The organism is Paenarthrobacter sp. 10L412, assembly GCF_056395565.1.
Window position 1 is genome coordinate 171,939 of record NZ_JBFTJT010000008.1, and the last position, 56,121, is coordinate 228,059.

Genomic DNA, 56,121 nt, shown 5'->3' on the forward strand with positions numbered 1-56,121 from the left:
GCCGAGCGATTGATCGCAGCCTCTGGCTAGTCGTCACCCAGGCGGCGCTGGACGTCGAGGAGGAACTTGATACCGGCGTCGGACAATTCATGCTCATGAGCGCCCCACTTCTTAGAGCCCCATAGCCTGAGGCAGAGGAATGCGCGGTAGACGTCCCGCTCCAATTCGCGAGCCACCTCGATGGGAATCTCGGCGCCATTCATCAACTGAAGACCGCGCTCGTTGAGCGCCAGCTGGATTACTTGGGCACTCAGGCTCCATGGTGGGCGACTACCAGAGAGTTCCCAGTGCAGTTTAAGCCGGGTAACGACATCCAGTCCTGCATTCTGGGGTACTGCCAGACGGTCAGCAATGTAATGCCACAGCATTGCGGGCTTGTTCACGAGTTTTCTGCCCGCTGGGGTCAAAACCAGCCTGTCCTTGTTCTTGCGCAGGAGTTTCCACTCTTGCAAGTGTTCGCGGACGATGCGCACTGGGGCAACGTGGTTCTCCGTGGAGCTATTTCCGTGCCAAGTCTCGTGCCATTCCAATTCACTCATTGCCCGCTTAACGATTATCGGCTTAAGGTACCCAGCCGATGTCAGTGGCAGCCCATCGGGGTGCGCCTCCTCCAAGAACCACAGAGCTGGGGCCAGGACAAATTCCATCTCGTCAGCGGTTACTTCACCTGGCCAGAGCCGCTGCGCCAAACGATTCAGCTGCTGGTTAACCGCACCTAGGTCAAAGGAATGGGCGTCGAACATTGACGCCTTCTCCTGCGTTACGAGCTCAAGCCACTCAACAGCGTCCCTATGCTCTGGATGACTTGGGTCTCCGACAACTCGCACAACATTGGCGTATCCATACACTCCCCCGGAGTCCTCGACTGGGCCACGCATCGCGCCGCCTGTGCACGTGATAGTCGATTCCGGAACCACAGCGGGCCCCACGACTGCGATTTCGTGAGTCCAGTTGTCACCAAAGTCGTAGTCGTATTCAAGGGACGACCTTCCGGGCTGGCTCGAGTCGAACAACTCGCGCAGTTCAACGCCAGCGGCCTCCTCCGCGCCTACAGGTGGGTCATCATCTTCGGCGACCCTGGTGATGATCCTTTTCTTGCCGGCCTGGTCATGGCCGGCTAGGGCGTAAAGATGCGCGTTCTTCCAACCAAAAGCGCATTGAATCGCACTGTGCAGCTCGGCAACCGTAGCGCTTTCCGGGAGAACGAGCTGCCGCCAAATCAGCGGGTCCGTTTCACTGATGGAAATGCGCAGCTCGACGGCGGGGACTTGGGTGGGTGACTCCATACGCCAATCCTGCCAGTGCTGTTTGAACAGGGCGTAATCGCGTCACACCACCTAGTCCCTCCCGGCGAACACTCATTTTTGGATTGATGCACCATCGAAACCCCGAATTTGCTCATGAACCAGCACCTAGAGCGAACGAACGAGCACCTAGTCCACCATTCCCGGCCATAGTCTCCTCTTGTGCCTTCGGGACGGGAAACCCGGTGTCCGGCGGGTACCCCACTCGTCCCAGGCGAAGAAGGCACAACGGCACGGCTCCACCTAATAACCCCCAGGTGGAGTCGTGCCCAGCCGGCTTCTGGATTAGGGCCTATCGAAGGCCGGACGGACTGCGGCGCAAACGGATCACGCGGAACACGATGCCCACCACGAACATCAGCGTGCCCAGCCCGACAGACAGTGGCGGCAGCGTAGCAACCAACGCGACGCAGGCAACGGCTCCAGCCACTTGCAGGGCCTTCGGGTACCGGCGGTCCTCGGCCGGCTGAGTGAAGGCCGCGATATTTGCGACCAAGTAGTAAAGCAGCACACCGAACGACGAGAATCCGATGGCGCCCCTGAGGTCAGCCACGGCAATGATCAGGCAAATCACCACGGCTAGCGTTGTTTCTGCCCGGTGGGGAACCTTGTACCGCGGATGGACGGCCGCGAGCCAGTGCGGGAGGTCGTGCTCGCGGGCCATCGCCAGGCTTGTCCGGCCCAGCCCTGCGATCAGCGCCAGGAGAGCACCCAAAGAGGCAACTGCGGCTCCGATCCGAACAATCGGAGCAGCCCACGACATCGCACCAGCAGTGACGGCGTCCGCCAGAGGTGTCGGCGTCCCGGAAACACCGTCCGGCCCCAGGGCCGCCAACAGCGTGACCGCTATCAGGGCATAGATGACGATTGTGATTCCCAGGGCGATGCTGATGGCGCGAGGAATGGTGCGGCGAGGGTCCCGAACCTCCTCCCCCATCGTGGCAATCCTCGCGTAGCCAGCGAAGGCAAAGAACAACAGCCCGGCCGACTGCAATATGCCGTACCAGCCGTGCGCCAGCAGCCCCTCCCCTAAAAAGTTGCTGAAGTCAGGTCCGGAACCACCCCAAACGGCCGCCACGGCTATCGCCAGAGCGGTCAGGACGGCGATCACCAAAATTCGGGTAAGCCCCGCTGTGCGAGTCACTCCGTGATAGTTCACGGTAGTCAAAATTACGACGGCGGCAATCGCCACCGGGCGCTCCCAACCTGCCGGTGCTGCGTAGGCTGCGAAGGTCATAGCCATGGCTGCGGCGCTGGCCGTCTTGCCGATCACGAATCCCCACCCAGCCAGGAACCCTGACCATGGCCCAAGCCGCTCACGTCCGTAGACGTATGTTCCGCCGGAGGTGGGGTATCTGGCAGCGAGCTGCGCGGAGGACGTCGCATTGCAGAATGCCACGAACGCCGCGACAACCAGACCTATAAGTAGCCCGGATCCTGCAGCTGCTGCGGCTGGTGTGAAGGCCGCGAAGACCCCGGCGCCGATCATGGAGCCTAAGCCAATGAGGGACGCATCGAAGGTGCCGAGGCGGCGGGCCAAGGCCGGGGAATTGCTCACAAGAACCCTTCACGCATCAAGGTCTGAGCTCTACCGGTGTCACCGGAGACTCGTACTGGAAGATACGTTCAGCCTAACGTGAGTCAGCGTGCGGCCATTGAATTCCCGACGAGGATGAACAGGCCGTTACGCGAGGTTGCGCCGGTTTTTCGCAGGGCGTTGGAGATGTGGTTTTCCACTGTTCTCGCACTGATTCCCAGATGTTCAGCAATCTCAACGTTGGAGCGATGTCCTGCCAACGCGGCTACCTCAATTTCGCGTTCGGTCAGGGGCGTAGTCCTGAAAGTGTTGAAGGAGAGTTGCTCGTTGGTTGACGGAAACCTTGCTGAGAACATCGAGGATGCTTCGGCCATGGCCTCCGCCGCGGCTGTGTTTCCTTCCAGAACGTGACGTTTGAGAGCACCTCGAAGGAGCATGCCGATCTGATAGTTGTCGGCGTCCAATTCGTAGTGTTTCAGGAGCAGACCAAGCAGCTTGTGATCGCCTTCCACAACGGCGGTGGCAACGGCCATCATTTGGTCGTGAGCCGTCACTCCGCTGTCGCGCAGGATCTTGCGAAGGAGATCCAGAACCGGCGCGCCGGGACATAGGCATGCGCAGAGCAGCGCCGTCATTGTTGCTTCCAGAATGTAGCCGCTCTTCATCTGGCGTTTGATGAGCTTCACGGCCCGCCGATCAAAAACCGACGGCTGGGTAGTCTCCGCGGCTACGAGCTCATGTACACCCTTGCCGATACCTGGCAATGGACCCACGTCGGGCACCTCACTCCGTGCCTGCGAGGCGATGGACAACGCCGGTGAGATGGCCGTCGTCGCATGCCGTAGGCCAGCGAGCCGCAGCATGGCGTCATAAAGGACGTCGACGACGAAGCCGGGACGGCCCATGGCAAACACACTGCTCATGAGGTACTCGGCTTCTTCGAAGTAGCCTCGGTACAGCAGACCGAGCGCTGCCACGTAACTGCTGGCAACGACGCCGAATTGATCGAGGTTTCGGCGGGCCTCGGCACGCCAATCCAGTGCGAAGACCAGGGAGTCCTCGATCCTGCCTGCTGCAAAGAGCGCCAAGCCGTGAACGAACGGACGTAGATGCGGGAAGGTGTCGTCGTCCTCAGCCTTCTCTGTCAGGCTGAGGACCGCGCCCGGCCGAAACCGATACAGCTCGAGCAAGCTTTGGACGAGTCCTTCCAACCCCAGCGAGGCAGGCTGCGGGGCGTCTGCAGAAAGCTCGGGCATGGGTGCGACCCGACCATGGGAGGCGTTGATGAAGAGGATTGCGGCCTCGGCAGTAGAGGCCTGTTCCGGGTTTTGCTCGGCGAATCCTTTCAGGATGTCCACTGCCGTACTCACGCCTTGCCCTGAGTAGATTGCAAGGAAAGCCTTGGTGATCGCGAGAAAAAGAATGTCATTGGGGTCGCCGTTGAGCGTGGACGTCTCCTGGCAGACGCGGGTTGCCCGCATAACGTTCACCGGCGCTCCCCAGTAAACCCTGAGCAGAGCGGCAGCATTGGTCGCGGACTTGTTCGCTTGCCATCGTTCATAGCGCGTACGTTCGCGGGCTGCACTGTGATCGTGAAAATGCCGGGCGGTCACGGCGTCATCGTTTCCCTTCTCGAGCCGCAAGGACCCCAGCACCCGGGATAGGCAGTCGGCAGTGGTTGAATTGCCCTGCGCAGTTTGAGGCACGCCCTCAAGTGCACCAGCAATCTTGTTCCGCAAGAGGTGCCGGTCCCTGAGCGTCTTTTGGCCCCGGAAGTAGTCTGCGATGACAGGCGGGCTTATGGCTGCGATCGGTCCGTTGTGGTGATCGTCCATGACTGACAGGAATCCGCGCCGTTCAAGGCCTTCCAACACGTCGGGTTGCACCACCTTTTGCAGAACGTCCACACGGGCGGTGCCAAGGATTGCCATGGTGTGCAGGGCAGTGACTTCTTCCGGATCCAGGTCCGCCAGCAGCTCTTCGAGAGTTCCTCTCAGATGCTCGTTCCAGAGGCTGTCACCTGTCATCTGCCACTGCCGGCCACGCATAACCAGCAGCTCGCTTAAGGCCGCGGTCTCCGTAATGCGGACGATGAGCCGAGGGTTGCCGCCGGACTTGGTCAGGATTCTGGCTGTTGTGTCGGCATCTGCAGCAGCCCCCAGCACCTGCGTTACCAAAGTGTGTACTTGCTCAAAATGGAGTGGGTTCAGTTGCAGCAAAGCTTCGCGGCCACTGTTCATGACGGCCATTTGACCTCTTGAGATCGAGCCGCTGTCCGGAGCCGTGACGATCAGCGGACAATCGGACCTACGCCGAACGGATTCCAGGACCGCCAACGATTCGATGTCCAGCAGATGGATGTCATCCACTATCAGGACGTGCTTTCCAGGCTTGGATAACTGGCTTGAGAGCGCATCTGCCATATCCACAACTCCGCTGCGGCCGGGCCGAAGCTCTAAACCCAGGCTCTTGATGGCTGAGTACGGAATCGAGCGATGTGTTCGGAGGCCGCTGATGACGTGGATGGCGATGCCGGTTTTTTCCAGGTTGGCCACTACGTTTTGCAACACCGTGGTCCTGCCGCTTCCGGGGGCCCCAATAATCCGCACGCTTATGCCGCGGCCGACGAAATCGAGGATGCGCTGAACCTCAGAATCGAACACTCGATCCAACCTTCTGTTTCTGTGGATGACCGACATGCGGCTCACTTCGCAGGTTAGATCTCGGAAACGGGACTAGGTGGCAAAACAGCCTTGCACAGGCCGCTCAACGCCCGTCTAGGTGGCGATTCTGGCAAAAATGAGTGCTCGCGCGACTCGACTAGGTGCTGAGCCTGCTTCAGATGAGCTGGCGGGAAGGAGTCGTTTGCAGTCTGTTCGTCCATGGAAGGCCCTCGGTTTCGTAGTTGATACCAACCACGCTACGGACGTTCGAAGGTGAGTTACAGGGGTGTAATTCGCTATGTGGATATATGTTCTAGTCAGTTTTAAGCAACTCGTATACATATTCGATTGCAAGGACAAGAAAAAACAGGGCCGGTCAATGACCGGCCCTGCCTTTTAGTTATCCGAAGACTAGATAGCCTGGATGTTTACTGCCTGGGGACCCTTGGGGCCCTGCTCGACGTCGAAGGAAACCTTCTGGTTCTCTTCGAGGGAGCGGTAGCCCGAGGAGTTGATCGCAGAGTAGTGAGCGAAAACGTCCTGGCTGCCATCTTCAGGAGAGATGAAGCCGAAGCCCTTTTCGGAGTTGAACCATTTCACGGTACCTGTAGCCATTTTTTCAGTCCTTACTGAAGGTGGAGATTCTCCCGACTTTCGGGTCTCCGGTGTGGGGTGTTCTCCACCGTTACTTCAGAAGGTCGCGATCCAGATGGATCACGGGGACTGCCTGAACTACCAAATGCCAAACACAACAACACCGTCAAGTTTACATAGATCTGAGCAGATAGCTAGTGCGACGTCAGATTAATCAATCCGATGGCCGGATTACCCCTGTGAAGAGGGCCGTCGGAGGTCATGGCGAGGCTGAAGCTCCCGGTTTCCATGGCGTGTCCGCGTGCGCGAGCCAAACCATTGCAGGATTCAGAGAGCGAATGAGCTGCTGACCCTCGGTACGCGGGTTATCAAGCTCATCGAAAAAAACCGCTGTGTCACCCGCGATGATGGTCGGCGGTCCGTCTCCGTCAATGACGACAACCTGTGAGCCGCGAGTATGACCTGGTGTCCGAAGGAGCCGAATCCCGGGAAGAAGTTCGAGTTCGCTGTCGACGGTGACGTACTGCATCCCTGGTGGGTCTACCCATTCCGGGATGGTGTAGTCGTCCTGGTTGCGGGCATCGTCAAGCTCCTGACGCTGAACGTAGATGGGCTTGCCCGCGAAGAGGTGGTTACCTCCGCAATGGTCAAAATGCAGGTGGGTGTTGACGACTATATCGACGCTGCTGATGTCGAAGTCCTGCTCGTTCAGTGGATAAATGCGTGGCTCCATGTCAGCCACCGCCGGATGAAGCTGAGTCATGCCGGTATCCACCAGCACGCGCCCCTCGGGGTGGTCAATAACATGCACATACACCGGCATTGCCTCGCCTTCGGCAAGCAGCTCGGCGACACGAATGGCAGTAACACGGATTGCAGCGGGAGAATTCAATTCTTCACCTCAGTCCCACATCAAGGCCGTGATGTGTCCCGGAAGCAACAGACCCTTCAGCCAGCGCGCGCTGAGATCTGTGGCCATGATCCAGACTCCCATCGGTCGGCGCGTCCGTCGAGGAGGCAGGCCCCCTTGCTGGTTTCCGGACTGCTTGTCATGCTCTGCGTACAGGTGCCATGGCGGTACAACCTAGGAGGACAAGCAAATGCAGATGCCCAAGCCCTCGGACGCCGATAAGGAACGCTTCCGTTCTGTGCTGCCCGATCATCCCGATGTCGTCGTCAAGCCGATGTTCGGCAATCTTGGCGCTTTCGTGAATGGCAACATGTTTGCTGGTTTGTTCGGCCCGACCATTGGCGTCCGTCTTTCGGAGGCTGATACGGCCCAGCTCGAGGCTGATCATGAAACTCAACCCTTCGGCCCTGAAGAACGTCCCATGGGCGGATACACCGGTCTTCCGGAAGCTTGGAACGATGACGCCGAGAAGGCGGAGCCATGGGTGGCCAAAGCATTCGATTACGTGGCCGGGCTCCCTCCCAAGAAACCCAAAGCACGGCCTTCCAAGAACTAGGCACCCACCCTCGCCAAACCAGCCGTTTCGTGCTGAGATCAAGCCATGCCCTCGATGAATGGACGGACAGCGCTGGTAACCGGCGCTACGGGTGGTCTTGCTAAGGCCATCGCCACTGCACTGGCCCGCGAAGGTGCCACCGTCGTCGTGGTTGGGCGGACAGAAGCGCGGGCAGAGGAGGCTATGCGCGGCATCCGCGCCGCAGTCCCGGGCGCGATCGTGGAGCCTCTTGCCTGCGATCTCTCAAACCAAGCGTCAATTCGCTCGGCCGCTGAGGAGTTCCTTTCCCGCCACGACGAGCTTCACGTGCTCGTCAACGCGGCCGGCGTTTTCCGCAAGGAACGCCACGTGACCGCAGATGGCCTCGAGGTCACGTTCGCTACCAACGTGATGGGCTACTTCCTTCTCACGAATCTGCTCCTGGATGCACTCAAGCGCGGCGCGACCAGGGTTGAGGGTCAGCCATCGCGGGTCGTAAACATCGCTTCCAAGTATTCGGGCGGCCCCTCGGTCACCAAGATCGATTTCGACGACCTTCAAACCGCGAAAGGCACCTACAGCTACCTGCGCTCAACCCCGCCAACCATGCTCGGCCGGGTTCTGTTGACACAACAGTTCGCGGAGCGCCTCCGCGGATCAAACGTGGTGGTGAACGCAGTGCATCCGGGCCTCGTTAAGCACACCGGTCTTCTGCAGGATGTTGGCGGCCCGTTCCGCTGGATGACAAACACCTTCGGCAAGCCCGCAGAGAAGGCAGCCGATACTGCCGTGTGGCTGGCCACCTCACCGGAGGCCGCGGCGGTCTCCGGCAAGCTTTGGGCGAAACGCAAGGAACTGCCGACGCCGGGCATGGGCTCTGATCCCGACGCCCGGAAGCGGCTGTGGGAAGAGTGCCAGCGACTGTCCAAAATCCTGTGATCTGACGGCCGAAACCCCACGCCAGCTGGCCTCCCGCACTCGCATCTCCAAGCGTAAGATCCACCCCATGGGACGCACCCCAGAAACGGTCATCATCGGCGCAGGCCAAGCAGGACTCGCGACGAGCTACTGGCTGACCCGGGCCGGCGTCGAGCATCAAATCCTGGAGCGGCGAGACTCGCTGGGAGGTGCGTTCCAGGACCGGTGGGACGGGTTCTACATGAACACGCCGAACCTCGCGCTGAGCCTGCCGGGGATGCCGTATTCCGGTGAGGAACCGGACGCGTTCATACCGCGGATCGCTGCGGTGAATCTCTTCAGAAAGTACGCGGAAATGATTGATGCTCCGGTTCGCACCGGCGTCGAGGTTACGCGGCTGGCGGCTGCCGCGGATGGGTTCACCATCGAGACGTCGCTCGGGCACATGCAGGCACGCAACGTCGTCCTGGCCACCGGCGCGTATCAGGTACCCAAGCTTCCCGCCGTTGCGGGCAACCTCCCGCAGAACGTCTTCCAGCTCCACACGCACGAGTACCGCAACCCCCAGCAGCTGCCCGATGGCGCTGTGCTGATTGTCGGGACCGGGCAGTCGGGTGGGCAGATCGCCGAGGAGCTGCACGCGGCCAGTCGCGAAGTCCACCTGGCCGTCTCCACGTGTCCTGAAGCGCCGCGCCGTTACCGCGGCCACGACCTCATCTACTGGCTGCTGGAAGTCGGCAAACACGGGCCGGACTACGGCATCAACGCCCTCACCCGCGAGGGACTCCCCTCTCCCGCGGCCCGTTTCGCATGCAACCCGCTGCTCTCGGGTACGGACGGCGGCCACAACATCCATCTCCGCGAGCTCGGCCGCCGCGGCATGCACCTGCACGGCCATCTGGAAAACATCGACGACGGCGTCATCGCCTTCACCGACGACCTCCCCGAACGCCTCGCAACAGTCGAGTCAACCTTCGCCCAGCGCTCTGGACGCGCGATCGAGGCGTACATCGTGGCCGCAGGCATCGAAGCACCAGAGCAGCCACCGCAGCCCGAGGACGACTGGCTGCCCGCAGAACCAGCCAAGCTGAATCTTGCCGAAGCGAACATCACATCCATCCTGTGGGCGACCGGCTACAAGCTCGATCTGAGCTTCATCGACATGCCCGTGCTGGATGAATGGGGCTACCCGCGGCATTCGCGCGGTGTCATGGAACTCCCTGGCCTGTACACGGTGGGCCTGCCCTGGCTCACGCGGCACTACTCGTCGATCGTCGGCGGGGTGGGCCTGGACGCGGAATACGTGGTTGGCAGGATCGCTGGGGCCTGAGCACAGAGTTGATTCTGCAGCAGTTTCCCCTATTGGCAGGCAACTCCACCCACCCAGCATGGTCTCGGACTGGCTTGCCGCGGTATGGATCAACAGCCTCGTGCAGCACTAACCCGGGCCGGTCTTCTAAGGTGTTCAGATGGCATACGTGTTCAAAGGCGGCCTGACAAGACCCTGCGTGATGACTAGAATCCTTGGGCCTTGGGTTGTTCTTACTCTGGACACGTCACATCTCGAATTTAGGATGAGATTCCGCTGGCTGGCGCGCCTCTTCGGCCCTTGGCGGCTGGAGCGTTCCGCAATTCGCGAGGTCTACGTAGACCGCCCGCACGCCCTGGACCGTTGGGTACACGTCAATTTCCTTGGCGAGGAGAATATGCCCTGGTCATTTCTGGCTCAATGGCCAGAAGATGTCATGGAAGCCGCGGAAAAGCTTGGCTACCCCGTCCGATATCAGAAGTAGTGCCCGCCGCGTGCGTCCGGCGGGGCATCAGAATATCCGAGCCCTGAAGGGTGGCTTTGTAGCCTTTCCAGGTCCGGCTTTTGCAGTGATTCGACCTGGCCGGCGTCAGCCAGCGGGATCCCCACGACGGACCGGCCTCTCCCCCTCACCCCTCCCCAAGCGTATGGTTCACCCATGGGAGCAATCCGCGCGTTCTTCCTTCCAGGCAGCGTCCTTCCTGCTGCGCCGGCGTACACCGACCTCATAAAAGCGCTGGGCCCTGGCGTGGACGCCTTTGCGAAGGACCTGGACCTCTACGAGGCCGACGAGCCGCCACCCGGCTGGTCCCTTGACACCGAGGTCGATGGAAGCAGACGCCAAACAATGGGACACGTTCCACCTGGTCGGCTACTCCGGCGGTGGGGCTGCAGCCCTCGCCTTCGCCGCCAAGTGCCCCGAGCGTCTGCTGAGCCTGACCCTCTTGGAACCTGCCTGGGCGGGAGACTGGGATTGGAGCAAGCCACACTCCCGATTCTGGAAGCGGATTGAAGAGCTCGAATCGCTGCCGCCAAAGCAGTTCATGGAGGCCTTCACGAGGCTGGCGGTAAGGCCCGACGTCGTCCTTCCGCCTCCGCCGGCGGGCGACCCGCCGCCGTGGATGGCCAAGCGACCTGCGGGAATTCGAGCATTCCTGCATGATTTCGAGAAGTATCACCTGGACCGCGAGCAACTCAGCGCGTTCGCAAAACCAGTCCTGTTCGTGCTCGGAGGGCTAAGCAACCCGGACCAGTACGGGGACATCGCAGACCGACTGTCCACGGTATTCAGGGATTATCGAGTGGAGGTGTTTGAGGAGCGCCATCACTTCGATCCCTCGCATCGGATTGAACCCGGGCGCCTCGCGGGCATGTTGCGCGAGCATTGGCAACGAGCCGAGGGCAGCAACGATGCCGATTGAACCAGTGAACACGGTCATCATCGGCGCAGGCCAAGCGGGACTCGCGACGAGCTACTGGCTCACCCAAGCCGGCGTCGAGCACCGGATATTGGAGCGTCGGGGTTGAACTCTACATGCGGTTTTAGGGTTGGCGACGGGCTTCATTGTAGAAGTCGACGTGCTGGTTGATGCATTGCGCAGCGGCGTCTCTGTCTCCTGCCCGCAGGGCTTCCACCAACTTTCGGTGGTTCTGTTGGGCCTTGCGCGCTAGTGTTTCCCAGTTGTTCCCTTCGATGTGTGCCTTCACGAGGTTTTCCGTGACGGCGTCTCGCATGGATCCCATAAGGTGCGCCAGCAGAGGATTGCTGCTGGCCAGTGCAACGGCTACGTGGAATTTTCCGTCGAGCGCTAGATACCGCTCACGGTCCTCCATTAGGTCGTCCATCCCGGCCAGCAGCTTATCCATCCCGGCAAGTTGTTCATCTGTGCGTTTTGTCGCGGCCTCCCGGGCTGCTTCTTCCTCCAGCAGCCGACGGGTTTCCAAAACATTGTCTAAGTCAAAGTGTCCCAGGGCCATGTAAAGGCGCATCAGCCTTGAGATCATGGGGCCGAGCTTGTCGCTAATTTTCGTACCCCCGGAGGACCCCACACCAGTTTTGACGGTGATGATGTCCATGGCATCCAGAACCCGAAGCGCTTCACGAACGGACGGTCGGCTGACCTGCAGCATTTCGCTCAGTGCGCGTTCGCTGGGCAGACGGTCCCCCGCATTGAGCTGCCCCTCGTGAATGAGGGTTTCCAATTGTCCCAAAACGCTTTCGAAAAGCCTTTGTTTCCCAACCGGAGCGAATAGCTCGACGTTGCCATCTTCGTCTGCGAGTTGCGTCATGCGGGGGGTTCCTTCCGCCGTTTTGTATCCACCTCCTAGCTTAGCTGGTCATACCAACTGACTATTTCTAGTCCCGGCCTGCCTCTTCAATTTTTTCAGCCAGTAACTTGGGTGCGGTGTACATGACTTCGTGGCCTCCGGGCATTTGGATCAAGCGGAAGTACCCCAGCCGGTTGGACATCCTCGGGTGCCACCCCCATTCGCCCTGCAGCAGACAGTTGTCTTCGGTGGCGTGAAGGTAGCTTTTTGGGATTGAGAGTTGAAAGAACTTTTCCAGGTCAACCGGCTCGGTGAAGGTCCGGAAGGGATGGGGGCGCAGGCCGTCGTAGACCTCTTTTGCAAGGTCGAACGCGGCGTCGTTCATGAAGCCGTCGCGCCACACTTCGAATGGCAGCATCACTCGTCCGTCGCCTCGCTCCTCGGCGTTTGCTTGCAGGGCTGGCGGGAAGAACGGGGGGATATTCTCGAGAACCGTTTGGCCATCAAGGAGCACGAACGCGCCCTGGAAGACCATCCTGCGTATCCGGTAAGCCAACGTTTCCGCGATCTTGGCGATCAGGACACCGCCCCAGCTATGGCCGACGAGGACGAAATCATCGAGATCTTTCTCAAGGATGTAATCGATAATGGGTTTGCAGGCGTCTTCGGTGCTGATGTCGGCCGGGTCGTCTGGGCGGAGTCCTGCTGCGGTGGGGGTGTGGACTTCATGCCCGAGCGATTCTAGTTCAGTGCGGACCTGGTCCCAGCTTTCGCCGACTTGCCAGGCGCCGTGCACGAGTACGTAAATGGCCATTTCGTGTTCCTCATTGTCCTGTGTAGTTGGGTGTGCGCTTTTCAACAAAAGCCGCGAGACCTTCGCGCATGTCCTCGGTTTGCATGTGTGCGTACATGGCGTCGCGTTCGGCCTTGAGTCCGGCTTCGAGGGATTGGTCGAAGCTTTCATCGATGAGCTGTTTTGTTCCTGCGAGGACTATTGGGCTTTTGGCCGCTATCGTCTCGGCGAGTTCCTGAACACGCTTGTCCAGGTGATCGTCGTCGACAACTTCGTTGACCAAGCCCCAGGAGAGGAAGAACTCAGCGGGAAAGAGCTGGCCGGTGAAAGACAGGTATTTCGCGCGGGCTGGCCCCACCGCGCGTGCCAGCCTCACAGCTCCCCCAGCACCTGGGAGTAGGCCGAAGTTTGCGTGGGCGTCGCCGATTCGGACGCTGCGGGCTGCAATGACGAGGTCGCAGGCCATTGCTATTTCCAGGCCGCCTGCAGCAGTGACGCCGTTAAGGGCGGCGATGACGGGTTTGTCGATCCGCGGTATGTGTTCAAGGGTTTCTGCCGCGCGTTCAAGGAATACCTGGACTGTGTCTTCGGCTGCGGGGTCGAAGGAGTTCAAGTCGCCGCCGGCGCAGAACGCACGTCCCGATCCGGTGATGACCATGACCCGGATGTTGGGGTCCGCCTCGAAACGGGTAAGTGCCTCATCCAGTTGGGGTACTAGTTCGGCGTTGAGTGCATTGAGTGCTTCCGGACGATTCAGTCGTATCCATCCGACTGGTCCTTCCACATGGGTCAGGACTACCTGCTTGTCGTTCATAACGACCTTCCTTGGTAATTTCTTTCTTGCGCCAGCTCGCTACTGGACCAGTCTGTTAGGACAAATTTGCCGTCTTTGATGACCGTTACGGCTACTTGATCAGCGTTCAGGCCGTGGTGGTTGGTGGCCGAGTACCGGTATCGGCCTTGGGGAGTGACGACGTCAACCTCTTCAAGGGCGTCCCGCACAAATTTCGGGTCGCCGCTGCCGGCTTTCAAAACAGCTGCTGCGATGAGTTTCACTGCGGTGTAGCCGTCGATCGCGTACGAGGACGGGAAGCGGCCATGGACTGTCTTGAATGCCTCGGCGAAAGATGTAGCGGCCTCCGCTACCTCCGAGGCAGGCAACTCATCTGCTACGAGACCTAGGTATGCTGCAGCGATGACGCCTTCCGCAGCTTCCCCGGCGGCGTCCAGGAAACGCTGATTGGAGTTCCCGTGACTCATTGCAAAGGGAAGTTCGATCGGCCGCTGCCTGACTAGTTCGACAGCCGGTGGTCCTGTCGCCCAAGCCATGATTCCCTCGACGCCGGCCTCCGCCACTCTGCTCCAGAGAGGGCCGAAGTCTGTGGTGTCCACGTGAAACTTATCAAGGTGCACGAACTCGACGCCGTAGTCCTCTGCAAGCCGTGTTTGCTTCTCCAACCCGGTCTTGGCGAACATGCTGTTGTCGTCGTAAACGAGGGCCAGCCTGGTCAGCCCTTGCGCCTGGAAGTATCGGAGCATTTGCTCGGCGACTGCTGCCGCCGTCGGGGGTGACATGAAGCCGTAGGCGCGGACGGGCTCAACCTGGCTGTCTGCGGCACCAGTTGAGATGTAGGGCACTGCAGCTTTTTCAGCTTCCGGGATAATGGCAAGGCTGGCGTTGGAGAATGATGTCCCCACGACGGCGCATACGCCTTGCCCGACCAATTCGTAGTAAGCCCTGACGGCCTGCGTTGGCAGAGTTTCGTCATCGGTCACAAGGAGTTCAACGTCCTGCCCAAACAGTCCTTGGCCTGCGTTGATCTCGGCAACGGCGAGTTCTGCTCCCAAGCGATTCTCAGTGCCGCCCGGGTTGTTACCGGTCAACGATGCAACTTGACCTATGACAATTGGCATTTGGTGCCTTCCTTTCTGGATTCGTGTGGGACCCGGAGGCTTTAGGCTCCGGAGATCTTGGTGCGTTAGGAGAATGTGCCTCGCGTTGCGGAGGAGAGGCTCATCGTTCCTCCGCAACGCGGGTTAGGTGGCTGCTATTCGACAGCCTCTTCCAGGCTCTTGCCGCGTGTTTCGCGTCCCAAGGCAAGGACAGCTGTAGCGGCCGCGAGGAAGCAGAAACCCAATACAACGAAGGTGGCTGCATACCCCCAAGTGAGCAGGATCGCGGGTACGACAAGTGGACCGATCACGGAACTCACTCGTCCACAGGCAGTTGCAGTTCCAATACCAGTTGCGCGGCAGGAATTGGAGAACAATTCCGGGGTGTAGGCGTTGAGCGCCGAGGTCATGGCAGAGAGGAAGAACTGCAGTACCGAGCCCGCGACGATGGCTGTAGCTGGCGAGGGGGCATTCCCGTACCAAAACGCAGCGGCAGCTGTACATAGGGCGGCGGCTACATAGATAGGGCGTCGGCCCAGACGCTCCAGAAGGAACGAGGATGTCAAGGCACCGGGGATGCCCCATACCTGCATCAGCATTGTCGTGCCGATCGAGGCTGCGATGCTGGCTCCGTTATCGAAAAGCAGCTTCGCAATCCAGATAGTGATCCCGTACTGGGCCATGAGCTGGAAGAACCACATCGTCCAGGCTGTCACCGTTCGCTTGCGTTGACCGCCGGCAAAAAGGTCACGGAGAGGTCCACGCGAAGCAGGAGTGGTGGAGCCCTCCACTGCTGGCGGCGGCGTGACAGGAGTAATAGAGCCGGGAGGGGCGACTGCTTCGAAGCGGGCCAGGGTCTCCTGGGCGGCTTCCAAACGCCCATGGGTTACTTGCCAGCGGATGGATTCGGGCACTCCGCGACGTACAACAAACGAGAACATGGAGAGCACGAACATGATGATGAAGGCTGTTCGCCAGCCCACCAGCAGCGTTATGCCACCGGAGATGAGGAACGAAAATATGACAAGCACCTGGGCGGATCCGAGGAAGGTCCCCCGCCGTTTCTTGGTCAGGAACTCCGACGCAAGCGCCATGGCACATGGCAGCTCGGCTCCCATCCCGATACCGGTAAAGAAGCGGGCAGTCAGCAAAGAGCCGTAGTCCCAGGTAAATGCCGTAAAGAGGCTGGCGGCACCCCAGAGCAACATGCTGTACATAAATACGGGCCGTCGGCCAAAACGGTCGCACAGCCATCCTGAGCAGATCGAACCAATGGCCATGCCCACAAACGCCATGCTGGCGATGGTGCCGGACTGAAGCTTATCGATGTGGAACTCCGCGCTGATGGGGGCCAGGACGAAGGTCAGGAGAGCAACATCGGCCGCATCGAACAAGTAGGCCAAGCCAATGATCGCGATGAAACGTTTGTGGAGCTTTGTGAAGGGCAGGCCTTCCAACCGGGCCATGATCTCAGGACCCGTGCGGGTGAATATTCCGATTGACGCTTGTGAAGCATCAGATTGAGATTGCATTGTGCCTCCGTGCCTTTATTCAAGAAAATATGGAATGAGAAGTCCGGCGGGCCCGTGGGCCGCCGTTCATCGCCCGGTGTCCTCACGAGAGAATCTCCAGACATTTGGCGATTTTTCGTTGCCCGGGCAAAGCCAGCAGGCCGTCAGCCCGCTTCGGTCACCGCCGGCAAGCGGAGGGTATCGAGCAGCTTGTCCATACGGTCATAGGACTGACGCAGCCGATCAAGCCCTCCTGCAGCGACCCTGTCGCGCAAAGAGGACGAAGGGAATTCGCAAACCAGGGTGACTGTAGTCCCTTGGTCATGCGCGTCGAACCAGATGGTGATCAGACTTTCTTCAAACTCTTCCGAGGACGGATCAGCTCCTGGCCAGTCCTTGGTGTAGCTGAACATTCGCGGCCGGTCGAGCTCACGGTAAGCACCACCGAAAATCACTTCCGTTCCATCCGGCCCGCGCTGGCCGAAGCGCCACGCACCACCAGGTCGAAGATCTACTTCAGTGATGTGGTTCAGGTGTCCTTCCAAGCCCCACCACTTGCTGACATGCTCCGGCTCGTTGTGAACGTCCCAGGCAAGTTCCGGGGTGGCTTGCAAATCACGCGAGATTATCAGGGTGGTCTCCCCCTTGGGTGAGACAAGGACGGAATCTGCGGTAGAAGTCATCAGCACTCCTTCGTGCTTGGATTGTTGGTCTTACCAAGTTACCATTAACAGTGTGCTCTATGTCACGCTTAACTTCAAAGAAGAGGTGAAAAAGATGTCGTCCCTGACAGACGTCAACTACAGCGATCTGCTGATTGAAGCTCTCACGCGGTATCCGACCAGAACCGCGTTCGTGGCGGGAGACCGCCGATTGACCTACGACATGGTCCGTGATCGGATAGGCCGGTTCATGCGCGTACTCTCAGACCACGGCGTGGTTCCTGGCGACGGCATTGGCGTTCTCAGTGCCAACATGCCTGAAGTGTGGATGGTTCAGGCCGCAGCTACGCTGATGGGCTTGCACTACAGCGGGCTCCATCCTCTGGGCTCGGCAGAAGACCACGCCTACGTGTGCGATGACGGAGGGGTGGATGTCCTCATAGTCGATCCCGCCCATGCCTCCGTTGGCGGAGAGATCATGGCCAGATCAGCGGCCGTTAGGCACACATTTGTGCTGGGGCAATCCGACCTCGCGCCCGATTTGATCCATCTTTCCGAGTCGGCTCCGCCTACCCCATTGGTGCGATACGAGTTTGGGCCGGAGCACGTTCCATGGATTGCCTACACAGGGGGCACCACGGGCCGCCCCAAAGGGGTGAAGCTCCCGGACCGCGCGATGTCCCAGGCGGTCGTATCAGTGACAGCGGCACTCGATCTGCCAAGCAGCCCTCGATATCTAGCGGTTGCACCGCTTTCACACGCCGGCGTGCTCCCGATCGTACCGACCCTGCTGCGGGGAGGCACGGTCGTTGTGCAGAGAGGCTTTGATCCCGAGCAGTGGCTTCGCACAGTTCAGGACGAGCGTGTGAACTGGAGCTTCTGCGTACCGACCATGCTCTACAAGCTGCTCGACTCAGGCCTGGCCAGCAAATTCGACGTTAGCTCGCTCGAAACCTTGATGTATGGGGCCTCCCCCATGTCCCCATCCCGGATTGTAGAAGCTCACGAAGCTCTCGGACCCGTGCTGCTGCAAGCATATGGGCAGACCGAATGCGTTTCGTGGGCAACGGTCCTTCGCAAGGATGAACACGACCCAACCGGCGATCCCGACCTGCTTGGCTCTTGCGGCCGTCCAGTCCTGGGCGCCAGAGTAGAACTCCTCGATGAAGAAGATCAGCCCGTCGCAGCGGGCGCCGTCGGGGAAATTTGCGTACGGGGCCGTGGAATCATGAGCGGCTATCAAAGTCTGCCCACACAAACAGAAGAAACACTCAGGTCCGGGTGGCTCCACACCGGCGACCTTGCCCTAAAAGACGAACGCGGATACTTCCACATAGTCGAACGCAAAAAAGACATGATCATTTCAGGTGGGTTCAACGTCTACTCCCGGGAGATTGAGGACGTCATCGCGGAGGACCCCGACGTCGCGGCGGTAGCCGTGATCGGGATTCCCAGCGCCCAGTGGGGTGAAGCTGTTACCGCGGTAGTGGTCCCCCGCCCGGGCAGCACTGTTGACGCATTAAGCCTCACCGAGTCGGTCAGGCGGCGTAAAGGCGCCCATCAAGCCCCCAAAGCTATCGAAATCGTCGATCAGCTGCCTATGACAGCGGTGGGAAAAATCGACAAAAAACGGCTGCGCGAGCAGTACTGGACAGGCTTGGAACGACACGTCCACTAACACCACCCGGTGCCCGGGCCGGCCTGGGTAAACGGACGAACTCTCAAGAACCTCATTCCTAAGGAGAATCATGCCTGCATATTGGTTGGGACGAGCAAACCCCCGCGACGGAGCCCTATTGGCGCAGTACGCGGAAATAGTGTCCCGCATCCAGCCACGCTACGGATTCGAACCACTCTCGCGCGGTCAGACTTTCGTCGAACTAGAAGGCGAGCTCAAATTCGAACGCTACTTCCTCCACCGCTTTCCTTCCATTGAGGAGGCCCTGGCAATGTACAAGTCTCCGGAGTACCAGGAAGCAGCCGCCCTCAGACAAGCCGCGTGCAACGGTTCTGAACTGGTCATCATCGACGGCGGCGATAACCGCGGAAACTCATGGGGTGGCTCCCAGTAGCCAACGACTCGATATCGCTGCCTAGGCGCTCCCCTTCACGAAAAATACCCCACGCGCCGTCCGTACCGGCGCCGCCAAGGCTGCGCCACCAGCACAGCACGAGAGGAAACCAATGCTTTCCGCAACTGCCCGCAGACCTCGTCTACCGCAGCCCAGAACCTCGTCGTCTGGGGTTAGGAATCCGGCCAAATGCTGGCATGAACTCGAAGCCCTACCCGAGATCTTCTGGTTGTGGCTGGGATGCATGAAGCCTGCTGTGTTTCCTCTGCCTCATCTCGACCACTTCCCCGCTTGGATGGAAAGGAATCACAACCGGGTTCGGAATTCCCGCGATCTCCATAGGCCACCAACTACTCTCGAGAACTGACGCTTTCCACCCCAAGAAGCCTCCATCAGCGATGGAGGCTTCTTGGCCTTCGCACCCCTTCCCAGCATCGTAAGTCGACGTGATCCCGTAATCGTGCAACTTCCCGAACGTCAACCCCGCCTATGCCAAGCCGCCGCAAGGAATATCCCTTAATGGCAGATGGGCCGAGCATGCTCTCGGGATCAGCCAACTGGAAAGACTGGTGTCAAGGTCCCGGGTATGTCGAAGATCCGATTCCCACGACCTCATCTACTGGATGCTCGAAATCGCCAACACGGCCCCGACTACTGCATCAACTCCCTCACCCGCGAGGCACTCCCCTCCTCCGGAGCACGGTTCGCCTGCAACCCGCTGCTGTCCGGCATCGAAGGCGGCCACAACATCCACCTCCGCGAACTCGGCTGGCTGCCCTCCGAGCCAGCGCAGCTAAACCTCCCCCAGGCAAACATCACCTCAGTCCTGTGGGCCACCGGATACAAACTCGATCTGTTACCGACCTGAGTTGGCTTGGGCAGCTCATGTTCCGCCTTCGCAAGACGTTGGGTCAAACGACGCTGGGCAGTGAGATGGTGGGGGCGCGTAAGGATACGGTGCGTAGTCGGTCAATATCGGCTGAACAGTTGTCAGAAATCGTCCGGCTGCCGATAATTCACGGCATGATTCGTTTCGAGAACTCAGTCAACGTGAATCGCGATCCGTCCACCGTATTCAACTTCGTGGTGAATTTCGAGACCCTGCCCAAATACGACCGGTACGTGATCAGCGCACAGAAGACATCGACGGGCCCCATCGGCGTCGGGTCCACCTGGACCCACGTCCGCACGCAGGGCGCTCAGAAGATCGTGGCACCGATCAAGCTGACCGAGTTCGAGCCGCCCCACAGGTTCGTGATGGATAGCGGATCGTGGGGCTTCGAGGTTCGGTCAACGATGACGTTCGACCCGTCTGGCGACGGTGTTACTAAGGTGACGGAAGTCCTGGAGATGAAGACCAAGGGCTTGACTCGCCTGTTCGAACCTATGATCAAACGCCAGGTCCCCAAGCAAGCTGCGGAAGTGCATGATCGCCTGAAAGAAGTGATCGAGGCTCTACCCACGAGTTGAAAGCAGGCATCTCAGGGGCTGCACGCACGCCCAGCCGCGTGCTCTGCCTGACCGGCGATCACAAGTCGACTTGTTCGCCTTCCGAGGCGCAGTCCCGGCAACCACTACCACATCGCAGCAATCTAGGGGTGAGCGGCAGCTCTAGTCACTGACTGGTCTAACCCGCTGGAACATCCCGGTCATATCACCAGGGGTGAAGCCGTCTCGCTGGTAGAGCGAGACGGCTTCACCGGTGGCAAGGAGCCCGACGAATGCACGGAGGTATCGGATCGTCTTACGGACGCCCGGTGCGATACCGAGCGATCACAAAACTCAATAGGTGGGATCAAGTCACAACCTTGGGGAAGTGTCCCCGCTTGGAATCTACTGGTTCGAAGGAATGGGACACCACCAACATCGGTTGTGGGTGCGGCAAATCTGCGGACCTATCGGTGGGGACCGATACTACGAAGGCGGGATACTGCCCGCTACACGCACTGCGGGCGATACGTTGGATCTGCGGGGCCGCTCTGGAGGAGCGCGTTGGAGACGAGGGACCACACGTTCGGATCGTTAGGAGATTGATCGTGTTCGAAAGTGTCGAGAGGGCAGTAGTCCTGGAGCACGAGGTTGGACACTTGCTTCCCCGGCCCAAGGAGAGCTTGGCTCGTGTAAGGGGTAACGATCTCGTCGTAACGGGTCGAGATGACGGTGTAGGACGGGCCGGGTACGGTGTCGCCGATCGAGTTGAGCTCGGCCATGAACGCCGACCCGGCATGCTGGTCCGCGCACGCCTGGCACAGGGTGCTCGTTGCGGTCGTGTCGAGAATCATCCCCGCGGGCGACGGCGCGATGAGGCCTTGAGTGCCGTGGTTCGATGGCGCAATGCCGACGAGGTGGTGCACATACTTGGCGCCGCCGAGGAAGCCGATGTAGTACCGCGGCATCATCCCGCCTTGGCTGTGCCCGACCAGATCGACCTTCTTCGCACCCGTCGCGCCGAGAACTGATTTCACGAACGTCGCAAGCTCAGCTGCGGAGTTGCGAATTGCCCCGCTGGCGGGGACATCGTTGGCCACCCCGTAGTTGAGCGCGAAGACGCAGTACCCCTGGTCCTTGAGCACTGGTGAAAGCAGCGCCCAGTTCTTGTACATTGTCTCGAACGTCCCCGGGACGAGAACCACCGGGTACGGGTGCACGCTCGATGGCTTGCATGTCCAGTCGTTGGCTCCGGGCGGGTCTGGCGAGATCGAGTCGGCCTGAGCCGCGGGTGCGGCGAAGAGTCCAATCGTGAGCGCCGCAGCGGCGAGGACGGCGGTGAGTCGGAATCGGCGCATGGCCTGCCTTTCTCTTGGCCGCGAACCCCTATGTCCACGGCATCCGTAGTTACTTTGCAGTAACTTACCGGCGGGTTGCAATAGGGTGCGAAGATATTGAGAAAACGTGCACCCCTCGCGCGGACCGGGTCTTCCGCACCAGCGCTCGTAAGCCGATCTTTACTGGGCGGCGCAGCAATCAGCAGCGGACCAGGGTCCAGTAGAAGTCATTAGCGCCGGCCTCGGCGGACCAAGATCAAGGCAGCGAAGGCCATTGCATAGGCTGCCAGGATGCCTCCCAGCATCATGATGGTCCAAAGGCGAGCCCAGCTCTCCGCGTGGGTGGGCGCATGAGCGGAGCCCTAACCAATTTCGGCCATATCCCCCACCCCAGGCGTCCCCTCAACCAGAGCGTACCGCTGCATCACAGCACCCTTGGGCGAAGCGACCACTGGCTCGATGAGTCGTAGGTTCGTCGGAATCACCCCATCAGCGAAGACCTTCTTCCCGCCACCGAGGAGGATCGGATACACCCAAAGCGTGAGCCGATCGAAGAACCGCTCGGCGAACAGGGTCTGCACGAAGTCGAGACTGCCGATGACGTGGATGTGCTCATGCTTGTCGCGCAGTTCGTGCAAGGCAGCCACCACATCAGGACCGAGCTGAGACGAGCCTTCCCACTCAAGGTTCAACGTCTGGCGTGAGGCCACGTATTTCGGGATGCGGTTGAACAGCTGCGCTATGCCTCCGTCCTGGTGCGGCCAGTACGCGGCAAAGATGTCGTAGGTGCGGCGCCCAAGAAGCAATGCGTCCATTCCCACCATCCCGGATTCGACCTGTTCGCCGACCGCGTCGTCGAACAGAGGCGCCTGCCAGCCCCCAAACGCGAAACTATCTGCCGGGTCTTCTTCGGGTCCGCCCGGCGCTTGCGCGACGCCGTCGAGCGTGGTGAACAGGTCGATGTGAATGAGTCCCATGCCGGGCTCCTTCTCGTCTGCCCGTCGTCGCCCCGGCGACGGGATCACTCCGAGGTTTCCACAGGATGCTTTGCGAAGCAACGGCCAACGGAGAACATCGACGACGGCGAACCCCGCCTGACGCTGTGACCTCACGAAACGTCCGGCGGGAGCCGATCTTAAGCTTCCTCCAGCTCCAACTGCGGCGCTGGCTTCCGGAACCCCGCGGGTCAAGAACGCCAGGTAGACCAACCCAACGCCCGCCCGCGCGATTCCGAACGTGAACGACAACCCACTCAGGCTCGTCCACAGCCAGGCCGTCAAGGCAAAGCCGATTCCTGGCAGCACGAGGTTGTGAATCACGCACCGCGAACCACGTGCCTTCTCATCGAAGAAGTAGTGCCTGATGACGGCGAGATTGACCACGGAGAACGCGACGAGCGCGCCAAAGCTGATAAGTGACGAAATGGTGAGCAGGTCCAGTACAAAGGCCAGCAGCGAAACGGCTGATGTCAAAAGAATCGGAAGCACGGGCGTGCGGAATCGAGCATGCAGCCGACCCAAGGCCGACAGGAACACCCCACTCCGACCCATCGAATGAATAATTCGCGAGACGGTCGCCTGGGACGTCAGCGCCGATCCAAGACTTCCGGGGACGTAAGCAGCGGTGAAGAAGGCGACGAGAAGGTTGCCGCCAGCTGCCCCAATGACTTCGATGGCCGCAGCGTCCACGTCATTGAACGTGCTGCCCGGGAGTACCAGGTGGCTGATGTACGCCAGCCCAAGGAAGATCACGCCTGCGAGAACTGTGGTGAGCATGATGGCCTTGGGCAGCTTGCGCTTCGGGTCCTTTGTCTCCTCAGCGAAGGTGGAAACGGCGTCGAATCCTAGGTAAGACAGGCACAGAATCGCGGCGCATGCCAGAATCGGCGAGACGCCTTCGGCGCCATCGACGCCGGTGAAAGGGGCCATCAAGTCGAGGTTGCCGGCGCCGGTAATGGATGACAGGTCCCAGGGCAACGAACAGCACAATGAAGAGCGCTTGGAGCCCCACGACCCCGAAGTTGGCCCTGGCGATCGCTGTGATTCCCAGGATGTTCAGCACAGTCACCGCGAGGATGGATACCACCATGAACACCCGCGACGGGATGGCCGGGAAGGCCGCATTCATGTAGATGCCGATGAGCAGGTAGTTGATCAACGGCAGCAGCAGGTAGTCCAGCAGCAGCGACCATCCAGCCATAAACCCAAGTCCGGCTCCAAACGATCGCGTCGTGTAAGTGTATGGCGATCCCCCGAACGGGAATGCTTGCGCCATCCGGCCAACGAGCGCGCGGTGAAGAGCATGACCACCTGCGTCACAGCCTAGGCGCCCGAAAGGCGCCCGCCCGTCAGCGGCACCTATATAGACTAAGCCCAGCAACACCAGCGGCGGGACCCCGAGAACGCGGCGCCACCCCTGGGCTGGAGTCTGAAAGGAGGTTGGCCCCACAGGCTTCTCGCCTCCCGGTGTATCAGTATCAAACGTGGGGGACATGGGGATCCTAAGGTCTAATCGGGGTGCCGCGGTGCGACGCAGGACTCACGCTGATCGGTGAAGAATGGCCAGTCCTTCGCTACCCTTACTAAATGAATGGCATTCGTTTAGTAAAGCGGTGAGCCGGATCACGGTCAATATGTGACGCAGCCCCGCCCACTGCATCCCGGAAACCGGCACGAACGCTACGCTGACCCCTGTGAGTTGGTGTCTGTTTTTCGACTCCTTCGAGACGATATGCGACGGCCCTCTGGAGGTTTTCGCGGCCAATGCCCCTAATACGCCACTGCCCCCAAGGAATCGACAAGCCTGTCGTGTCGACTCCCCTAGACTGGGAACGACGAAACGAGGTACTCACTGTGAAGCAGATCAACGTTGTTGGGGCGGTAATTCTTAGAGACGGTCAAGTTCTCTGTGCCCAGCGCGGCCATGGCAGTGCACTAGGAGGCTTGTGGGAATTCCCGGGCGGAAAGATAGAATCCGGCGAATCTCCCCGAGAAGCCCTTGAGCGAGAAATCGTGGAAGAGCTCCACTGTCAGGTGGAAGTAGGCGCGGAAATCACGACCACGGCTCACGAGTACGACTTCGGAATCGTGAGACTCACAACTTTTTACTGCGAACTGGTGATGGGAGAGCCGCGCCTTACCGAGCACGCAGACGTTTTGTGGCTCGAACCGGAGAAACTCGAAATTCTCACGTGGGCCCCTGCTGACATTCCTGCGGTGGAAATCATTAAGTCTTCCCTCACCAAAAATGGTTGATTTCCACTGGGCTCCAGCTTCGGCTGTCCTAGAACAGGATATACGGTTCGGATACCTGAATCGTAAACTTCCAACGACGAAACACTTCAGCCCGGAGATTGTTTTTAACACCCCGGACAATACAATGCTCAGGGTTCTTAGGCAGAACCTGAAAAATTGCACCGCGTTCACCTTCTCCGTGGCCTTTGTGTCACCTCGTGCCATTGCTCTCCTCAAACAGGAATTCGCAGAGTTTAGAGGCACTGGACGCATAATTACGTCTGACTACCTAGGGTTCAACTCGCCAGACGCATTCTCAGAGCTTCTCAATTTGGCCAGGCCGAACAAGTTCTCACATGGCTCCATCGACGTCCGCTTGCACCATCGCAGCGACTTCCATCCCAAGGGGTACGTTTTCCAACATGCGGACAACGTCACCGCAATCCTGGGAAGTTCTAACTTGACTGAGAACGCACTGGTCAGGAACCACGAGTGGAATCTCAAAGTTGCTGCCTCCCACAGCAGCGACCTCGCAGCGCAAATCCATGAGCTGCTGCAATGTGAAATCAAGGATTCAGACGCGCTTACATCCGAATGGATCGAACGATACCGGGCATCCTATCGCCCGCCGCGCGAAGTTTCCCATTCAGGAAGTCGAACAGGCGCAAGTCGAACTGAGTTGACGCTCGAATCTCCTGAAGCAAACGCGTCTCCGTACTCGTCTGGTGAGGACCAGAGAATCCTTACGACGATAGTTCCCAATACTATGCAACGGACAGCTTTGGAGGCTATCCAAGCAATGCGGTCAGCGGGAAGGTCCAAAGCACTGGTAATCTCCGCGACAGGAACCGGTAAAACGATTCTATCCGCCCTCGATGTCCGCCAGGTAGATCCTCAGCGCATGCTTTTTGTTGTGCACCGTGAGCAAATTCTCGACAAAGCCATCAACGAGTTCCAACGGGTGTTGGGTGCGGTAGCGACAGACTTTGGCAAACTTTCAGGCAGCTCGAAGACTCTCCACGCTAAGTATATTTTCGCGACGATCCAGACACTCTCGCGTCCCGATGTAATGAAGCATTTCGAACGAGATGCTTTTGATTACATCCTGATTGACGAGGTTCACCGTGCTGGAGCGGACAGCTACCGCCGTATACTCGATCATTTCCGTCCTAAATTTCTTCTAGGCGTTACAGCCACGCCGGACCGATCTGATGGAACAAACATATATGAGCTCTTCGATTTTAATGTCCCTTACGAGATTCGACTGAACCATGCCCTAGAAGAAGGAATGTTGAGCCCATTCCATTACTACGGTGTTGCCGACTTTGAGTTGGACAATGGGACTGTATCGGAGGACCTGCCCTCGCTTGCTAGCCTTGCTAAGGGAAACCGCGTCAATCACATTCTTGAAGCGATCTCGTTGTACGGACAGGCGGGCGTTCCCCCGCGAGGACTCATCTTCTGTAGCACAAAAGACGAAGCCGCCAGTCTTGCCGGTCAGCTCAACCAACGAAGACTCCATGGACGACCGCTGAGGACTGTCGCTTTGACAGGTGAGGACTCCATTTCACGGCGTGAGGAACAAGTGGAGCGTCTCGAACGTGGCGAATTGGACTACATCCTGACTGTTGACATCTTCAATGAAGGAGTCGACATTCCGTCCATCAACCAAGTGATCATGCTGCGGCAGACACAGTCTGCAATTGTCTTTGTTCAACAGCTTGGCAGGGGACTAAGGAAGCACCCAGGCAAGGAATATGTAGTCGTCATCGACTTTATCGGTAACTACGCAAACAACTATCTTATTCCGATAGCATTGTTTGGCGACGAATCACTCAATAGAGAGTCCCTCCGGCAAAATCTTATCGCTGCTGAGGAGAGTGGCGTACTTCCAGGGCTTTCTAGCGTGCGCTTCGATCGCATTTCGCAGCATCGAGTGCTCCAATCCATCGTGGACACGAGGCTCGATAACATGCAGAACATTAAGCTCGCCTTCGACGGGCTAAAGAATCGCCTTGGCGGAATCCCGCGGCTCAAGGACTTCTACCGTTTCGAATCCGTGGATCCCGTACTTTTAGCAACGAAGACAGACAACTATCCTGCTCTCGTGTCACGGCTCACGAAAACCTCAAGCGGTCTCACTCCAACCCAACACGACCTACTGACATTCTTATCCCATGAGGTCCTGCCCGCGAGGCGGCTACATGAGACTGCCCTTTTGATGGCACTACTCAAAACTGGCCGACTCACTAGGGAAGAGATCCAGGGTATATTCGAAGCAGAAGGGATTGCAGCCGATCTTCTGCATGTGCAGAGTACGGTTGGATCCCTTACAACTAACTTCAATACCGATAGTGAACGGAGCAAATACAAGGCGGCCGTCAATTGGGTTGACGACGTATCCGTCAGTTTGAGCCAAGAATTCTTCGATAACTACAGTTCCTCCAGGCTGTTTTCAAGCAGCGTCGATGACCTCCTCGATACTGCGTACTCACTCATCTCGGACAGGTACTCGGATGGGGATCCGTTTGTGGTGGGAAGACAATATTCCCGGAAGGATGCTAGCCGCCTGCTTTGTTGGCCCAAGAATTTTATGTCCACTATCTATGGTTACAAAGTTGATCAATCGACGCTGAGCTGCCCAATCTTTGTTACGTACCATAAAGCAGAGGAAGTCACAGCGAGCACCGACTACGGTGACGAACTCCTCGACCATTCCACCATGAGATGGTTTACTCGGAGTAGACGGCGACTAAATAGCGGGGAGGTCATCCCGATTGTTGCCAACAGCGTTGCTATTCATGTTTTCGTCAAGAAAAATGACAGCGAAGGTGCCGACTTCTTTTATCTTGGTCGTGCGCATTCGGAGGATGCAATTAACACCACAATGCCAAATGATCCGAATTTGAACGTCGTCCAGATGAACTTGAAGTTTGAAAGACCCGTCTTGCCGGAAATCTACGACTATTTTGAGCGATCAATTACGGTGGAATGAGACACCTCGCAGCAACTGGGTCCCACGGCCCAGACGGCCTGTTGCTGGTGTCGCTGCCGGGAGGCGGATTGGCAACCTGGAGTGACGACGCAACATCTGCCGCTCAGGATGGGATCAGCCAAGCTCTACCCCCGCGTGACCCCACCGAACGCAGGCGAGTTACAGCACCAAAGCGGCTCTTCACGGTTCGGGGGTACGGTTCCCAAAGTGAGCGTCAGGCCGCCGTCCGGACGGCACTTCTCAAGATAATACCGATTTGTAATTGGCGGCGTTGCGGTACCGCGGGCAGTTCGTCTTTTGTTTTTATCACCGTGTTGTTGCCCTCGACCTTGCCTGTCATGGCGTCGGTGATGATCAGCACCTCGATCTCTCTCCACCATCTCCAGATGGTGCGGTAGAACCTCAGGTTTCCGACCGGCTGCCTTGACCAGCTCCTCGGGTACCTTCTTGGCCGCCGCGGCGTCTTCCAGGGAGCCGGTGTGGAGCACGGCCCGGAACGGTTCCTTAAATTTCCAGACGGCATGCAGGGTGCCGGTTGGATCGTCCAGGGCGAACACTTCCTCGAGTCGGAGGGTGGCCCGGCAGCTGAGTGTGTCGCCGCCACGCAGCAGGAGCATGCGGTGCGCCCAGGCCTTGTCGATGGCCCGGCGCCTCGGCAGCCCTTGACCTGCGGCGAGAGGTTCTGCCGGGTCTCCGTCATGGCCTGGCTGGCCAGCGCGATCAGACGGAAGTGATCAACCACGACCGCGGTACGGGGGAGGCCACATCCGCAACGCCTTCCGGAATGCCGCGGAGGGTCGATCGCGGGGACCTGCACGGCCAGGCGCCATTCCAGCGGCCGGGCGAACAACCAGTCCCCAACACCCTTGTGATCGCGGCCGTCAACGACGCCAAGGACCTGACAGTGTCCAAATCAACGATGGTCGTCATCCACGGCTCGAACCGTGTCCGCGCCTTCGTAGAGGGGTCCTGAAAGAAGCGAACTGACCGGAACCGGCTTTCATCAATACCCGGCATCCACGGGCCGAGCTTATCCACGTCCGGCAGCCGAAGCAGGCAGGCCTCATGCAGGGCCGCCCGGACCATCCCCCAGGGACGTGAACCCGGCGGCTGTTTCCGAGACGGCCCTGCCTGAGGGGATGACCGCGTCCATGAGCTGGTCCCGGAGCGGGCACGGCGCGGAACCTGCGGCGTGGATTCGAAGAACGAGAGCCGGTCGCAGGCTATATTTCTTCGCCGTACCAGCGGTGTTTGGACCAGAGCGCCTCCACCGGTCCGGCGACGGGAATACCGCGGAGTCGTTGAAGGCGACGCCCTTTACGCCGGGATGCCATGGCGGAGCAGCTTGGGCAGCCCGGCGGCTGGTCGGTTTCGATAGTCAGCTGCCGGCGGTCGGCAGTGATGGCGGTGGAAATGACGTCGTAGTCGGGCAGGTTGAGGAGGATGGTGGCAGTGTCGGCTGCGACCCCGGTCGGCTCGATCAAGGCTCGGTCCTGTTCCAGGTTGAATGCTAGACACTCATCCCAGCAGGGCCACGGGCCCCTTTGTCTTCAAGTACACGAAATCCACTACCACCAACCACGAAGAGCCGGCTACCTAAGCGCTTCCACTTTCTGCGGCAATTGCTGGCGAGCGCCAGCGGCTGGCCGCTGCACGAGAAACACCGACCCCAGCACCAGCACCGAACCTACAAACTGCCACCCCGACAGCGACTCTCCCAAGAACACGAACCCGAGCACCGCAGCGACGAGCGGGCTCAGGAATCCCAGGAACGACACCACCAACGTGGGCAGGCGTTGGATGCCCCGGAACCACACTGCGTAGGCGGCCAAGGCACCGATGACGCTGAGGTAAGCAAAGCCGACAAGGTTTGTGGCTGTCACCTGGCTTGGCAGTCCTTCGACAACCAACGTCACCGGCAGGAGCATGACTCCGCCCATGGCCAGCTGCATCCCGGTGAAGCCGAGCAGTCCCACTCCTTCGGGCCTCCCCCAGCGTTTGGTCAGGACGATGCCGGCCGCCATGCTCAGCGCTCCAGCCATCCCAGCTATGACACCTACGACGGTCAGCGTGGCGTCGGACCGCAGAACAAGTAAGCCGACGCCCGCCGCTCCCAGTGCGCAGGCGACGATGTGCGCCGCTCGGATCTTCTCCCCGAGAATCAGCACGCCAAGGAAGAGCACGAACAGGGGCTGGACGGACCCGACCAGCGCTGCGACGCCTCCGGGGAGTTGGTACGCGGTGAAGAACAGGAGGAAGAAGAACAGCCCAATGTTGAGTGCCCCCAACGCAGCGGCCTTGAACCACCAACTCCCCCGCGGCCAGGTTCGGGTGATGAGCATCAGAACAATGCCCGCCGGCAAGGCTCGCACGGTTGCTGCCAGGAGAGGTCGATCAGCGGGGAGGAACTCGGTGGTCACCAGGAATGTGGAGCCCCACACCATCGGCGCGAGTGCGGTGATGAAAAGGTCGCGGGGTGACGCCTTAGTCGGGTTCGAACCTCCCGGTTTGATGCTGACAGTCTCTATATCCGCGGGCATTGTTCACTTCCATACATTTCGATATCGAACTATTTGATGTAAGACAATGTAGGTGTTGTACTGTTTGAGGTCAAGCCTTGGAGGGACGATGGACCGCGACGCAGTAGACATGATTCTTGAGCAGTGGAACAAGGAGCGCCCCGACCTCGACGTCGGTTCCATGGGTGTCCTCGGCCGCCTCAACAGGGCCAGTCGCTTGGCATCCCTGGACGTGCAGGAATTCATGAATCAGTTTGGGCTGGAGCCGTGGGAGTTCGATGTCCTGGCTACGCTGCGTCGGTCGGCGGCCGAAGCTCCGCTAACACCTGGGCGATTGGCCAGCCTGACTATGATCGGCTCCGCAGCCATGACGAATCGCGTGGATCGTCTGGTATCCCGCGGGTTGGTTCACCGGGAGACCAACCCGGATAACCGCAGACAACTGCTGATCAGCCTCACGCCCGAGGGGCTCGCCTTGGTAGATGAGGTCGTTGAGCACCACGTGGAGAACCAGCAGAAGATGCTCGAGGGCCTCACCAAATCCGAGCGGACACAGCTGGCAAACCTGTTGCGGAAGTTCCTGGTGACGAACAACGACGGCGAGCAAAGCTAAGTACAAAGCAGTGTGGGACCCGCTTCCCCAGCGGATCCCACACGAGCCCCACCTCACCGTCAGAACAAAATCACCCCAGCCCCACCGGCAAATTCCCCCACGGCGATATCCATCACGTTCAGCCCCTAATTCACCAACGGCCTCCCCTGAGGCAGCGTCACACTCGCCGCTTCGACAAGCGGAGGAACCTGGATCTTCGTGGCAAAGTCACGTGCCGGTTCATCCCGCTACCGCCAGCAACCAACCGCGGGTCGCCGACCACCGAACCGTCTCCCGTGGGACGCATCAAATCACCAAAGTGGGCATTGTTCGCGCTGCGTGACTAACATGATTCCACCCGGGACGGACACAGCCAGGTGCCTTTAGTTGCCCCTTTGACCGCCGAGCCAATAGAGAGCAATATCGACGTCTCGGGCCGACCAAACAAACCCGTGCTCACTTGCGATGACTTGAATCTCCCCTACTAATTCCATGTATCGGCCGTACCTGCCGCGTGCCGGGGAGAGCTGGAGACCCAAAACTTCAAGGCCCCTTTGTGCTCGGCGGTCATAGACAGCCATCCTTTCCGGTGCCGCGGCGAGCAGGAGAGCTAATGCCAGCGCGTCCACCGATTCAAAGCCTGGCAAGTCAGACAGCGCACGGCGTCCGTCAGAGGCGCTTTCGGCACGGACAATTTCTGGTCATTAACGGCGGACCCGGCGCCCTCCGTAACTTCCCTGGCATCGTCATCTGGAATGGCCATCAGCTTGCGAACCCAGGTCGTATCCGCACGCAGCCGCTTCCAGAACAGCAACGCCCCGATATCTGCCTTGCCGATGCTTTTACTTGATCGGATTCTTTCAGCGACCTCATGCAGGACCTCGTCGTATGCAGAGAAGGTGTCGGACAGATATGTCGCGTGAGCGTCGTGGAGAACTTCCCATGCCCGCTGCTCCAGTGCAACGCGCTTTAGGTGTCCCGGGTTCATGCGTTGAAGCATGCCACAATCGCCACGAACACTTCCGGCACACGCCGCAACTTGCTCGCCCCAGATGTGACTATGCTGAGCGCGTGAGCCTAGAGCCAACTTCAGCCATTTTCGAGCTTCTTGCAGCGCGCGCCCTGTGGCTAATGAGGGAGGATGCAGCGCCCCTGGCGATCTCCGGCGCGACCAATGCTCTGGTCGAGGGTCATGACAGCGAAACGCTCCGAGAACTCGCTGGGGCATCCGTGAAGATCAACGTGTTCCACCTCGGCACCCTCATTGAAGGTGCTCTTGGGGAACTAGGGTTGGCAACCGCCAACATTACAAAGGACGACGCTCAGCTACTCGCGGCCCACTATTATGCCCACCGAGTCATTGAGGGAACGCTTCAAATACGCGAGCTTGCGGCTTGGGCGCACACCCTAATTCGGCATGAGGGACACCCACTCGCTCAAGATCTGGTTGAACTAGACGACGCTTATGACGCCGACGAATGGGGATGGAGTGAAGGGCCGGAACCCATTCGAGCGCTCGTCGATTTTCTCGATGCGTCCACTGACGAAGTTCGCAAACTTTTTGAAACTGCAAAGGACCACTAATTGGCGACAAATCTCATCGCATGGACATGGCCGGCTGTTCCTCAAGAGGACAGGGTTATGCAGTGCCTCGTCGACTACGCCTTCGGCATCACAACAGAGAGCCGAACGGCCGTCAAGATTGAATGCGCCTTCACATACCGAAAATCCGACGCGGACCCGGTTCTTTACGACCCCAATGATGACCCTTCGCTGCTCGGGCCGGTCCTTAGCATCACGCGTTCAGCTGTCGTAAGCGGCTTCGCTGATGATGCAGGCGCTCTTCACTTGGAATTCACAGATGGAAGCACAATTGACGTTCTGCCAGATGAGCGGTACGAGGCCTGGACGCTTGCCGGGCCAGACGGCCTGTTGCTGGTGTCGTTGCCCGGAGGCGGACTAGCCATCTGGGGTGCCGACGCAACATCTGCTGCCCAGGACGGGGATCAGCCAAGCTCTACCCACGTGTGACTTCCAAGGAAGGCCCTCGGCAAGATATAGCTGGGAGCCTGAACGCACATCATGAGGTAGTCGATCTCCGAGTGAATGGCGGGGCTTTGTGTCGGCCGCATACTTGGCAGCTCGGGGCGGCTAGTGGTTTCCGCAAAATGGGAACCACCAGCCACCCATCTCCACGTTGTCCGGGACTCTAACTAACGGGAGCTTTAGCTGGGCGCAATCGTCCAGTCGCCGCTCGAAGTGACCTGCACGAAGCCCGGGCCGGTCAACTTGACCGTACCGGTATACGAACCAATGGTGTTCACAGCAAGCTCTGACCGGCTTCCGCCGTAGCCCTGAACTACAAAATTCCGTTCACCGACGTACGTGATTGCCGCCTTCGTTGACTTACCACCAAGAAGGATCACTTGGTCCCCGTGGCCGCTGACGGGCCCTGTCGTCGAGGGAATCGTAGTGATATCTGCCACTGTCAGCGACCAACTACCTTGAGCATTAATCGTGAACTCCGACGTGGTCGAACCACTAGAAGTATCAACAATGTGAGTTCCCGTATAGGAACCGATTGTGTTGACCAAGAGACTATCTCGCCCATTTGTTTTCAACACGGTATTGCGGCTGCACGGATCACATGTGAATGTCACAATTGCGGGAGCCCCTGAGAGGGAAGCTGCTACGACATCATCTCCTACACCGCTGAACGTTTGGGTTGCAACCTTTGGTGCCGCAGGGGCTGGCGGCGGTGTCGTCTTTGCGGCGGACGGTGTCGACGAGGGCTTGGGAACAGAGGTAGCTGTCGCCGAGGGCTGCGTCGCCGGTTCCGAGTTCGCAGACGGCGAGGCGGCTGGAACTGGTACTGCTGCTGGCAACGTGGCGGCCCCACGTGTTGCGTTCAAAGCGATACTGACTACTATGAACGCTGCCGTGACGATAAGAGCGACAACTTTGTGTTTGTCATAGCCTTCGAGGGGCCGACGGTATTTGTCCGTCTGTTTGTTGGCAAGTACGAGTATGAGATCTACGAGCGCCCATACTCCCAAGCCTCCGAAAGTCAGAAGTTTTGCGATACCGGTTCCGACTTTGCCCAAGTAGAACCTGTCCACCCCAAAAACACCAACCAGCAGGGAAAGAATCCAAGTCACGAGGAACGACTTCTGCGGAGGGTGGGGCTGGAATTGCTGATATGGCGCTTGGGGAGCTTGGTAGGCCTGATTCGCAGGGGAAGGGACATGCCCTGGCGGCTGCGGAGTCTGATAACTGCCCGGTCCGACTGGGGTAGACCCCTCGGATGGGTTTGGAGGCCTATAACCTTCTGGATTCTGACTCATAAGGGTTCCTTTCGGCGCCTATTTTTGGGCACAGAAAACAATGCGAATGGGTTTGATGCGAGCGAAATGCCTTAGATCCGTGGCAGTAAACCTGCCGAATAGTCACGACGATGCGTCGATTAGTACCCCCGTAACGCTCCCCAAGGCGCCGAGCCGTGTGCTCGGTAATCGGATATTACATGGCTTTGGAATATTGGCAAGCAAGATGCGGGTTTGTGTCTTCGAGTCGCAGTAAGTGAACTTGCAGCCTCACTTCTGCCGCTCTGAAAACGACTGCGGCAACATAGCCTGGAACATAAATCAAGCCCTTCCTGAGGACCTCCTCGACCGAGTACCGTAACAAATGTGCAGCGTGTTTGTTGAACCTTACACTTTCACTGGTGCTCGCATTCCGCGGGTGAAATGGGGGCGACGACATTAGTTCGTCGGAATTGAAATGGGGAATCTTGAAGAAATCCATACTTGCCATGGCTTTGTTGTGCGTTGCGCTTGCTGGCTGTGCAGGAGCACCTGCGGCTGCTCCGACTGTCACACAGACTGTGACCGAGACGGCCACGGCAACAGCAACGGTAACGGCTACGTCAACGCCTGCTCCGGTCGTAACGCCTGCCGCAGCCATCCCAACGCCCGCAGCAGCAACTGCGGTAATCCCAACAAATGTGGCTGGGATGAACGCGGAGGCGCTGGACGATGAACTGCAGGCTCTCGGCTTTAAGAAAGTCGTCTACAACGCAGACACAGGTAAGACGGTCATTTTGCTCAGCAACTGGACTGTCACCGGCATCGATAACGCCGGCATGGAACAGGCGACCAACAAAGCCGTTGTCGTTCACGTGACTAAGTAGTACCCCTACTCCAGCAACTCATGGCTGCTGGCGCCATGGACAAAGTTGCAGACCCGAGAACAGAGCCAAGTGGGACCCGCACGGCGGCGGGTCCCACTCCTGCTTTAGTTCAACGGCGAGCTAAATCACCCCAAGCCCACCGGCAGATTCCCAACAGCAATATCCATGATGTTCAGCCCCTCATTCACCAGCGCATTCCCCTGCGGCAGCGTCACACTCGACACCTCGAATGCCGGAGGAATGTCGATCTTCGTGGCAAACACGCGAGCCGGTTCATCAACCCGGACCACAGTCGACGGACCCCCGTTGTAAGACTGCGTGTGCCGCTGGTGATAAGCCGAAGACGCCACCACCGCGCTCGTATCCGTAGCCATACCAGAGAGCCAGTTCGGCAGGTTCAGAGTGACCTGCCTGCTCTGGCCGTTCGTGAAATGCACGGTCGCTATCCCGGATGACATACCACCCGTGGAGAACCCAGTCACCAGCAAGGTCCGTCCGCGGCCGGAAACACGAACCTCCTGCCCCGCAGCCTTGAGAGTGTCAGGAGTACCCACAGCCGCAGGGTGCCAAACGGAGGACACGCCAAACGCCGAGTACGGCCTCCCACTCACAAGCCCAGCCGCAGCCAGCGCCTCCTCGGAGAACGTCCGCCGGTCCGCAGTAACGGCACCATTCCGAGGGTTCGCCGCACTCGCCACCGACGTCTGGTTCACCAACGAAGCAAACGGCAAGGCAGAAGGAGCAACGCCCGGCCCTTGGTAAGCCCCGATGTTCGGTGCCCCAACAGAAGAGGCACCAGAGGTGGGATTACCGAAGAAGTCCCTGCCGCCGTCGTCGGCAACAACAACGCCCGCACCCAGCAAACGCGACCCGGACAACAACCGGTACCCCGGCACGTCCAAGGAGGATTGCCCACTGCCGCCAGCCACCAACCGAGGGTCGCCGAGCACGGAACCCGTCTCGCCGGCGGGCGGCACAATGCCCCCAAAGTACGCGTTGTTCGCATAAGAAGCCGAGGTCGTTTTGAGACTTCCGCCCGGTGCCACGAAGAGGTTGTTGCGGACCTCGCGCGGGCCGGTCATGTCGTCCAGGAAAGTGCGCGACGGGCAGTAGAAGGTGTTGTTGTAGATGTAGTGCTTGCCGGTGCCGCTGCTGCTGCCGCCCATCCGGCAGTCGTCCTGGGCGATGTTGTAGCGGAGGACGACGTTGGCCGTGGTGGCGCCGCCCGCGCAGTTGGAGATGCAGTTGAGGTAGAAGCCGCCCGCATTCCCGTACGAGTAGTTGTACTGGAAGGTGCAGGTGCCCACCACGTTGATGTCGCAATCCCAGGCCGTGGAGTCGTACGTGGACGTGACGCTGTTGCCCACCACGTTGTGCTGGAACAGGGTGTTGCGGGAGTTGTACGGCCACATTCCGGCGAAGTTGCCCGCGATGAACGGGTACTTGCCCATCCCGAGATTCAGCCCGCTGTTGTGCTCCACCAGCGGCGCGTCCGAGTTGTGCACCACGATCGCGTCGCCGCCAACCTCGTGAATCGAGTTGTGTCCGATGTACACGTTGCGGTGATACAGCGAGGTGTCGCCGGCCAGCTTGATGCCACCTGCACCGGCATCGTTGACCTCATTCCCAGTAATCGTGATGCCGTTGTAAGCCCCCGAACCGCCCTGCACCTGGACCATGATCCCGGCGGATAGCGGGAACTCGGCGCTGCGGGCCCCGGTCTTGTTCGACCAACCGGCAACGTCCTCCACATGGTTATCGGTGATCACCACTCCCGCCTGCGCGGACGCCGTGGTGGTGTTGAACAGGATGCCCACGCGGCGGCCCAGCTCAGCCGACGGGTTGATCACGTGCAGCCCGCTCACGGTCCAGTGGCTGGCGTTGGTGATCTGCACGGCAGCTACAGCGCCGCCGCCGTTGATGGTTGGCTTGCCGCCGTCGCCATAGCTCGCGACCGTGATCGGGTGATCCGCGACGCCCGTACCTCCCGGCGTCAGCGCGCCGTCGCACGCGGTTCCGGCGCGGAACAGGATGGACTCACCCGCGGCGAACGCGCCATGGGCGTTGACCTGGGCGATCGAGTTGAAGGGGCTTCCCTCCGTGCCGTCTCCCGGCGCACTGGCCGAGCAGTCCACGAAGAACTTGGTGCTGCTGATCGTGACAATACTTGCCGGGGTCTTGCCGACGGATGGCGTCCCGAACGGTCCCGGCCCACTGACGCCCAGCTCCGTGGCACCACCTTTGGTACCCACCGGCACCACGAACGTCAGGGTAGCTACCCCGCTCTGGTCCGCGACGCCGCTGGTCACCTTCACGCCACCCAGCGACAGACCCACTGCGCCCAACGGCTGCAGATCACGCACGACGACGGTCGCCGGAGTCCCCGGAACAAGCGCACCAAGGTTGGTCTCACCTGAGGCTTCGAGCCTCAGCGGTGCGGCAAGGAACTCATCGGAGCAGTTGATCCTGGCATCGGCCCAGTCGGCGTGATCGTTGCCGTTGCCTTCCGGGCCGGCCTCCACCTTCAGCTGCAGCGTGGACCCGCCCCTGAGATCCACGTTGACGGGCAGGGCTCCGTCGGTTCCCTTCCGCTCCCCCGCGAAGCGCTCCACGCCATCCACCAGGACCTTGAAGTCCACACGGCCGCGGTCCCCCTGCGTATCGTCCACACCCACCTGGGCGAGGAACTGCCGGCACTGCCCGGCAAGGTTGTACGTAATGGACGACGCCGCGTGGGTACCAAGGCCCTTCGCATACACGGTGCCGCCAATGGTCAGCGGCCTGCGGTTCGCGTCCCCCAACGCCTGGCCGCCGTTGCTCATGTCCAGTTCAGCCGCCCCCAACCGTTGGTCATGCTGGACCAAGGAACATCGCTGGCATATACGACGCCGGTGGGTGGCGGTGGCAGTTCAGCTGCGGTTGCTGCGGGGCTGGCTGCGACTCCGGCGGCAACCAGCATCGCTCCTATGAGCGCTGCGGATGCGGTGGTTGCGGCCAGACGTCTGGCCAGGGTTTGTGGGTGCAAGTGAGGCTCCTCGTTGAGTGGGTTTCCTCAAGGAGTTTCTTGCGGTTGCACTGCGAAGGGCAACGAAATGCACAGGACTGAACATGCGCGCGCAGCGCCCTTACAGCCTCACCTTATAAACATGGTGGGTGGATTCAACGGGGAAGTCATCCGTGAACTTCCCGTCCTTCACTGCGATGGTGCGGTTCTCGTTCACCACCTCAACCGTCTTGGGAGTGACACCCGTTGGCAGGGTGAAGGTCCGCTCCCCGGTCTGTGCGTCCTGCGTCATCGCGAAAATGTAGGCGTCCCCGTTGTAGCTTTTCAGCATGGTGTCCAGCCCATCACCGAAGTTCCACACGTAGCTCTGCGTGTTCAGGACGGGCGCCAGGGCCTTCACTTCCGCGTTAATTTCACCCATAGCCTGCACCTGATCCCGGGAGCATGCGGTGTTGTGAATGCGGACGTCCGCGAGCGCATCTCCGGACATGCACGGGTTATCGTCGCCACCTCCAGGTGACTGCGTGAACCACACGATTCCGCGCGACTCGTGGATGAGCATCGCCCACACCTGTGCCTTCACCCTGTCCGGTGTCATCTGGTCGGACAGGTCATGCTCACCTTCCGGGCTAAGCACGGTCGGGACCATCCAGATGGGCGAGTGCACACCCCTTGCGGCGTTGACCTCCTGCATCACCTGCATGGCCTTTGCGTACGCCGACGACGTCTGGCAGGTGGCCGTCGTCGTCGGGTTGTATCCCTGCGGGGTGCGCAGCCGCCAATCGCGGCAGGCACCTGCGTAGTAATAGTTGGACGTCGAGGACACGTCCACGGTCTCCCAGTAACGCTTGGTGATGTCCATCGGTGCGTCGTAGCTGATGAGGGATGGAGTCCAGTTGGCGTAGGTAAACCGGCCCTCCTCCTTAGCCTTCAACCCTTCGACCGCCTGGTTCATGTGGGCTACGCCCTCATCCCAACCGAACCTGCCATCTGCTTCGTCGTCGACGTAGTTGCCCGGGAGCTGCGCCCAATCATCTGGTGCGTTCTTCACTTTCATCAGCGAGAACATGCCGTGCTGATCGAAGAGGGCATAGTCAGTGTCCGGGTTCAGTTGGACGTAGAAGTTGATGCCGTGGGCTTTGTCGAACTGCATCTGCTCGCCGTTACCTGATGCGTACCAGACTCCGACGGGGAAGAAGTCTGGGTCATCCCACCCTGCCGCGTCGGCCTTGCTGAACTTCTTATAGAACTCGGGGCCACCGTCCCAAGGAATCCTGGGGAGTTTGGCCAACGCCGCCAAAGGCGTTGTGGACGGCGAACCTGTCGATGATGCGGAAGCCGTGCCGGTAGGAATTGCTGACGGGCCCGACGGCGGCGCGCTCGGTTCCGCTGTTCCTGTGCAGCCGGTGAGTATCAGGACGGCAACCGCTGCTGCCGCTGTGAAGTAGCGAACCCGCCTCATGGCTCCTCGATTCCGTCCCGATCGGTGAAACCTGAATGTCTATAGGATGACAGGCCTTTCCGTCAGCCCCTAACAAAACTTCGGCGATCCGGATAAGCTCCGGTCCATCGCGTGATGGCTATGTTGCTAATGGGGGTAACAGTGATGTTCCGATCAAGGTCGACTACTACTGCACGGCGCACTAATCATGCATTGCGAAGGTTTCGAAGCCGGAGGCGCCCACTTTTCCTTGGAGCAGCCGTGGCCATGGTTGCCGTCTTTTTCTTAGGCCTCATGGTGGTTCCTGCCCAAGCAAACCCGACGAGCACCCGCGCTTTCAGCGTACCCAACAACAACTGGGACTACGTCACCATCAATACCAGCTACTTTCATGATGTTCTTGCCCGCGACACAGCAGGCGATCTCTGGGTTTATCCTGGTGACGGCCTGGGCGGCTGGAAGAAGCCCCGTTTCAAGATGGGCGAGGGCTGGAACGTGATGACCGCAATCGTCGGTCCCGGCAAGTTCCAAAGCGAGTTCACGGACGACCTCCTGGCCCGGGACGCGAATGGCGACCTGTGGCTCTACCCCGGCACGGGCGGCGGGATTCTTAAGCCCCGGATGCACGTGGGTGTCGGCTGGAACGTCATGACGGCTCTGGTGGGACCTGGGGACTTCAATGGCGACTACCTGCCAGATCTCATGGCCCGTGATGCGGAGGGGCGCCTCTGGTTGTATCCAGGAGATCACCTCGGCGGGTGGCTCCCCCGGTTCCAAATCGGAGAGGGCTGGAACGTGATGACTGCTCTGATCGGTCGCGGCGATTTCAACGAGGACCGAAAAATGGATCTCCTTGCCCGGGACACCAGCGGCCGCCTCTGGCTCTACCCCGGAAATGGCACTGGCGGGTGGCTGCCCCGGATGCAAGTCGGCGAAGGCTGGAACACCATGACGGCCATCATTGCTACCGGCAACTTCGATAACAATTACGTGGGGTACTCGCAGATCATCGCGCGGGATACCAACGGCATCCTCTGGCTCTATCCCGGGATTGGAAGCCGCCATCTGGAGCCGCGGAAACAGATCGGAGAAGGCTGGAACATCATGACCGCGCTGGTCTGATCTCCGTCCTGATTTCACCCGCAAGTCCGGCCCGGGTTGTCATTTCGGAAATTTCCGACATATCATCATCGAGTGCTTCCCGACGTCTTCGGCGCCCTCGCGAACCCTTCGCGGCGTACCATCCTCGATAGCCTTCGTGAGGGTCCCTTGACGGCGGGCGATCTCACGGGCCGCTTGGACCTCAGCCGCTCTTCAGCGTCCGAGCATTTGGCGGTCCTGCGGGAAGCCGGCTTGATCCGTGAGGAACGGCAAGGCCGAAACAGGATCTATCACCTTGAGGCCGAAGGCCTGCGGGATGCCAGCAACTGGCTGAAGCACTACGAGCAATATTGGAACCAGCGGCTCGATGCCCTGGCCGAACTATTGGATGAGGAAAACACTCCATGACCGAAAACGCCATCAGGCTCGAGCGCACTTTCCCGCACCCCAAAGAGGCAGTGTGGGCTGCCCTGACCACCCCGGAACTGCTCGCGCGCTGGTGGGCTGCCGGCGACATCGCACCCGTGGTGGGACACCGCTTCACCATGGACATGGGCGGCTGGGGCCAGCAGCAATGCGAAGTCACCGCCGTCGAACCCGGCACCTCCATCACGTTCGTCTTCGCCGAGGGCATCCTGGACACCACCATTACGTGGGCTTTGGAGTCCACCGAATCCGGCACCGTCCTTCACTTCAAGCACGCGGGCTTCAACCTTGACACCCCCATGGGACAGCAAGCCCTCGAGGGGATGGGCAACGGATGGCCTGGCCTTCTCGCGAGGATCGATCAAGTCCTGGTCAGCGTCGCCTAGCTAGCTTCCGGTGGCCAAAACCACGTTGATCTGATCGCGGATCTCATCGCCGACCTGCTCGTCGGTGAGACCGCTATTGGCGGATGAGCTCATGCTGACGAACATGATCGCCGAAATGACGCGGGCAATTTTCGCGGGGTCCCGAGCCGTCAATTGCTCATCCCGGCCCAACACCTCTGCGATGACGGCCTCCGTGCGGATGGTCAGCGCAAGTGCCTCCGCATGGTGGGGTTCGGCCGGATCGCCGAAAACGATCTCTTTCAGGTAGGTCCGGCCGTTCTCGATCTGGACCCGGTTGCATTTGATGATGGGTCGGATGATCGCCATGATCCCGTCCAGAACAGCTTCTTCCTGTTCCGCGTCGGCGACGCCCGAGTTGAGCGCTTCGGCGTATTTGACGTTGTGGACCAGGAGAAGCAGCTCCGCCTTCGTCTTGGCGTACAAGAACAAGGTTCCCGATCCGACGTCGGCCTTTTCAGCCACCTGCTGGGTGGTGACCTCATCTACGCCGTACTGGGTGAATAGCTCGCGGGCCGCAGCGGTGATGCGGTCAAGCTTCTCCTGCTTATTCCGCTCACGTCGGCCAAGGGTCTGGGGCACAGCCTGCATTCAAATACCGTATCAGCGGCCCAGGAATTCGAGGGCGACGGGGACGAACTCCTGGTGGTACTGGAAGATGCCGCCGTGCCCCGAATCGGGGTAGATGACCAGTTCACTGCCCGGAATCCGGAGGTGCATATCGTCGGAGAGCCGGGACGGAACCATGCGGTCGTTGTCGCCGTTGGCGATGAGTGTCGGCTGGGTGATCGCGCCCAGGTTTGCCGGTTCCGTGCGGCCCCACTTCTTGATGGCCTTCAGTTGCGTCTGGAAAGCCTTGGTTTTGATGGGTGCGTCCCGGTCGGCGGTGCGCTCGTTGAGCCGCTGGATAAATGACCTCGCGGCAGGTTTGCCTGCGGCATTGCGGTTGAAGAACAGGAATTCCTTGGGGTCCTGCCGGGTCAGTGTGGCTCGCAGGACATCGTAGTAGGTAACGCGAGCCACCTTGTCGATGTCCTTCCCACCTGCAGGACCAGTGCCGGCAAGGACGAGCTTCCGCACGAGCTCGGGGTATTTGACGACCAAAGCCTGGGCAATCATGCCTCCAAGCGAGAACCCAAAGAGGTCTACTTTCTCATACCCGAGCGCCCTGATGAAGGTCGCGGCGTCCTCCGCCATCTCCTCGATGGTGCCAGGAACGTTGCCGGTTGTGGCACCGACACCACGGTTGCTGAAGGTGATTACGTGGTGCTTCCCGGCGATGGGGTCGATGATGCGCGGGTCCCAGTTGTCCATCGTGGCGGCGAGGTGGACCAGGAAAACGACGGGGATGCCGCCCTTCTGGCCCAGCTCGCGGTAACTGTACGTGACGCCGCCAGCGGTAACTGTGCTGACTGGTGCGTCCTTGTAGGCGGTGATGACGTTGCTCATGGTGTTTGTTCCTTACGGTGTGATTGGCAGTATTTGATTGGTTTAGTGGGTGACGACTGTTTTGCCGCGGACGCCGCCCTTTTCCAGCCCGGCAAGGACGTCCGGCGTCTGGTCGAACGGGACTACCCGGCCGACGACGGGGCGGATTTCCCCGGCGTCGATGAGCGCGGCAATCTCGCGGAGCTGGCTGCCGTTGGCGCGCATGAAGAGGAACTCGTAGGTGACGCCAAGGCGACGGGCTTTACGACGGATGCCTGCACTGATGAGCGCGACAGCGCTCTTCATCACGACGTTCGCTCCGAGCTGCTTGGCAAAGTCGGGATCCGGCGGGCCTGAAATGCCGATGGCCTTGCCGCCGGGCTTGAGAACCTTCAGCGATCGCTCCAGATTCTCGCCGCCGAGGCTGTCCAGAACCAGATCGTAGCCATGGAGGATCTCCGCAAAGTCCTCGGTCCGGTAATCGATGACCACGTCCGCCCCGAGCTCGCGAACAAAGTCCGCGTTGCCGGCGCTGACGGTCGTGGCAACGGTGGCCCCAAGATACTTGGCGAGCTGGATCGCGATGGAGCCCACGCCGCCAACTCCCGCGTGAATCAGGACCTTCTGGCCCGGGCCAACCTTGCCGCGTTCAACGAGTGCCTGCCAGGCGGTCAAGGCCACCAGTGGCAGGGATCCCGCTTCCTCCATACTTATCGACGCCGGCTTGATGGCAAGGTTCACTTCGGCCACGGCGATCCGCTCGGCAAACGTACCGATACGGTCCTGATGCGGGCGGGCGAAGACCTCATCGCCTGGCTTGAAGGACCGTACTTTCGCGCCGACACTCACCACGACTCCGGCGAGGTCATTGCCAAGGATCAGCGGCAGCTTGTACGGGAGGACCTGCTTGAACTGCCCCTGGCGGATCTTCTCGTCCAGCTGGTTCATGCTGGACGCCTTCACTTGCACCAGCACGTCATGCTCGCCGACGACGGGCTCGGGAACGTCAACCTCTTGCAGGGGTTCTTTGTACTTGTTGAGGACGAAGGCTCTCATTGGGGGTTTCTCCTTGCGAAATAACTGAGTAAGCTCAATTCTGAGGCTACTCAGTTCTTAAGTCAAGGGGAGGCCCGTGGCTGACACGGCCCCGGGCAAAAGTGCACGAAAAAGGAGACACGTCTGTGTCTCCTCACTTTCAATCTATACGGCACTGGGGGGCTTGCCGCAAGGCCCGGGGGTTGCTGCAAAATTGAGAGCCGACGCCGGAAGTACGCGCTGTTTCAGACGCGCGGTTCCGGCGCCATCAGCCCAGAAAGGAGCTGACAGCGTGCCTCTCACAACCAGCGCGTTCAACCTTCCCGAGCACCTCGCACCCAAAGCAGATCCAGCCCTGATCGCTGCCGATGAACAGCACTTCGCAGCCATCGCCGAGAGCCTTGAACAGACCATCTCCGAGCTGTCCGACCAGCTCGATGCAATACGCAAAGCCCCAAGCCGCTTCGGCCAGGAGGCCGTGGAGAAGGACGTCGAAACCCGCCGGCTAACCGGTCGGCTGCGTGCACTGCGTCGCTTCGGACTCGACCTCTGCCTGGGTCGTGTTGTCCCCGCCGGCGACACTGAACCTCTCTACATTGGGCGACTCGGCCTCACGGACAGCGACGGCCGCAGGCTGCTTGTCGACTGGCGCTCCCCCGCCGCCGAGCCGTTCTTCGGAGCCACCCACGCCAACCCCATGGGTCTGGCGGCCCGCCGACGTTATCGCTGGACCCGGGGACGGATCACCGACTACTGGGACGAAGCTTTCACCGCAGACCGGGCCTCCACGAATCCGTCCGGCGGCACGGCTGCCCTTGAGGACCTTTCAGCCTTCATCGCCAGCCTGGGCAGCAGCCGTTCGGCCCGGATGCGGGACGTGCTGGGCACTATCCAAGCGGATCAGGATGCCATCATCCGTGCGTCTTCACGGGGTGCGTTAGTGGTCGACGGCGGTCCCGGTACCGGTAAGACTGTGGTCGCCTTGCACCGCGCCGCGTATCTGCTCTACTCAGACCCCCGGCTCGGTCACCGCAGGGGCGGCGTCCTGTTCGTCGGCCCGCACCGGCCGTTTCTGGCGTACGTTGCAGATGTCCTTCCCAGCCTGGGCGAAGAGGGGGTGCAGACGTGCACCCTACGGGATCTCGTGCCTGAGGGAGCCGACGCCGCCGTCGAGTCCGACCCCGAGGCTGCTCGCCTGAAATCTTCTGCGGACCTGGTGGAGGCGATCGAGCCTGCCGTCAGGTTCTACGAGTCACCACCGAAGGAGGGTCTGGAAGTCGAGACGCCCTGGGCCGACGTCTGGCTCAGCGCAGACGACTGGGCCGAGGCCTTCGACGTGCCAACACCAGGCACTCCCCACAATGAGGCGCGCGACGAGGTCTGGGAGGAACTGCTGACCATCCTGGTGGACAAGTTCGATACGGACGAGGTTCCGGAGGACTTGCTTCGCCGCTCTTTCGCGCAGAATCCGGACCTGGTGGAAGCCTTCAGCCGGGCGTGGCCGCTGCTTCATTACACGGATCTCGTGGCCGACCTTTGGCGGGTGCCAGCGTACCTGCGTCTGTGTGCCCCTCGGCTCAGTGCCGATGACGTGGGGAAGCTTCGACGGGCCGATCCCAACGCCTGGACTGTGTCGGATTTGCCCCTCCTGGACGCGGCCCGCCAACGGCTGGGCGATCCTGAAGCGTCCAAGCGAAGGCGTCGCCAGAAGGCCGAAGCCGCTGCCGAGCGTGAGCTCATGGACCGTGTGGTGGAAGACCTCGTGGCTGCGGACGATTCGGAAATGCTTGTCATGTCCATGCTGCGCGGCGAGGACATGCAGGAGAAGCTCATGGACGAGTCAGTGTTGATCGCGGACCCGGACCAGCTCGCGGGCCCCTTCGCCCACGTGGTGGTGGACGAGGCGCAGGAACTGACCGACGCCCAGTGGCAGATGCTCCTGCAACGCTGCCCGTCCCGGAGCTTCACCATCGTGGGTGACCCCGCACAGGCCAGGCATGGATTCACTGAGTCCTGGCAGGAACGCCTGGAGCGCATAGGCCTGGGCAACGTGAACCTGACGCATCTCAGCATCAACTACCGCACGCCCGAGGAAGTCATGGCGGAGGCCGAACCCGTCATCAAGGCCGCCCTCCCCGATGCAAACGTGCCCACGTCCATCCGGAGCAGCAACCTCCCTGTCGTCCACGGATCCGCTTCAGACCTGGACTCGATCCTCACCACGTGGCTGGACGCGCACGCCGAAGGAATCGCTTGCGTCATCAGCAAGAACGACGCCGGACGCGGCTCGCTCCCAGCGTCGCCGCGCTTGCGTTGGCTTGCGCCGGAACTATCCAAAGGCCTCGAGTTCGACCTCGTGGTCCTGATTGATCCAGACGAATTCGGGTCGGGCATCGAAGGAGCCGTGGACCGCTATGTCGCGATGACCAGGGCCACCCAGCAGCTGGTCATCCTCAGCACTGCCGCCGTCGAGGGTTTCTAAATGGATGCCTCGGCAGCCGCTTTCAGGTCGGCAGCGAACTGTTCGAAGCTTGCGTCGAAGGACGGGATCTTGCTCGCAAACAGTGGAAAGATCGGCCCGCCGATGCGTTCATTCATCTCGAAGAGAGTCTGCCCGCCGTTGGTTTCCGTGAGGGTGTAGACGCGGCTGCCCAGTGCGTCGCCCCATACGAGGCGGCTGGTGGGTTCGAACTCTTTGACCTTGAGTTTGAATGTGCGGCTGGGATCCAGCTTGGACACCAGCTGGAGGGTTGATCCTGGTTTGATGTCGCCCTTCAAGGACACAATGGTCGAGTTCCATCGGGGGTAATCGGCCGCGGTAGTCAAGACGCGCCAAACCGTGGCGGGATCAGCGTCGATCGTCGTAGCCACCTTGGTGGTACGGCTGAACGTTTTACTGACGGTGGTGGCGGTTCCATCTGGACTGATTGTCATCGCATTCCGCTTTCTAAGAGTCAGGTCCTTCGAATGCTACATTCCCGGGATCTCCTGCGCTTCGTGGACTTCGATTTCGCAGCCACCGGGCATGTTGAGGCTCACGCTGGCTGGGCGACGTGCTGCCATCGCAGGCCACGCGGACTCCGTTGGCCAGCGGCGTCCTGCTGCTTGATTTAGGAGGGTTTAGAGAGAGACAGTGCGGCCGGTGAAGGCTACGAGCCGTTCCAGGCTGCTGGCTGTCTCCGCCGTCGGCTGCTCGGGGCGCGAAGCAGTTCGAGTTCAGGATCCCGGCGACCGTGTTTGCCGGCAATTCGGCGAAGCCCATATCCACAGGCCCTTCCACGCCGCGGTTGCTGAGGGCCTCCAGCGCGGGCTGGGCCAACTCAGCGATCCGCACCTCTGCAAACAAGATCACGGAGCCGGCCCATCCCCTGGAGATCGAGCCTGCAGTAGGGATATTGGGCTAGTGCCTTCCCCGGGACAACTCCCGCTTGCGGGAGCTGCGATGCCGCGGCCCCCTCCCACGACGTCGTCGTTGCAACAAGGCAGAAAGTGGCAACACCAAGCGGGAAGCCACCACGGCGGCGAGCACCACTAGAGTCACAAGAATGGCAATGGTTACCAACACCAGCCACAATTCGGGTGCGGGCGAACCACTAACAATTTCCGGGGTATTTTCGAGTCCAAGCATCTACTTCTCCTGCAATCTGGGACGTAACTATTGCAGTGGTGAGTACGAGTGAACGCCGGAACGTGTTGCGGAAGGCCCGATTCTTTGCGTCGGTTGTTTATCGCGTGTCCGCGGCGGGCTTCCGCCACATCACCGCGAGCACCAACACCAGAACGTTCAGGCCCAGCATCACCAGCACCATGAGTCCCCAGTTGGCTTGGTTCACGCCGGAGCCATACAGAACGCCAATCAGCACGGTTGCAGTGATCGCGCCTAGGTAGCGGCAGGTCTGGAAGATACCAGCAGCTACTCCTCGCTCCTCAGGGCGTGCAGAAACGTAGAGCCCTTGGTTCGAGGCCGTACTCACGATTCCGTAGGGAATGCCCATCATGGCAGTCAGCACGAACACCAACGGCGCCCACAGCGTCAACGTGAGCGCGCCAAGACCCGCTGCAGCAACAGTCAGAATCAACACCCCGGTGATCAGCACGGAACGCACGCCGAACCGCTCAATGAGCCGCACGGTCAGTGGCGTCACCACAACCGACAACGCCGCAAGGGGCAGCATCAGCAGGCCCACCACACCGGCGTCGTAATGACCTGCCTCCTGCAGCAATTGCGGCAGTCCAAAGAAGGCAAAGTAGTAGACGCCGCTGAAAACGATGAACAGCAAATAGACCAGCAGCAGCGGCCGGTTCCTGCCCAGCAAGCGGAGGTCCAGGAACGGCGGGCGGAAGCGGAGCTCGCGCCAGGCGAACAGCGCACCGATCACAGTCGCAGCGGCCAGGAGCCACCAGCGGTAGGCCGGCATGACGTTGAGCAGCGCCATCATGGCGAGCATGAGCGAGGTGACGAAAGCGAGGATGCCGGGGATGTCGGAGTCGCGGATCAGCGCTGATAGCTTGCCCGTTTCTCGCCCAGAATCGGCTGGCGCGGCCTTGTGCACCACAATCAGAGCAAGCAGCGCGATCGGCACGTTGATCGCGAACAGCGCCTGCCAGCCGACCAGGCTCACCAACAATCCGCCGACCACGGGACCCACGGCAGCGGCCGACGTGTTTGCCATCTGGATCCTGCCCAGCGGCCGGGTCGACGGCAAGTTAGCGAGCTTGCTCAATTCGGTGACCATCACGACAGCCGAGGGGTACGCCGTCGCAGTTCCTACGGCCATCAGGGCACGCGCCACGCACACCAACGCGAAGCTGGGAAGGAAGGGCGCGATGGCACAGGTGACCGCGACCAAGGCCATGCCGAAAGTGAACAAGCGGCGGGGGCCGAAGCGGTCAGCGAGCCTGCCCATGAGCGGCTGGCCGGCAGCGGACGCGAGGTAGAACGACGTGATCACCCAGGTGACGGTGGCGACGTCGAGCGCGAAGTCCTCCCGCAGGACTACCAACGCGACCGCGATCATGGACGAGTTCAGCGGGTTCAGCGCCGTCCCGAGGCTCAGTGCAGCAATCGCGAGGCCGGGCCGGGGTCTATTCGTCGTCACCCACCCAAGTCTGCTCCATAGTTGCTTCGGGTTACGAAACGCGTTCGCGGGGCGGACGGAAAGCCCGCCTGAGGGCATCCAGTATGGCGGCAACAATCGAGTCAACGCGCTCTCTGGTGCCAGGGAATCGTCGAGAGTACCGTTCGTTCCAAGAAGATCTGCGTCTGATTGGGCTCCAGACAAATCGGGGGGTGCAAGTCACGCACCTGAGGAGACATAGGCCATGTATGCACGTCGTCTTTTGAAATTGCTTACTCCGTTCGCGATTCTGCCCACCATCCTGCTTACATCTTGTGCACCAGCAACGGCGCCCGATCCAAAACAAGCATTGGTCGGGACATGGACTTCCACGGTCACCAAGGAAGATGTCCTGCGGGTCGTGCCCGATTTTAAGCAGGAGTTCCTCTGTGAAAACACGGGTACGTTCAGCTGGGAATTCAAGGAAGATGGCAAGTTCACCATTGATCAGAAAGGCCTGCCAGAGTGCCCGGCACCCGTGGAGCCGCATGTTGAAGACACGTGGTCCAATGATGGGAACCGAATGACAATTGCGAAAGATAAGCCTGCTCAGGAGGTCTATGAGTGGGCCGTCAAAGAGAAGACACTCGTTTTGAAACACGTGTCCGGTGACTGCGTCCCATGCAAGGCAACCAGTACAGCCCATCCATGGACACGGGTGGGCTGAAAGAAACCATGGGAGGGTACGCCGCTACTCCTCGAAGTGCGTTGTAACCTTCCCCGAGGACACGGCGGCGATGATCGACTGGGCCAAATGCCGCAGCTTGATGTTCCGGTTGCTGGAGGCAGTCCGCAGAATGGTGAACGCTTCCTCCTGACTGCAGTGGTTCTGCGCCATGATCGCGCCAACGGCCAGGTCGATCACCGTGCGCGATTGCATCGCAGCGGCAAGATCGTTCCGCGCATCGCTGAGCTGGGCGATCTTCAACGCGAGGCGTAGCGACTTGGAAGCGTGCGATGCGAATACCTCGGCGCGTTCCACGTCATCGTCGCTGAACGCGTGGGTCCGCTCTGAGTAGAGGTTCAGGGCAGCGCGGGTATCCCCCTCGACCAGCAGCGGCACGCTCAGGATGGACCGAAGCCCCTGATGGGAGGCGGCCTGGACATATTCCGGCCAACGGTGTTCGCGAAGAAGGTCCGGGACCAACACCGAGGTCAGCTTGTCCATGGCCGTAAGACAAGGGCCTTCAAAGGTGTCTTGGAGTTCGTCCATGACACGGGCACGGTCGTCACTGCTGGCGGCCGTCGCGGACTTCTTGCGCCGAAGGACTGTGATGCCGCAATACACGGGCGACTTGCGGTGTGAGAGGCTCTCTGCCGAGAAAGAAGCGAGATCGCCGAGAAAAGCCTCGACATCTTCGCTACCCAGGACAAGATCCAGAAAATATCCATTCTGGAGAGCTTCCTGCTCGGGGAGGGGGTTTACCATGTGGCACGTTCCTACTGACTGAAAAGCGTCCCCAGCAGACAGCAAAGGAGCGAATATCGCCGCCCTCTGCAAAACGGTCTGAAGACACCATATCGTCCAACGATCAACGGTACAAAGTGCGGCACGACATGCATTTAGCAGCAGATCCATGAACCCATCCGACCCACTTTGTCAATCCGGGCAGGGTGTCACATCGGAGAGAAAGTAAGTAGGCTTACTTTATTATCCGAGTCCGGCCGCCGGACCATTCGTGCAAAGGAGAACATCTGATGGGCGTTGAAGACAGCATCCGTAAAGCCGCCGAAAACGCGATGGAAGACTTGGCTGGCACGTCCGATCCCGTGGACGACCAGCACGTGCCCGAGCCCGGCGCGAAGGACGACGACATCCAGGTCCACTCCTCCATCAGCGAAGGTTCCAACGCGATGGACTCGGACACGCCTGAGGAGCAGGCGCAGGCCACCTCCGACCGTTCGTTCGCCGTGGCTGGCGACGGCGAGGCCCACGAGGAACCCGCAACCCGCAGTGCCGAAGAAACTGACAGTGACATGAACCAGGACCGGGAAGGGGACCGCAACGTGCCCGCCGCATCGGGCGACGTCCCCGGACCAGCAGGTCTGCCGGATGGTACTCCGGACGAACTGCGGGCAGACCCCTCCGAAGGTGACCAGAACCCGTCGACGAGCATGGGTCGGGGCTAAATTCGGGGCGCGCTCATTGGCCTGGCCCCTTTGGCTTCCTGATCTTGTTTGGGCCGAGTTCAGCCCTTCTGCACCCTATTTGGGTTGCAAAATGGCCGCCTTGGATTCAAAGAAGGTCAGGAAGACACAGTCTCGCGCTTAGGGGCGCGGGGCCGCCGTCGAACCCCGCACCACGAGCTCCGTTCCGAGCTCGATCCGCTGCGGTAACTCTTCATCGCCTTCAAGATGCCGAAGCAGCGCGCGCATAGCCGTCTCAGCCATCTGCACCACGGGCTGACGGACTGTTGTTAGCCCGGGTTCGATCCATTCAGCGGCTGGAATATCGTCGAAGCCGATGATCGAGAGGTCTTCCGGGATGCGCAGCCCGGCAGAACGGGCGGCACGGTAGGCGCCGAGGGCTTGGGCGTCGTTGCCGGTGAAGATGGCTGTGGGCCGGTCATTCAGGGCCAGGAGAGCCTCAGTTCCCCGGGCGCCGGACTCCGTAGAGAAATCACCGGGCACCATCAACGAAGAATCCGCGTCAACACCTGCCCGGCGCAGTGCAGCCAGATAGCCGTCCTCGCGGGCCCCGCTGCACTGAAGGTCCTCACGGCCGCCGATCATGCCAATACGCTTGTGACCGAGTTTCAAAAGGTGCTCAGTTGCCGAGAAGGCGCCATCCCAGTTCGCAGCACCAACAGTCATGAGGTCCGGGCCCGGCTGGCCTACGGGATCGATCAGGATCACCGGGATTCCGAGCGCCTTGATGCGCTGGATCTGCTTCGAGTCCAGTTCGTAAACCGCCAGCAGCACGCCGTCGGATTTCCGCTCGGCGAGGTTCGCCAGCCACGGCCGAATCCGCGATCCGTCCAGAGACAGGCTGCTGACCACCGTGCCATATCCGGCTTCCTGGGCAACGCGCTCAACGCCCTCAATGATTTCGCACGCCCATTCGGAGGCCAGGCCGGGGAACACGAGGTCAACAAGGCCAGCCTTCTTGCTCCGCTTGGCCGGGCGACGGGCGTAGTCGCGCTTGGCGATGATTTCTTCCACCCGGGCGCGCGTAGCTGCTGCGACATGGGCGTGGCCGTTCAGGACCTTGGAAACGGTGGGCACGGACACTCCGGCCTCCCGGGCGATCTCGCTGATCGTCGCCCGCCCAGAGTCCTGTTTGGTCACCATGGAACGCACCCCTTTCGGCCGGGGATCACCTCCCAGCAGCAATAGTTTCGGAAAGTTCCCACGATTGGATTCGGCCACACATGCCGTAAATCCTGCGGGTTTTCCGTTCGCCTATCGTAGTCCTCGAGTCTTGCAAGTAGAAACTTTCCATCGACTCGAGAGAGTCCAAATTGCCCTTGGTGAGCTCAGCTTGGCGTACCGCTCCTTCAGCTAGATAGCCCCGCCACGTTCCGGCCCTGCCACTCACCAATCGAACAGCCGCAGCATGAAACTCGGCCAGCGCCGGCACGCCGGATGTGATGACAGCAGCCTTCAACTCCAGATATCCCTCCAAAGCCAGGTCCCGACGACGACGCGCGGCAGCCTCGGCAGCCGCGTCACCGCCGTCGGCGTCCCTGGACGGAAGCAAAGCAGCGCGGGAGTACGCGTCGACGTCCACTAAATGCTCTGGCGGGAACGTCATCACGGCGTCGCCATTCTCGGGGAGGCCAGCATTCTGCATGACGATCATCACCTTGAGATCCCCGGAATCGTTGATCGCGCGGTGGACGGTCCCAGGAGTGAACCAAACGACGGCTCCAGGCACCAGGTCCGTAGTAGTGAAACCGCGCGAGTCCAGCGTCTCCAGCCGGCCGGATCCTCCCAGGACTATGTAAGCCTCAGTCGAGGCCGTGTGGACATGAGGGGACCCGCCGGCCTCACCGTCCGGGCCCGGCCAGTTGTAGATGCTGACCTCGGATACGGCGGTCGCGCCCGGGAATGTAGAGCACACTATTCCCAACCATCCAAGGCATCCCGGGCTGCGCCAGCGAGCGCGCTGGCCGAGTCTGTGGCGATATCGCCGTCGGAAATCACGACGGCGTACCTGTACTTGAGTGGTTGACCGACCTTTAGCGGGACTACTTCGCTGAAGAACGGCGCCGAACCCAGGCAGGCGAACATGGACGAACGGGCAAACCATTGATTGGACGCACCCACGTTGGATTGGTCCTCCACGAACATGATGGTCGACTTCCGGCAGGTGACGTCGTGCTGGCCGGTGAATGCGATCCATGGTGATCGCGTTCCCATGAAGTCGTCGGCCCCGGTGCCGGCTTCCGACCGGAATTCGCCGCCTGTGAAGGACCTCGGACCGCGCCAGAACAGGCCACCGTACCCTGCGTTGTCCCGGCCTTCCGTGGTGGGGCTTCCGATACCGATCTCGGCACCGGAGACATTGCTCATCTCCGTTTCGAAAAGGAGTGCCCACGCATTTTCGGAGGGCAGCAGTTGGATGGCGAAGCGGCGCTGCTCCCGGATGAGGGGCAAACCCTGTTGTCCGGGCTCAGTTGGCTGTGCAGTCCAGAGCAGGGCCTCAGCGGCGGTGATAGTTGAAGCAGATTCCTCGATGTAACTGAAGGCTTCATGGTTCATTGCCCCGTTGTTTTCCAGGTTCGCGTAGCCGGTCTCGCGGGTGTAGGTCGCACCACCCCAGAAGTTGTGCTCGCCCACATTGGGCAACGCCCAAGAGAGTCCCTTGTGCCAGACGTGGTCCCACGGACGGGAGATGGTGACTTCGTCGCCCTCCAAGGTGGTGAGTGGGTGGAAGAAGGGGCGTGGGCTTTCGTACTGATCGTCAGTGGGACGGTACGTATAGCTCGCGATGTCCTGGCCGCCGGCTGTGAAAGTCAGGGAACGGCCGTCGTCGGAATAGCTGAGGGTGGTGGTCGGGGCTGTTTGGGCTGAGGTTGTCATGGATTCTCCGTTGAGTCGTTGCGGGTTTCAGGAACGGGCGGTGGAAGCAAGGACGCGGGTCCCTTGGCCCTCTCCATCCATGCCTGCATAAAAAGCGTGGCCGGGAACGATCTCCCCGCGGCGCACCGGCTTTCCGGTGAACGCGGAGGCGTAAATTGCGGCAGCGAACTCAAGTGTTTGCCTCGCTGAGTCGGCTCCGGCTGGGAGCGGGAGTCCGGCGTCGAGCGCGTCATACATCGCCAGGAATTGTGCCGAGTGGCCGCTGCCCCGTCCCAAGGGTCCGGCAGTCCAAGCAGCCGACACTTGGTCCTCATGGCCAGGTGCCGAAGTGATGGTCCAATCCTTGGTGCCGTACCCGTACAGGTGGCTGAGCTCGATGGTGGCGAACTCGCAGTCAACGCGGATATCCGAGGTTTCGCGGGGCGAGAGCAGGGAGTTGATGACCGTGGCAGCGGCGCCATTTTCGAAGCGAACCAAGGCAGCCGAGAGGTCCTCGGTGGACGTTGCCCGGGCCTGACGGGAGGCGATGGCCGTGACCTCTTCCCACGGGCCGAGCAGGTGCAGGAGGAGGTCGAACTGGTGGATGCCGTGGCCCATGGTGGGACCGCCGCCTTCCGCCTTCCAGGTGCCCCGCCATGGCAGCTCGAAATACTCATCCGGCCGGTACCAGAGGGTATCGCAGCGGGCAACAAGCGGACGTCCGAAGTCGCTTCCGCCGATCAAGGTACGTGCTGCGGCAGAGGCATCACCAAAGCGGTGCTGGAACACGCACGAGAACTGGGCGCCGCCTTGGGCTTCGGCGTCGTTGAGGCGGTCGAAGTCCGCGAGGCTGAGCGCTGGCGGCTTCTCGGACAGGACATGCACACCCGCTTCCAGGCACTCTATGGCTTGATCGATGTGCATCATCGGCGGAGTGCAAAGGTGCACGATGTCCGGTTTGGCTTCGGCGAGCAACTCGGTGAGGCTTTGGTATCGCCCGGCGATTCCGTGTTCATCGGCAAAGGCCTGCAGCCGCGCGTCGTCGACGTCGCATGCAGCCACCAGCTCTGCCCTGTTCTCGGTGCGGGCCAGGTTGGACGCGTGCACAGCAGCGATCCCGCCCGTTCCCACGATTGCCACTTTGTACGTCTGCATATGAGGTTTCTCCAACAGGTTCTGGCTTGGATGATGTCCGAAAGTTTCTGATCTTTAGCGGCGCAAACTGGCACTCGTTGCATCCTGCTTCGTCAACGCTATGAAGAATCTGCTCGTAAATCAACACATTTCAGGCCTAGAAACTAATCCGAAGTTTCTGATAGTTTCTAAAAATCGCCAATCAACCCAAGGAGAAGCCTGTGAGCAGCGGCGCCGCTGAACAGCAAGCACTTGCCCGCGTCCCCGCCCAGGACGTCGTGGAACACCTCATCCGCGAAATGACCTTGGAAGAAAAGCTCGCCCAACTGGTAGGCGTGTGGGTCAATGCTTCCAGCGACGGCGATTCCGTGGCACCGCTGCAGAGCCAGATGGCGGGCGATACGCGTTCCTGGGACGAGGTCATCTCCCATGGGTTGGGCCAGATCACGCGCATGTACGGCACCGTCCCAGTGGACCCATCCGAGGGCGCCCGGCGACTTGCGGCCGCACAGGAACAGATCATGGCAGCCTCCCGATTCGGCATCCCTGCGCAGGTGCATGAGGAATGCCTGGCCGGTTTGGCAGCGTGGAAGGCAACGGCTTTCCCGGTCCCACTGGCGTGGGGTGCCACGTTCAACCCAACTTTGGTCCGGGAGATGGCGGTCAGAATTGGCTCTTCCATGCGAAGTTTGGGCGTCCACCAGGGACTGGCACCCGTGCTGGACGTCGTCCGCGATTTCCGGTGGGGCCGCGTCGAGGAAACCA

Annotated in this window: 56 protein-coding genes and 3 pseudogenes (2 of these 59 running past the window's edge); 25 read left to right on the forward strand and 34 right to left on the reverse strand. The window is 60.3% G+C overall.

From position 1 onward, the window contains the following. A protein-coding gene (locus AC1DD7_RS13190) for a MarR family winged helix-turn-helix transcriptional regulator (protein ID WP_477515304.1) crosses the window boundary here: on the forward strand, positions 1-13 show its 3' portion. Its footprint begins 416 nt before the window's first position; only the last 13 of its 429 coding nucleotides appear in the window; its start codon lies off the left edge, out of view; the stop codon is at positions 11-13. A 13-nt stretch (positions 14-26) separates the two neighbouring features. Here AC1DD7_RS13190 and AC1DD7_RS13195 read toward each other — a convergent pair whose 3' ends face one another. The 5 genes from AC1DD7_RS13195 to AC1DD7_RS13215 all read right to left on the reverse strand — a co-directional run bounded on the left by AC1DD7_RS13195 (position 27) and on the right by AC1DD7_RS13215 (position 6,990). Then, positions 27-1,286 (reverse strand): plasmid pRiA4b ORF-3 family protein, encoded by a 1,260-nt coding sequence (locus AC1DD7_RS13195; RefSeq protein ID WP_477515305.1) that lies wholly within the window; start codon positions 1,284-1,286, stop codon positions 27-29. 310 nt (positions 1,287-1,596) lie between these two features. After that, positions 1,597-2,862: an APC family permease gene (locus tag AC1DD7_RS13200; RefSeq protein WP_477515306.1), complete on the reverse strand. Its 1,266-nt coding sequence runs from the start codon at positions 2,860-2,862 to the stop codon at positions 1,597-1,599. An 83-nt stretch (positions 2,863-2,945) separates the two neighbouring features. After that, positions 2,946-5,504, reverse strand: coding sequence for a helix-turn-helix transcriptional regulator (locus tag AC1DD7_RS13205; protein WP_477515307.1), 2,559 nt, complete (start codon positions 5,502-5,504; stop codon positions 2,946-2,948). A 411-nt stretch (positions 5,505-5,915) separates the two neighbouring features. Beyond that, complete coding sequence (cspE, locus tag AC1DD7_RS13210; RefSeq protein WP_011773907.1) at positions 5,916-6,119, reverse strand: transcription antiterminator/RNA stability regulator CspE; 204 nt, start codon at positions 6,117-6,119, stop codon at positions 5,916-5,918. Between the two features lie 238 nt (positions 6,120-6,357). Beyond that, positions 6,358-6,990: an MBL fold metallo-hydrolase gene (locus tag AC1DD7_RS13215; RefSeq protein WP_477515308.1), complete on the reverse strand. Its 633-nt coding sequence runs from the start codon at positions 6,988-6,990 to the stop codon at positions 6,358-6,360. Positions 6,991-7,198: 208 nt separating this feature from the next. Between AC1DD7_RS13215 and AC1DD7_RS13220 the strand changes: the two genes are divergently transcribed. From AC1DD7_RS13220 to AC1DD7_RS13245, 6 genes and pseudogenes are all read left to right on the forward strand, one after another. Beyond that, positions 7,199-7,564 (forward strand): TfoX/Sxy family protein, encoded by a 366-nt coding sequence (locus AC1DD7_RS13220; protein WP_477515309.1) that lies wholly within the window; start codon positions 7,199-7,201, stop codon positions 7,562-7,564. Positions 7,565-7,609: 45 nt separating this feature from the next. Beyond that, a complete protein-coding gene (locus AC1DD7_RS13225; RefSeq protein WP_477515310.1) occupies positions 7,610-8,482 on the forward strand; it encodes an SDR family NAD(P)-dependent oxidoreductase in 873 nt (290 codons plus the stop codon). 67 nt (positions 8,483-8,549) lie between these two features. Continuing rightward, positions 8,550-9,791 (forward strand): flavin-containing monooxygenase, encoded by a 1,242-nt coding sequence (locus tag AC1DD7_RS13230; protein WP_477515311.1) that lies wholly within the window; start codon positions 8,550-8,552, stop codon positions 9,789-9,791. Positions 9,792-10,035: 244 nt separating this feature from the next. Further along, the gene (locus AC1DD7_RS13235; protein ID WP_477515312.1) at positions 10,036-10,254 is read left to right on the forward strand and encodes a hypothetical protein; all 219 of its coding nucleotides are present in this window, start codon (positions 10,036-10,038) and stop codon (positions 10,252-10,254) included. Positions 10,255-10,597: 343 nt separating this feature from the next. Continuing rightward, positions 10,598-11,191, forward strand: coding sequence for an alpha/beta fold hydrolase (locus AC1DD7_RS13240; protein ID WP_477515313.1), 594 nt, complete (start codon positions 10,598-10,600; stop codon positions 11,189-11,191). Continuing rightward, a pseudogene (locus AC1DD7_RS13245) lies at positions 11,181-11,291 on the forward strand (FAD-dependent monooxygenase); the annotation flags it as partial. The gene AC1DD7_RS13240 and the pseudogene AC1DD7_RS13245, both read left to right, overlap by 11 nt. Positions 11,292-11,312: 21 nt before the next feature. Here AC1DD7_RS13245 and AC1DD7_RS13250 read toward each other — a convergent pair. The 6 genes from AC1DD7_RS13250 to AC1DD7_RS13275 form a co-directional block, all read right to left on the reverse strand. Then, positions 11,313-12,059, reverse strand: coding sequence for a FadR/GntR family transcriptional regulator (locus AC1DD7_RS13250; protein ID WP_477515314.1), 747 nt, complete (start codon positions 12,057-12,059; stop codon positions 11,313-11,315). 67 nt (positions 12,060-12,126) lie between these two features. Then, positions 12,127-12,852 carry an alpha/beta fold hydrolase gene (locus tag AC1DD7_RS13255; RefSeq protein ID WP_477515315.1) on the reverse strand — a complete coding sequence of 242 codons (726 nt, stop codon included), beginning with the start codon at positions 12,850-12,852 and terminating at the stop codon, positions 12,127-12,129. A 10-nt stretch (positions 12,853-12,862) separates the two neighbouring features. Next, on the reverse strand, positions 12,863-13,645 hold the full coding sequence (locus AC1DD7_RS13260) for an enoyl-CoA hydratase/isomerase family protein (RefSeq protein ID WP_477515316.1): 783 nt from the start codon (positions 13,643-13,645) through the stop codon (positions 12,863-12,865). Continuing rightward, positions 13,642-14,745, reverse strand: a complete 1,104-nt coding sequence (locus AC1DD7_RS13265) for an ABC transporter substrate-binding protein (RefSeq protein ID WP_477515317.1) — start codon at positions 14,743-14,745, stop codon at positions 13,642-13,644. Before AC1DD7_RS13265 ends, AC1DD7_RS13260 begins: the two co-directional genes overlap by 4 nt. A 134-nt stretch (positions 14,746-14,879) precedes the next feature. Continuing rightward, on the reverse strand, positions 14,880-16,256 hold the full coding sequence (locus AC1DD7_RS13270) for an MFS transporter (protein ID WP_477515318.1): 1,377 nt from the start codon (positions 16,254-16,256) through the stop codon (positions 14,880-14,882). A 143-nt stretch (positions 16,257-16,399) separates the two neighbouring features. Next, complete coding sequence (locus AC1DD7_RS13275) at positions 16,400-16,918, reverse strand: SRPBCC domain-containing protein (protein WP_477515319.1); 519 nt, start codon at positions 16,916-16,918, stop codon at positions 16,400-16,402. 94 nt (positions 16,919-17,012) lie between these two features. On the opposite strand from AC1DD7_RS13275, the gene AC1DD7_RS13280 reads away from it, so the two are divergent. From AC1DD7_RS13280 to AC1DD7_RS13295, 4 genes are all read left to right on the forward strand, one after another. Then, positions 17,013-18,575, forward strand: coding sequence for an AMP-binding protein (locus AC1DD7_RS13280; RefSeq protein ID WP_477515320.1), 1,563 nt, complete (start codon positions 17,013-17,015; stop codon positions 18,573-18,575). A 70-nt stretch (positions 18,576-18,645) separates the two neighbouring features. After that, entirely contained in the window at positions 18,646-18,969 is a 324-nt protein-coding gene (locus AC1DD7_RS13285; RefSeq protein WP_477515321.1) for a DUF1330 domain-containing protein, read from the forward strand. 586 nt (positions 18,970-19,555) lie between these two features. Then, positions 19,556-19,837 carry a hypothetical protein gene (locus AC1DD7_RS13290; protein ID WP_477515322.1) on the forward strand — a complete coding sequence of 94 codons (282 nt, stop codon included), beginning with the start codon at positions 19,556-19,558 and terminating at the stop codon, positions 19,835-19,837. A 17-nt stretch (positions 19,838-19,854) separates the two neighbouring features. Then, the gene (locus AC1DD7_RS13295) at positions 19,855-20,439 is read left to right on the forward strand and encodes an SRPBCC family protein (protein ID WP_477515323.1); all 585 of its coding nucleotides are present in this window, start codon (positions 19,855-19,857) and stop codon (positions 20,437-20,439) included. A gap of 467 nt (positions 20,440-20,906) precedes the next feature. On the opposite strand, the gene AC1DD7_RS13300 is transcribed toward AC1DD7_RS13295, so the two are convergent. From AC1DD7_RS13300 to AC1DD7_RS13310, 3 genes and pseudogenes are all read right to left on the reverse strand, one after another. Then, a complete protein-coding gene (locus AC1DD7_RS13300) occupies positions 20,907-21,755 on the reverse strand; it encodes an esterase/lipase family protein (protein ID WP_477515324.1) in 849 nt (282 codons plus the stop codon). 341 nt (positions 21,756-22,096) lie between these two features. Next, on the reverse strand, positions 22,097-22,711 hold the full coding sequence (locus AC1DD7_RS13305) for a dihydrofolate reductase family protein (protein WP_477515325.1): 615 nt from the start codon (positions 22,709-22,711) through the stop codon (positions 22,097-22,099). A 158-nt stretch (positions 22,712-22,869) separates the two neighbouring features. Next, a pseudogene (locus AC1DD7_RS13310) lies at positions 22,870-24,227 on the reverse strand (APC family permease). 359 nt (positions 24,228-24,586) lie between these two features. On the opposite strand from AC1DD7_RS13310, the gene AC1DD7_RS13315 reads away from it, so the two are divergent. Beyond that, the gene (locus tag AC1DD7_RS13315; RefSeq protein ID WP_477515326.1) at positions 24,587-24,988 is read left to right on the forward strand and encodes a (deoxy)nucleoside triphosphate pyrophosphohydrolase; all 402 of its coding nucleotides are present in this window, start codon (positions 24,587-24,589) and stop codon (positions 24,986-24,988) included. Further along, positions 24,981-27,962, forward strand: coding sequence for a DUF3427 domain-containing protein (locus AC1DD7_RS13320; protein WP_477515327.1), 2,982 nt, complete (start codon positions 24,981-24,983; stop codon positions 27,960-27,962). The genes AC1DD7_RS13315 and AC1DD7_RS13320 overlap by 8 nt, the downstream gene beginning before the upstream one ends. 214 nt (positions 27,963-28,176) lie before the next feature. Here the strand turns inward: AC1DD7_RS13320 and AC1DD7_RS13325 are convergent, their stop codons facing one another. Next, complete coding sequence (locus tag AC1DD7_RS13325; protein ID WP_477515328.1) at positions 28,177-28,323, reverse strand: hypothetical protein; 147 nt, start codon at positions 28,321-28,323, stop codon at positions 28,177-28,179. A gap of 369 nt (positions 28,324-28,692) precedes the next feature. Between AC1DD7_RS13325 and AC1DD7_RS13330 the strand changes: the two genes are divergently transcribed. After that, positions 28,693-28,935 (forward strand): hypothetical protein, encoded by a 243-nt coding sequence (locus AC1DD7_RS13330; protein WP_477515329.1) that lies wholly within the window; start codon positions 28,693-28,695, stop codon positions 28,933-28,935. Positions 28,936-29,185: 250 nt separating this feature from the next. Here the strand turns inward: AC1DD7_RS13330 and AC1DD7_RS13335 are convergent, their stop codons facing one another. Then, positions 29,186-29,446, reverse strand: coding sequence for a hypothetical protein (locus AC1DD7_RS13335; protein WP_477515330.1), 261 nt, complete (start codon positions 29,444-29,446; stop codon positions 29,186-29,188). A gap of 108 nt (positions 29,447-29,554) precedes the next feature. Beyond that, the gene (locus tag AC1DD7_RS13340; protein WP_477515331.1) at positions 29,555-30,502 is read right to left on the reverse strand and encodes an EamA family transporter; all 948 of its coding nucleotides are present in this window, start codon (positions 30,500-30,502) and stop codon (positions 29,555-29,557) included. Positions 30,503-30,590: 88 nt separating this feature from the next. Between AC1DD7_RS13340 and AC1DD7_RS13345 the strand changes: the two genes are divergently transcribed. Continuing rightward, positions 30,591-31,094 (forward strand): MarR family winged helix-turn-helix transcriptional regulator, encoded by a 504-nt coding sequence (locus AC1DD7_RS13345; protein ID WP_477515332.1) that lies wholly within the window; start codon positions 30,591-30,593, stop codon positions 31,092-31,094. Positions 31,095-31,683: 589 nt separating this feature from the next. Here AC1DD7_RS13345 and AC1DD7_RS13350 read toward each other — a convergent pair. Further along, complete coding sequence (locus tag AC1DD7_RS13350; RefSeq protein ID WP_477515333.1) at positions 31,684-32,061, reverse strand: hypothetical protein; 378 nt, start codon at positions 32,059-32,061, stop codon at positions 31,684-31,686. An 83-nt stretch (positions 32,062-32,144) separates the two neighbouring features. Here AC1DD7_RS13350 and AC1DD7_RS13355 point away from each other — a divergent pair, with 83 nt between their 5' ends. Both AC1DD7_RS13355 and AC1DD7_RS13360 read left to right on the forward strand, forming a co-directional pair. After that, positions 32,145-32,657: a hypothetical protein gene (locus AC1DD7_RS13355; protein WP_477515334.1), complete on the forward strand. Its 513-nt coding sequence runs from the start codon at positions 32,145-32,147 to the stop codon at positions 32,655-32,657. A gap of 57 nt (positions 32,658-32,714) precedes the next feature. Continuing rightward, entirely contained in the window at positions 32,715-33,104 is a 390-nt protein-coding gene (locus tag AC1DD7_RS13360) for a DUF6188 family protein (protein WP_477515335.1), read from the forward strand. Positions 33,105-33,298: 194 nt separating this feature from the next. Here the strand turns inward: AC1DD7_RS13360 and AC1DD7_RS13365 are convergent, their stop codons facing one another. After that, positions 33,299-33,559 (reverse strand): hypothetical protein, encoded by a 261-nt coding sequence (locus AC1DD7_RS13365; RefSeq protein WP_477515376.1) that lies wholly within the window; start codon positions 33,557-33,559, stop codon positions 33,299-33,301. A gap of 552 nt (positions 33,560-34,111) precedes the next feature. Further along, a pseudogene (locus tag AC1DD7_RS13370) lies at positions 34,112-34,417 on the reverse strand (TM2 domain-containing protein); the annotation flags it as partial. Positions 34,418-34,863: 446 nt separating this feature from the next. On the opposite strand from AC1DD7_RS13370, the gene AC1DD7_RS13375 reads away from it, so the two are divergent. After that, a complete protein-coding gene (locus AC1DD7_RS13375) occupies positions 34,864-35,262 on the forward strand; it encodes a hypothetical protein (protein ID WP_477515336.1) in 399 nt (132 codons plus the stop codon). A gap of 125 nt (positions 35,263-35,387) precedes the next feature. Here the strand turns inward: AC1DD7_RS13375 and AC1DD7_RS13380 are convergent, their stop codons facing one another. The 3 genes from AC1DD7_RS13380 to AC1DD7_RS13390 all read right to left on the reverse strand — a co-directional run bounded on the left by AC1DD7_RS13380 (position 35,388) and on the right by AC1DD7_RS13390 (position 39,728). Beyond that, on the reverse strand, positions 35,388-38,126 hold the full coding sequence (locus AC1DD7_RS13380; protein WP_477515337.1) for an NPCBM/NEW2 domain-containing protein: 2,739 nt from the start codon (positions 38,124-38,126) through the stop codon (positions 35,388-35,390). After that, positions 38,081-38,287: a hypothetical protein gene (locus tag AC1DD7_RS13385; protein ID WP_477515338.1), complete on the reverse strand. Its 207-nt coding sequence runs from the start codon at positions 38,285-38,287 to the stop codon at positions 38,081-38,083. The genes AC1DD7_RS13380 and AC1DD7_RS13385 overlap by 46 nt, the downstream gene beginning before the upstream one ends. 100 nt (positions 38,288-38,387) lie before the next feature. Beyond that, positions 38,388-39,728, reverse strand: a complete 1,341-nt coding sequence (locus AC1DD7_RS13390; protein ID WP_477515339.1) for a hypothetical protein — start codon at positions 39,726-39,728, stop codon at positions 38,388-38,390. A gap of 246 nt (positions 39,729-39,974) precedes the next feature. On the opposite strand from AC1DD7_RS13390, the gene AC1DD7_RS13395 reads away from it, so the two are divergent. The 3 genes from AC1DD7_RS13395 (at position 39,975) to AC1DD7_RS13405 (ending at position 41,620) form a co-directional block, all read left to right on the forward strand. Then, on the forward strand, positions 39,975-40,829 hold the full coding sequence (locus AC1DD7_RS13395) for an FG-GAP repeat domain-containing protein (protein WP_477515340.1): 855 nt from the start codon (positions 39,975-39,977) through the stop codon (positions 40,827-40,829). A 72-nt stretch (positions 40,830-40,901) separates the two neighbouring features. Next, complete coding sequence (locus AC1DD7_RS13400) at positions 40,902-41,216, forward strand: ArsR/SmtB family transcription factor (protein ID WP_477515341.1); 315 nt, start codon at positions 40,902-40,904, stop codon at positions 41,214-41,216. Further along, a complete protein-coding gene (locus AC1DD7_RS13405; RefSeq protein ID WP_477515342.1) occupies positions 41,213-41,620 on the forward strand; it encodes an SRPBCC family protein in 408 nt (135 codons plus the stop codon). Before AC1DD7_RS13400 ends, AC1DD7_RS13405 begins: the two co-directional genes overlap by 4 nt. Here AC1DD7_RS13405 and AC1DD7_RS13410 read toward each other — a convergent pair whose 3' ends face one another. Genes AC1DD7_RS13410 through AC1DD7_RS13420 form a run of 3 tightly spaced genes read right to left on the reverse strand, consistent with a single transcriptional unit; the run spans position 41,621 to position 44,122 of the window. Continuing rightward, positions 41,621-42,229 carry a TetR/AcrR family transcriptional regulator gene (locus tag AC1DD7_RS13410; RefSeq protein ID WP_477515343.1) on the reverse strand — a complete coding sequence of 203 codons (609 nt, stop codon included), beginning with the start codon at positions 42,227-42,229 and terminating at the stop codon, positions 41,621-41,623. It lies immediately after the preceding gene. Positions 42,230-42,241: 12 nt separating this feature from the next. Then, the gene (locus AC1DD7_RS13415) at positions 42,242-43,087 is read right to left on the reverse strand and encodes an alpha/beta fold hydrolase (protein ID WP_477515344.1); all 846 of its coding nucleotides are present in this window, start codon (positions 43,085-43,087) and stop codon (positions 42,242-42,244) included. A gap of 42 nt (positions 43,088-43,129) precedes the next feature. Continuing rightward, entirely contained in the window at positions 43,130-44,122 is a 993-nt protein-coding gene (locus AC1DD7_RS13420; RefSeq protein ID WP_477515345.1) for an NADP-dependent oxidoreductase, read from the reverse strand. A 271-nt stretch (positions 44,123-44,393) separates the two neighbouring features. Here AC1DD7_RS13420 and helR point away from each other — a divergent pair, with 271 nt between their 5' ends. Next, entirely contained in the window at positions 44,394-46,583 is a 2,190-nt protein-coding gene (helR, locus tag AC1DD7_RS13425) for an RNA polymerase recycling motor ATPase HelR (protein WP_477515346.1), read from the forward strand. Here the strand turns inward: helR and AC1DD7_RS13430 are convergent. The 3 genes from AC1DD7_RS13430 to AC1DD7_RS13440 all read right to left on the reverse strand — a co-directional run bounded on the left by AC1DD7_RS13430 (position 46,580) and on the right by AC1DD7_RS13440 (position 49,200). Further along, positions 46,580-47,035 carry an SRPBCC domain-containing protein gene (locus AC1DD7_RS13430; RefSeq protein ID WP_477515347.1) on the reverse strand — a complete coding sequence of 152 codons (456 nt, stop codon included), beginning with the start codon at positions 47,033-47,035 and terminating at the stop codon, positions 46,580-46,582. The genes helR and AC1DD7_RS13430 overlap by 4 nt on opposite strands. Positions 47,036-47,501: 466 nt before the next feature. Then, positions 47,502-47,729, reverse strand: coding sequence for a hypothetical protein (locus tag AC1DD7_RS13435; RefSeq protein WP_477515348.1), 228 nt, complete (start codon positions 47,727-47,729; stop codon positions 47,502-47,504). 97 nt (positions 47,730-47,826) lie between these two features. After that, positions 47,827-49,200 (reverse strand): MFS transporter, encoded by a 1,374-nt coding sequence (locus AC1DD7_RS13440; protein WP_477515349.1) that lies wholly within the window; start codon positions 49,198-49,200, stop codon positions 47,827-47,829. A gap of 223 nt (positions 49,201-49,423) precedes the next feature. Between AC1DD7_RS13440 and AC1DD7_RS13445 the strand changes: the two genes are divergently transcribed. Then, positions 49,424-49,885, forward strand: a complete 462-nt coding sequence (locus AC1DD7_RS13445; protein WP_477515350.1) for a hypothetical protein — start codon at positions 49,424-49,426, stop codon at positions 49,883-49,885. Between the two features lie 24 nt (positions 49,886-49,909). Here the strand turns inward: AC1DD7_RS13445 and AC1DD7_RS13450 are convergent, their stop codons facing one another. Beyond that, on the reverse strand, positions 49,910-50,647 hold the full coding sequence (locus AC1DD7_RS13450) for a GAF and ANTAR domain-containing protein (RefSeq protein ID WP_477515351.1): 738 nt from the start codon (positions 50,645-50,647) through the stop codon (positions 49,910-49,912). 269 nt (positions 50,648-50,916) lie between these two features. On the opposite strand from AC1DD7_RS13450, the gene AC1DD7_RS13455 reads away from it, so the two are divergent. Further along, a complete protein-coding gene (locus tag AC1DD7_RS13455) occupies positions 50,917-51,348 on the forward strand; it encodes a hypothetical protein (protein WP_477515352.1) in 432 nt (143 codons plus the stop codon). A gap of 138 nt (positions 51,349-51,486) precedes the next feature. Here AC1DD7_RS13455 and AC1DD7_RS13460 read toward each other — a convergent pair whose 3' ends face one another. From AC1DD7_RS13460 to AC1DD7_RS13475, 4 genes are read right to left on the reverse strand one after another with little or no spacing between them, the layout of a single operon-like run. After that, positions 51,487-52,509, reverse strand: a complete 1,023-nt coding sequence (locus AC1DD7_RS13460; protein WP_477515353.1) for a LacI family DNA-binding transcriptional regulator — start codon at positions 52,507-52,509, stop codon at positions 51,487-51,489. Between the two features lie 25 nt (positions 52,510-52,534). Beyond that, a complete protein-coding gene (locus tag AC1DD7_RS13465) occupies positions 52,535-53,281 on the reverse strand; it encodes a cupin domain-containing protein (RefSeq protein ID WP_477515354.1) in 747 nt (248 codons plus the stop codon). Then, positions 53,281-54,243: a DUF6807 domain-containing protein gene (locus tag AC1DD7_RS13470; protein WP_477515355.1), complete on the reverse strand. Its 963-nt coding sequence runs from the start codon at positions 54,241-54,243 to the stop codon at positions 53,281-53,283. Before AC1DD7_RS13470 ends, AC1DD7_RS13465 begins: the two co-directional genes overlap by 1 nt. Positions 54,244-54,270: 27 nt before the next feature. Beyond that, positions 54,271-55,377, reverse strand: coding sequence for a Gfo/Idh/MocA family protein (locus AC1DD7_RS13475; protein WP_477515356.1), 1,107 nt, complete (start codon positions 55,375-55,377; stop codon positions 54,271-54,273). A 200-nt stretch (positions 55,378-55,577) separates the two neighbouring features. Between AC1DD7_RS13475 and AC1DD7_RS13480 the strand changes: the two genes are divergently transcribed. After that, positions 55,578-56,121: the 5' end (the start) of a beta-xylosidase/alpha-l-arabinosidase gene (locus AC1DD7_RS13480; RefSeq protein WP_477515357.1), read on the forward strand. 1,802 nt of this gene lie beyond the right edge of the window; the window shows 544 of its 2,346 coding nt (coding positions 1-544); the start codon lies at positions 55,578-55,580; its stop codon lies beyond the right edge, outside the window.

Coding starts and splice junctions, on each gene's coding strand:
- AC1DD7_RS13275 (WP_477515319.1), bottom strand. CDS start 16,918: ATGACTTCTACCGCAGATTCCGTCCTTGTCTCACCCAAGGGGGAGACC.
- AC1DD7_RS13390 (WP_477515339.1), bottom strand. CDS start 39,728: ATGAGGCGGGTTCGCTACTTCACAGCGGCAGCAGCGGTTGCCGTCCTG.
- AC1DD7_RS13340 (WP_477515331.1), bottom strand. CDS start 30,502: ATGCCCGCGGATATAGAGACTGTCAGCATCAAACCGGGAGGTTCGAAC.
- AC1DD7_RS13195 (WP_477515305.1), bottom strand. CDS start 1,286: ATGGAGTCACCCACCCAAGTCCCCGCCGTCGAGCTGCGCATTTCCATC.
- AC1DD7_RS13270 (WP_477515318.1), bottom strand. CDS start 16,256: ATGCAATCTCAATCTGATGCTTCACAAGCGTCAATCGGAATATTCACC.
- AC1DD7_RS13460 (WP_477515353.1), bottom strand. CDS start 52,509: ATGGTGACCAAACAGGACTCTGGGCGGGCGACGATCAGCGAGATCGCC.
- AC1DD7_RS13230 (WP_477515311.1), top strand. CDS start 8,550: ATGGGACGCACCCCAGAAACGGTCATCATCGGCGCAGGCCAAGCAGGA.
- AC1DD7_RS13295 (WP_477515323.1), top strand. CDS start 19,855: ATGTTCCGCCTTCGCAAGACGTTGGGTCAAACGACGCTGGGCAGTGAG.
- AC1DD7_RS13250 (WP_477515314.1), bottom strand. CDS start 12,059: ATGACGCAACTCGCAGACGAAGATGGCAACGTCGAGCTATTCGCTCCG.
- AC1DD7_RS13305 (WP_477515325.1), bottom strand. CDS start 22,711: ATGGGACTCATTCACATCGACCTGTTCACCACGCTCGACGGCGTCGCG.
- AC1DD7_RS13290 (WP_477515322.1), top strand. CDS start 19,556: ATGTCGAAGATCCGATTCCCACGACCTCATCTACTGGATGCTCGAAAT.
- AC1DD7_RS13320 (WP_477515327.1), top strand. CDS start 24,981: ATGGTTGATTTCCACTGGGCTCCAGCTTCGGCTGTCCTAGAACAGGAT.
- AC1DD7_RS13430 (WP_477515347.1), bottom strand. CDS start 47,035: ATGACAATCAGTCCAGATGGAACCGCCACCACCGTCAGTAAAACGTTC.
- AC1DD7_RS13475 (WP_477515356.1), bottom strand. CDS start 55,377: ATGCAGACGTACAAAGTGGCAATCGTGGGAACGGGCGGGATCGCTGCT.
- cspE (WP_011773907.1), bottom strand. CDS start 6,119: ATGGCTACAGGTACCGTGAAATGGTTCAACTCCGAAAAGGGCTTCGGC.
- AC1DD7_RS13405 (WP_477515342.1), top strand. CDS start 41,213: ATGACCGAAAACGCCATCAGGCTCGAGCGCACTTTCCCGCACCCCAAA.
- AC1DD7_RS13240 (WP_477515313.1), top strand. CDS start 10,598: ATGGAAGCAGACGCCAAACAATGGGACACGTTCCACCTGGTCGGCTAC.
- AC1DD7_RS13420 (WP_477515345.1), bottom strand. CDS start 44,122: ATGAGAGCCTTCGTCCTCAACAAGTACAAAGAACCCCTGCAAGAGGTT.
- AC1DD7_RS13280 (WP_477515320.1), top strand. CDS start 17,013: ATGTCGTCCCTGACAGACGTCAACTACAGCGATCTGCTGATTGAAGCT.
- AC1DD7_RS13450 (WP_477515351.1), bottom strand. CDS start 50,647: ATGGTAAACCCCCTCCCCGAGCAGGAAGCTCTCCAGAATGGATATTTT.
- AC1DD7_RS13260 (WP_477515316.1), bottom strand. CDS start 13,645: ATGAACGACAAGCAGGTAGTCCTGACCCATGTGGAAGGACCAGTCGGA.
- AC1DD7_RS13415 (WP_477515344.1), bottom strand. CDS start 43,087: ATGAGCAACGTCATCACCGCCTACAAGGACGCACCAGTCAGCACAGTT.
- AC1DD7_RS13345 (WP_477515332.1), top strand. CDS start 30,591: ATGGACCGCGACGCAGTAGACATGATTCTTGAGCAGTGGAACAAGGAG.
- AC1DD7_RS13360 (WP_477515335.1), top strand. CDS start 32,715: ATGCAGTGCCTCGTCGACTACGCCTTCGGCATCACAACAGAGAGCCGA.
- AC1DD7_RS13225 (WP_477515310.1), top strand. CDS start 7,610: ATGCCCTCGATGAATGGACGGACAGCGCTGGTAACCGGCGCTACGGGT.
- AC1DD7_RS13255 (WP_477515315.1), bottom strand. CDS start 12,852: ATGGCCATTTACGTACTCGTGCACGGCGCCTGGCAAGTCGGCGAAAGC.
- AC1DD7_RS13395 (WP_477515340.1), top strand. CDS start 39,975: ATGGTTGCCGTCTTTTTCTTAGGCCTCATGGTGGTTCCTGCCCAAGCA.
- AC1DD7_RS13235 (WP_477515312.1), top strand. CDS start 10,036: ATGAGATTCCGCTGGCTGGCGCGCCTCTTCGGCCCTTGGCGGCTGGAG.
- AC1DD7_RS13410 (WP_477515343.1), bottom strand. CDS start 42,229: ATGCAGGCTGTGCCCCAGACCCTTGGCCGACGTGAGCGGAATAAGCAG.
- AC1DD7_RS13455 (WP_477515352.1), top strand. CDS start 50,917: ATGGGCGTTGAAGACAGCATCCGTAAAGCCGCCGAAAACGCGATGGAA.
- AC1DD7_RS13300 (WP_477515324.1), bottom strand. CDS start 21,755: ATGCGCCGATTCCGACTCACCGCCGTCCTCGCCGCTGCGGCGCTCACG.
- AC1DD7_RS13470 (WP_477515355.1), bottom strand. CDS start 54,243: ATGACAACCTCAGCCCAAACAGCCCCGACCACCACCCTCAGCTATTCC.
- AC1DD7_RS13265 (WP_477515317.1), bottom strand. CDS start 14,745: ATGCCAATTGTCATAGGTCAAGTTGCATCGTTGACCGGTAACAACCCG.
- AC1DD7_RS13285 (WP_477515321.1), top strand. CDS start 18,646: ATGCCTGCATATTGGTTGGGACGAGCAAACCCCCGCGACGGAGCCCTA.
- AC1DD7_RS13435 (WP_477515348.1), bottom strand. CDS start 47,729: ATGCTTGGACTCGAAAATACCCCGGAAATTGTTAGTGGTTCGCCCGCA.
- AC1DD7_RS13350 (WP_477515333.1), bottom strand. CDS start 32,061: ATGAACCCGGGACACCTAAAGCGCGTTGCACTGGAGCAGCGGGCATGG.
- AC1DD7_RS13220 (WP_477515309.1), top strand. CDS start 7,199: ATGCAGATGCCCAAGCCCTCGGACGCCGATAAGGAACGCTTCCGTTCT.
- AC1DD7_RS13445 (WP_477515350.1), top strand. CDS start 49,424: ATGTATGCACGTCGTCTTTTGAAATTGCTTACTCCGTTCGCGATTCTG.